The 56,716-nt window shown below is 62.2% G+C and carries 51 protein-coding genes (2 of these 51 running past the window's edge); 31 read left to right on the top strand and 20 right to left on the bottom strand.

The annotated features are described in order from the left end of the window. From recN to can, 6 genes are all read left to right on the top strand, one after another. On the top strand, positions 1-1,598 hold the 3' portion of the coding sequence (gene recN, locus ACQ4WL_RS07430) for a DNA repair protein RecN (protein WP_436509036.1). It extends 70 nt beyond the left edge of the window; 1,598 of the gene's 1,668 nt are visible here — the last part of the coding sequence; its start codon lies off the left edge, out of view; its stop codon occupies positions 1,596-1,598. A 176-nt stretch (positions 1,599-1,774) separates the two neighbouring features. After that, complete coding sequence (gene hemH, locus ACQ4WL_RS07425; protein ID WP_436509035.1) at positions 1,775-2,884, top strand: ferrochelatase; 1,110 nt, start codon at positions 1,775-1,777, stop codon at positions 2,882-2,884. A gap of 347 nt (positions 2,885-3,231) precedes the next feature. Beyond that, on the top strand, positions 3,232-3,753 hold the full coding sequence (grpE, locus tag ACQ4WL_RS07420; protein ID WP_436509033.1) for a nucleotide exchange factor GrpE: 522 nt from the start codon (positions 3,232-3,234) through the stop codon (positions 3,751-3,753). A 91-nt stretch (positions 3,754-3,844) separates the two neighbouring features. Then, the gene (gene dnaK / locus ACQ4WL_RS07415; protein WP_071075291.1) at positions 3,845-5,788 is read left to right on the top strand and encodes a molecular chaperone DnaK; all 1,944 of its coding nucleotides are present in this window, start codon (positions 3,845-3,847) and stop codon (positions 5,786-5,788) included. A 160-nt stretch (positions 5,789-5,948) separates the two neighbouring features. Then, positions 5,949-7,082, top strand: coding sequence for a molecular chaperone DnaJ (gene dnaJ / locus ACQ4WL_RS07410; protein WP_010401694.1), 1,134 nt, complete (start codon positions 5,949-5,951; stop codon positions 7,080-7,082). Positions 7,083-7,216: 134 nt separating this feature from the next. Then, entirely contained in the window at positions 7,217-7,888 is a 672-nt protein-coding gene (can, locus tag ACQ4WL_RS07405; protein WP_131685712.1) for a carbonate dehydratase, read from the top strand. Between the two features lie 18 nt (positions 7,889-7,906). Here the strand turns inward: can and ACQ4WL_RS07400 are convergent, their stop codons facing one another. Continuing rightward, positions 7,907-8,392, bottom strand: coding sequence for a tetratricopeptide repeat protein (locus ACQ4WL_RS07400; RefSeq protein ID WP_436509032.1), 486 nt, complete (start codon positions 8,390-8,392; stop codon positions 7,907-7,909). A 221-nt stretch (positions 8,393-8,613) separates the two neighbouring features. Further along, complete coding sequence (locus tag ACQ4WL_RS07395) at positions 8,614-9,507, bottom strand: HTH-type transcriptional regulator ArgP (RefSeq protein WP_436509031.1); 894 nt, start codon at positions 9,505-9,507, stop codon at positions 8,614-8,616. Positions 9,508-9,645: 138 nt separating this feature from the next. Between ACQ4WL_RS07395 and ACQ4WL_RS07390 the strand changes: the two genes are divergently transcribed. The 5 genes from ACQ4WL_RS07390 (at position 9,646) to ACQ4WL_RS07370 (ending at position 16,110) form a co-directional block, all read left to right on the top strand. Then, complete coding sequence (locus tag ACQ4WL_RS07390) at positions 9,646-12,075, top strand: penicillin-binding protein 1A (RefSeq protein ID WP_436509030.1); 2,430 nt, start codon at positions 9,646-9,648, stop codon at positions 12,073-12,075. A 4-nt stretch (positions 12,076-12,079) separates the two neighbouring features. Next, on the top strand, positions 12,080-12,703 hold the full coding sequence (locus ACQ4WL_RS07385) for a trimeric intracellular cation channel family protein (RefSeq protein ID WP_436509029.1): 624 nt from the start codon (positions 12,080-12,082) through the stop codon (positions 12,701-12,703). A 107-nt stretch (positions 12,704-12,810) separates the two neighbouring features. Continuing rightward, positions 12,811-14,706 carry a beta-propeller domain-containing protein gene (locus ACQ4WL_RS07380; protein ID WP_436509028.1) on the top strand — a complete coding sequence of 632 codons (1,896 nt, stop codon included), beginning with the start codon at positions 12,811-12,813 and terminating at the stop codon, positions 14,704-14,706. Between the two features lie 49 nt (positions 14,707-14,755). Continuing rightward, complete coding sequence (locus ACQ4WL_RS07375; protein ID WP_436509027.1) at positions 14,756-15,313, top strand: sigma-70 family RNA polymerase sigma factor; 558 nt, start codon at positions 14,756-14,758, stop codon at positions 15,311-15,313. Then, positions 15,310-16,110 (top strand): hypothetical protein, encoded by an 801-nt coding sequence (locus ACQ4WL_RS07370; RefSeq protein WP_436509026.1) that lies wholly within the window; start codon positions 15,310-15,312, stop codon positions 16,108-16,110. The genes ACQ4WL_RS07375 and ACQ4WL_RS07370 overlap by 4 nt, the downstream gene beginning before the upstream one ends. Positions 16,111-16,114: 4 nt before the next feature. On the opposite strand, the gene ACQ4WL_RS07365 is transcribed toward ACQ4WL_RS07370, so the two are convergent. Further along, on the bottom strand, positions 16,115-17,260 hold the full coding sequence (locus ACQ4WL_RS07365) for an MFS transporter (RefSeq protein WP_436509025.1): 1,146 nt from the start codon (positions 17,258-17,260) through the stop codon (positions 16,115-16,117). A gap of 282 nt (positions 17,261-17,542) precedes the next feature. Here ACQ4WL_RS07365 and ACQ4WL_RS07360 point away from each other — a divergent pair, with 282 nt between their 5' ends. The 9 genes from ACQ4WL_RS07360 to ACQ4WL_RS07320 all read left to right on the top strand — a co-directional run bounded on the left by ACQ4WL_RS07360 (position 17,543) and on the right by ACQ4WL_RS07320 (position 27,698). Continuing rightward, entirely contained in the window at positions 17,543-18,319 is a 777-nt protein-coding gene (locus tag ACQ4WL_RS07360) for a gamma-glutamyl-gamma-aminobutyrate hydrolase family protein (RefSeq protein ID WP_436509024.1), read from the top strand. A gap of 77 nt (positions 18,320-18,396) precedes the next feature. Continuing rightward, positions 18,397-19,767: a glutamine synthetase family protein gene (locus tag ACQ4WL_RS07355; RefSeq protein ID WP_071075305.1), complete on the top strand. Its 1,371-nt coding sequence runs from the start codon at positions 18,397-18,399 to the stop codon at positions 19,765-19,767. A gap of 12 nt (positions 19,768-19,779) precedes the next feature. Continuing rightward, positions 19,780-21,240 carry an aspartate aminotransferase family protein gene (locus ACQ4WL_RS07350; protein WP_436509023.1) on the top strand — a complete coding sequence of 487 codons (1,461 nt, stop codon included), beginning with the start codon at positions 19,780-19,782 and terminating at the stop codon, positions 21,238-21,240. A gap of 205 nt (positions 21,241-21,445) precedes the next feature. Continuing rightward, positions 21,446-22,594 (top strand): ABC transporter ATP-binding protein, encoded by a 1,149-nt coding sequence (locus ACQ4WL_RS07345; protein WP_436509022.1) that lies wholly within the window; start codon positions 21,446-21,448, stop codon positions 22,592-22,594. A 7-nt stretch (positions 22,595-22,601) separates the two neighbouring features. Continuing rightward, positions 22,602-23,531 carry an ABC transporter permease subunit gene (locus tag ACQ4WL_RS07340; RefSeq protein WP_436509020.1) on the top strand — a complete coding sequence of 310 codons (930 nt, stop codon included), beginning with the start codon at positions 22,602-22,604 and terminating at the stop codon, positions 23,529-23,531. Then, a complete protein-coding gene (locus tag ACQ4WL_RS07335; RefSeq protein ID WP_436509019.1) occupies positions 23,528-24,379 on the top strand; it encodes an ABC transporter permease in 852 nt (283 codons plus the stop codon). Before ACQ4WL_RS07340 ends, ACQ4WL_RS07335 begins: the two co-directional genes overlap by 4 nt. Positions 24,380-24,409: 30 nt before the next feature. Next, positions 24,410-25,897, top strand: a complete 1,488-nt coding sequence (locus ACQ4WL_RS07330) for an aldehyde dehydrogenase (protein ID WP_436509018.1) — start codon at positions 24,410-24,412, stop codon at positions 25,895-25,897. Positions 25,898-26,131: 234 nt separating this feature from the next. Beyond that, entirely contained in the window at positions 26,132-27,364 is a 1,233-nt protein-coding gene (locus ACQ4WL_RS07325) for a type II toxin-antitoxin system HipA family toxin (protein ID WP_436509017.1), read from the top strand. Position 27,365: 1 nt separating this feature from the next. Further along, positions 27,366-27,698 (top strand): helix-turn-helix transcriptional regulator, encoded by a 333-nt coding sequence (locus tag ACQ4WL_RS07320; RefSeq protein ID WP_436509016.1) that lies wholly within the window; start codon positions 27,366-27,368, stop codon positions 27,696-27,698. A 14-nt stretch (positions 27,699-27,712) separates the two neighbouring features. Here the strand turns inward: ACQ4WL_RS07320 and panB are convergent, their stop codons facing one another. From panB to ACQ4WL_RS07290, 6 genes are all read right to left on the bottom strand, one after another. Further along, on the bottom strand, positions 27,713-28,588 hold the full coding sequence (panB, locus tag ACQ4WL_RS07315; protein ID WP_436509015.1) for a 3-methyl-2-oxobutanoate hydroxymethyltransferase: 876 nt from the start codon (positions 28,586-28,588) through the stop codon (positions 27,713-27,715). A 107-nt stretch (positions 28,589-28,695) separates the two neighbouring features. Then, on the bottom strand, positions 28,696-29,175 hold the full coding sequence (gene folK, locus ACQ4WL_RS07310; protein ID WP_436509013.1) for a 2-amino-4-hydroxy-6-hydroxymethyldihydropteridine diphosphokinase: 480 nt from the start codon (positions 29,173-29,175) through the stop codon (positions 28,696-28,698). A gap of 8 nt (positions 29,176-29,183) precedes the next feature. Beyond that, a complete protein-coding gene (gene pcnB, locus ACQ4WL_RS07305) occupies positions 29,184-30,560 on the bottom strand; it encodes a polynucleotide adenylyltransferase PcnB (RefSeq protein ID WP_436509012.1) in 1,377 nt (458 codons plus the stop codon). Continuing rightward, positions 30,553-31,224: a histidinol-phosphatase gene (locus tag ACQ4WL_RS07300; RefSeq protein WP_436509110.1), complete on the bottom strand. Its 672-nt coding sequence runs from the start codon at positions 31,222-31,224 to the stop codon at positions 30,553-30,555. The genes pcnB and ACQ4WL_RS07300 overlap by 8 nt, the downstream gene beginning before the upstream one ends. Beyond that, entirely contained in the window at positions 31,224-31,892 is a 669-nt protein-coding gene (hda, locus tag ACQ4WL_RS07295; RefSeq protein ID WP_034788687.1) for a DnaA regulatory inactivator Hda, read from the bottom strand. Before hda ends, ACQ4WL_RS07300 begins: the two co-directional genes overlap by 1 nt. Before the next feature lie 76 nt (positions 31,893-31,968). After that, positions 31,969-33,051, bottom strand: a complete 1,083-nt coding sequence (locus tag ACQ4WL_RS07290) for an AI-2E family transporter (protein ID WP_436509011.1) — start codon at positions 33,049-33,051, stop codon at positions 31,969-31,971. A 188-nt stretch (positions 33,052-33,239) separates the two neighbouring features. Between ACQ4WL_RS07290 and purM the strand changes: the two genes are divergently transcribed. Further along, on the top strand, positions 33,240-34,283 hold the full coding sequence (gene purM / locus ACQ4WL_RS07285; RefSeq protein WP_034746051.1) for a phosphoribosylformylglycinamidine cyclo-ligase: 1,044 nt from the start codon (positions 33,240-33,242) through the stop codon (positions 34,281-34,283). Between the two features lie 67 nt (positions 34,284-34,350). On the opposite strand, the gene ACQ4WL_RS07280 is transcribed toward purM, so the two are convergent. Beyond that, positions 34,351-35,682, bottom strand: coding sequence for an MFS transporter (locus ACQ4WL_RS07280; RefSeq protein WP_436509009.1), 1,332 nt, complete (start codon positions 35,680-35,682; stop codon positions 34,351-34,353). A gap of 129 nt (positions 35,683-35,811) precedes the next feature. Beyond that, positions 35,812-37,428, bottom strand: a complete 1,617-nt coding sequence (locus ACQ4WL_RS07275; protein ID WP_436509007.1) for a GMC family oxidoreductase — start codon at positions 37,426-37,428, stop codon at positions 35,812-35,814. 150 nt (positions 37,429-37,578) lie between these two features. Between ACQ4WL_RS07275 and ACQ4WL_RS07270 the strand changes: the two genes are divergently transcribed. Further along, complete coding sequence (locus ACQ4WL_RS07270) at positions 37,579-38,439, top strand: IclR family transcriptional regulator (protein WP_436509005.1); 861 nt, start codon at positions 37,579-37,581, stop codon at positions 38,437-38,439. On the opposite strand, the gene ACQ4WL_RS07265 is transcribed toward ACQ4WL_RS07270, so the two are convergent. The 5 genes from ACQ4WL_RS07265 to ACQ4WL_RS07245 form a co-directional block, all read right to left on the bottom strand. Beyond that, positions 38,436-39,662 carry a 6-phosphofructokinase gene (locus tag ACQ4WL_RS07265; RefSeq protein WP_436509004.1) on the bottom strand — a complete coding sequence of 409 codons (1,227 nt, stop codon included), beginning with the start codon at positions 39,660-39,662 and terminating at the stop codon, positions 38,436-38,438. The two genes, ACQ4WL_RS07270 and ACQ4WL_RS07265, sit on opposite strands and share 4 nt — an antisense overlap. A 116-nt stretch (positions 39,663-39,778) precedes the next feature. Next, entirely contained in the window at positions 39,779-41,827 is a 2,049-nt protein-coding gene (locus ACQ4WL_RS07260) for a sodium:solute symporter family protein (protein ID WP_436509002.1), read from the bottom strand. Continuing rightward, positions 41,824-42,138 (bottom strand): DUF4212 domain-containing protein, encoded by a 315-nt coding sequence (locus ACQ4WL_RS07255; RefSeq protein WP_436509001.1) that lies wholly within the window; start codon positions 42,136-42,138, stop codon positions 41,824-41,826. Before ACQ4WL_RS07255 ends, ACQ4WL_RS07260 begins: the two co-directional genes overlap by 4 nt. Further along, on the bottom strand, positions 42,131-43,669 hold the full coding sequence (locus ACQ4WL_RS07250) for a sensor histidine kinase (RefSeq protein ID WP_436509000.1): 1,539 nt from the start codon (positions 43,667-43,669) through the stop codon (positions 42,131-42,133). The genes ACQ4WL_RS07255 and ACQ4WL_RS07250 overlap by 8 nt, the downstream gene beginning before the upstream one ends. After that, entirely contained in the window at positions 43,666-44,400 is a 735-nt protein-coding gene (locus ACQ4WL_RS07245; protein ID WP_436508999.1) for a response regulator, read from the bottom strand. The genes ACQ4WL_RS07250 and ACQ4WL_RS07245 overlap by 4 nt, the downstream gene beginning before the upstream one ends. 241 nt (positions 44,401-44,641) lie before the next feature. On the opposite strand from ACQ4WL_RS07245, the gene recA reads away from it, so the two are divergent. The 7 genes from recA to ACQ4WL_RS07210 all read left to right on the top strand — a co-directional run bounded on the left by recA (position 44,642) and on the right by ACQ4WL_RS07210 (position 51,852). Next, positions 44,642-45,742: a recombinase RecA gene (gene recA / locus ACQ4WL_RS07240; RefSeq protein WP_096238005.1), complete on the top strand. Its 1,101-nt coding sequence runs from the start codon at positions 44,642-44,644 to the stop codon at positions 45,740-45,742. Between the two features lie 227 nt (positions 45,743-45,969). Beyond that, positions 45,970-46,425: a recombination regulator RecX gene (gene recX / locus ACQ4WL_RS07235; protein ID WP_436508997.1), complete on the top strand. Its 456-nt coding sequence runs from the start codon at positions 45,970-45,972 to the stop codon at positions 46,423-46,425. 227 nt (positions 46,426-46,652) lie between these two features. After that, on the top strand, positions 46,653-48,191 hold the full coding sequence (locus ACQ4WL_RS07230) for a methyltransferase regulatory domain-containing protein (RefSeq protein ID WP_436508996.1): 1,539 nt from the start codon (positions 46,653-46,655) through the stop codon (positions 48,189-48,191). 279 nt (positions 48,192-48,470) lie between these two features. After that, positions 48,471-49,031, top strand: coding sequence for a DUF2889 domain-containing protein (locus tag ACQ4WL_RS07225; protein ID WP_436509109.1), 561 nt, complete (start codon positions 48,471-48,473; stop codon positions 49,029-49,031). A 78-nt stretch (positions 49,032-49,109) separates the two neighbouring features. Further along, a complete protein-coding gene (gene sucC, locus ACQ4WL_RS07220) occupies positions 49,110-50,279 on the top strand; it encodes an ADP-forming succinate--CoA ligase subunit beta (protein ID WP_436508995.1) in 1,170 nt (389 codons plus the stop codon). 13 nt (positions 50,280-50,292) lie between these two features. Next, positions 50,293-51,174, top strand: a complete 882-nt coding sequence (sucD, locus tag ACQ4WL_RS07215) for a succinate--CoA ligase subunit alpha (RefSeq protein ID WP_010401645.1) — start codon at positions 50,293-50,295, stop codon at positions 51,172-51,174. Positions 51,175-51,387: 213 nt separating this feature from the next. Next, complete coding sequence (locus tag ACQ4WL_RS07210; RefSeq protein WP_436508993.1) at positions 51,388-51,852, top strand: pilin; 465 nt, start codon at positions 51,388-51,390, stop codon at positions 51,850-51,852. A gap of 21 nt (positions 51,853-51,873) precedes the next feature. Here ACQ4WL_RS07210 and ACQ4WL_RS07205 read toward each other — a convergent pair whose 3' ends face one another. Then, positions 51,874-52,596 (bottom strand): flagellar brake protein, encoded by a 723-nt coding sequence (locus ACQ4WL_RS07205; RefSeq protein ID WP_436508991.1) that lies wholly within the window; start codon positions 52,594-52,596, stop codon positions 51,874-51,876. A 163-nt stretch (positions 52,597-52,759) separates the two neighbouring features. Here ACQ4WL_RS07205 and ACQ4WL_RS07200 point away from each other — a divergent pair, with 163 nt between their 5' ends. Further along, positions 52,760-53,140: a DUF6713 family protein gene (locus ACQ4WL_RS07200; RefSeq protein WP_436508990.1), complete on the top strand. Its 381-nt coding sequence runs from the start codon at positions 52,760-52,762 to the stop codon at positions 53,138-53,140. Here ACQ4WL_RS07200 and moaC read toward each other — a convergent pair whose 3' ends face one another. Further along, a complete protein-coding gene (moaC, locus tag ACQ4WL_RS07195) occupies positions 53,141-53,647 on the bottom strand; it encodes a cyclic pyranopterin monophosphate synthase MoaC (RefSeq protein ID WP_035822511.1) in 507 nt (168 codons plus the stop codon). It abuts the gene before it with no gap. A gap of 152 nt (positions 53,648-53,799) precedes the next feature. Between moaC and ACQ4WL_RS07190 the strand changes: the two genes are divergently transcribed. Next, positions 53,800-55,389 carry a M48 family metalloprotease gene (locus tag ACQ4WL_RS07190; RefSeq protein WP_436508988.1) on the top strand — a complete coding sequence of 530 codons (1,590 nt, stop codon included), beginning with the start codon at positions 53,800-53,802 and terminating at the stop codon, positions 55,387-55,389. A gap of 3 nt (positions 55,390-55,392) precedes the next feature. Here ACQ4WL_RS07190 and ACQ4WL_RS07185 read toward each other — a convergent pair whose 3' ends face one another. After that, positions 55,393-55,983: a DUF2946 family protein gene (locus ACQ4WL_RS07185; protein ID WP_436508986.1), complete on the bottom strand. Its 591-nt coding sequence runs from the start codon at positions 55,981-55,983 to the stop codon at positions 55,393-55,395. After that, on the bottom strand, positions 55,976-56,716 hold the 3' portion of the coding sequence (locus tag ACQ4WL_RS07180; protein ID WP_436508985.1) for a YheT family hydrolase. 297 nt of this gene lie beyond the right edge of the window; the window shows 741 of its 1,038 coding nt (coding positions 298-1,038); the start codon falls outside the window, past its right edge; its stop codon occupies positions 55,976-55,978. Before ACQ4WL_RS07180 ends, ACQ4WL_RS07185 begins: the two co-directional genes overlap by 8 nt.

Here is a 56,716-nt window from a genome sequence, read left to right as displayed (position 1 = left end):
TCAGCGTGCTGACGGGGGAGACGGGCGCCGGCAAGTCCATCCTCATCGATGCGCTGACCCTGGCGCTGGGCGGACGCGGCGACGCCAGCGTGGTGCGCGAAGGCGCGGCCAAGGCCGACATCACGGCCGATTTTTCCGTCAGCGAGGTGGCGCAGGCCTGGCTGGTCGCCAACGAATTTTCCAACGACGAGGGCGGCGCCCTGCTGCGCCGCGTGATCGACAATGCGGGCCGCTCGAAGGCGTATATCAACGGCATCCCCGCCACGGCCGCGCAGTTGCGCGAACTGGGCGATATGCTGGTCGATATCCACGGCCAGCACGCGCACCAGTCGCTGCTGAAAAGCGAGGCGCAGCGCGCCCTGCTCGACGGCCAGGCGACGGCGCGCGAAGCGGGCGTGGAGCAGGATGCGCGGCAGGTGGCAGCGCTGCACAAGCGCTGGCGCGCCCTCGTGCGCCAGCGCGAAGAATTCGAAACGAATGCCGCCAACGTGCTGTACGAGCGCGAACGCCTGGAATGGCAAGTGGGCGAACTGGAAAAGCTGGCTGCCAAGCCCGGCGAGTGGACGGAGATCACGAACGAGCACAGCCGCCTGTCGCACGCGGCCAGCCTGCTGGAAGGGGCGCAGGAAGCGCTGTCCCTCATTTCCGAGTCGGAAGACCACCCCATCGTGTCGCAACTGTCGGCCTTGAACCAGAAGCTGGGCAAGCTGGTGTCCGTGGATGCGGAATTGCAGCCTATCGTCGACCTGATCGAATCGTCGCGCATCCAGCTGCAGGAATCCGTGTACGCGCTGAACAACTACCTGGACCGCGTGGAACTGGATCCGGAACGCCTGCACCAGCTCGACGCGCGCATGGAAGCCATGCACAGCACGGCCCGCAAATTCCGCGTCACGCCCGAAGAATTGCCAGAGGAACACGCCAAGCTGTCGGAAAAGCTGCAGCACCTGGCCGACGCTTCCGATATCGAAGGCTTGTTGCGCCAGGAAGCGAAGATCGAAGCGGAATACCGCGTCGTAGCGGGCCGCCTGTCGGCCACGCGCCAGGCGGCGGCAGTGGAGCTGGGGCACGCCGTCACGCGCGCCATGCAGGAACTGAGCATGACGGGCGGCAGCTTCGAGATCGCCCTGCACCCGTGCGTACCGGCCGCCCACGGGCTCGAGCAAGTGGAATTCCTCGTTGCCGGCCATGCGGGCACGGCACCCCGTTCGCTGGCCAAAGTGGCGTCCGGCGGCGAACTGGCGCGCATCGCACTGGCCATTTCCGTCATCACCTCGCACGCCACCACCACGCCGACCCTGATCTTCGACGAGGTCGACAGCGGCATCGGCGGCGCCGTCGCCGAAGTCGTCGGGCGTCTATTGAAACGCCTGGGGCAGGGACGCCAGGTGCTGTGCGTGACCCACTTGCCGCAAGTGGCCAGCCAGGCCAATCAGCATTTCCAGGTGGCAAAAAGCACCTTGGATAATGGCAAGACGGCGTCGCGCATCGACATGCTCGATGCCAAGGCCCGCGTGGAAGAAGTGGCGCGCATGCTGGGTGGCCTGGAAATCACGGCCACTACGCGCAAGCATGCGCGTGAACTGCTGGCGATTTGATTCGTGGCTGGGGGCAGACCGGGGTCAGACCCGCCGAAATCTGGGGTCAGACCCCCGGATGCGTTAGCGCTGAGCTTGACGTTAGCGGCATTGAGGGTCTGACCCCAGCGCTTCGTCATTAACTCAATGCAACTATAATAACTGGCTAATCCATCCAACGTCTTCGAAGAGCTTTCATGTCATTTCAAATAGAACCGCCGTACACGCATGGCAGCATCGACCGCAGCGCCGTGGTGCTGGTCAACCTGGGCACGCCCGATGCGCCGACCTCGTCGGCCGTGCGGCGTTACCTGAAGCAATTTTTGTCGGATCCGCGCGTGGTGGAGATTCCCCGCGTCGTCTGGTGGTTCATCCTGAACCTGATTATTTTGCCATTTCGCTCTGGCCAGTCGGCCAAGAAATATGCATCGATCTGGACACGCGAGGGTTCGCCCCTGAAAGTGCATACGCAAAAGCAGGCCAAATTGCTGGCCGGCGCCCTGGCCGAGCGTGGCCACGACGGCGTCACAGTGGCCATGGCCATGCGCTACGGTTCGCCTTCCCTGCCCGAAGTACTGGCCAGGCTGAAAAGCGAAGGCTGCGAGCGCATCGCCATCCTGCCAGCCTATCCGCAATACTCGGGCCCGACGACCGGTTCCATCTACGACGCCGTGTTTGCCCATTACGCCACGGTGCGCAATGTGCCGGAATTGCGCTTTATTAAGCAGTATCACGAGCACGACACGTATATCGACGCCTTGCGCGATTCCGTGTTGAATCACTGGGAAGCGCATGGCCGTCCGGAAAAACTGGTGATGAGTTTTCATGGCGTGCCCAAGCGCACCTTGCTGCTGGGCGACCCGTATCACTGCCAATGCCTGAAGACGGCGCGATTGCTGGCGGAAAAGTTAAAGTTAAGCAAAGAGCAATACGTGGTGACCTTCCAGTCGCGCTTTGGCAAGGCCGAATGGCTGCAGCCGTACACGGCCCCCACCTTGGTGGCGCTAGCGCAACAGGGCGTCAAGCGCGTCGACCTGCTGTGTCCGGGCTTTACCAGCGATTGCCTGGAAACGCTGGAAGAGATCGCCATGGAAGCCAAACATGATTTCGAAACGGCCGGCGGCCAGAAGTTTCACTACATCGCTTGCCTGAACGAAACGCCAGCGTGGATCGCAGGCATGGCGGAAATTGCCGAACAGCACATGATTGGCTGGCCGACGATGAAGACGGCGCCGCAGCGCGAAGCGGACAAGAAAGCGGGCGAGCTGGCGCGCCTGACTGCCCTGGCGTTGGGCGCGACGAATTAATAGGTATTATTTTTTACGCAATAAAAAGCCGCGCTTGCGCGGCTTTGTCATGTCCGGCGTGAGCAAGGCACTATCCAGATTGCAACGCTGCCAATGGCGATGGCTGTGGCGGGGGCTGGTAGAATGCCCGCTTTGCCGTGGGAAGCCTGCAAAATCAAGGGGGGCGCGCACGGATCGCTGCCCGAAATAGGAAGTGCTTTGTATTAAGGCGTAACATGGAAGGATGTAATCCCAGGTTTTACCATGAATACCCCTTGAAACAATAGGATATAGCCCCATCTGCCCGTTAGTGTTGTAAAGATAATTAGACTAACTCATTTAAGTCATTGATTGTAGGAGCTTTCTAGATGCAAGATCAGGAAAACCAAGCTATACCAAATCCGCAAGCGGACGCCGCGGCTCCCGCAGAACCTACTTTGGAAGAGCAACTGGCGAGTACCGAAGCGCGTCTTGCAGAGATGCACGATGCCTTCATGCGCGCCAAGGCCGATGGCGAAAATATTCGCCGCCGTGCGCAAGAAGATGTTGCTAAAGCGCATAAATTCGCAGTGGAAAGCTTTGCCGAAGCCATGGTGCCGGTGAAAGACAGCCTGGAAGCGGCGCTGACGGTGGAAGCACCGACCATCGAATCGCTGAAAGAAGGTGTCGAGATGACACTGAAGCAACTGAACGCCGCGTTCGAGCGCAACCGCCTGGTGGAAGTGTTGCCAGTGCAGGGTGAAAAGCTCGATCCGATGAAACACCAGGCCGTTGCCGTGGTGCCAGCGGAGCAGGAAGCCAATACCATCGTGTCAGTCCTGCAAAAGGGCTATATGATTGCGGACCGCCTGCTGCGTCCAGCCATTGTAACGACCGCGCAAGCAAAATAATCAGAGGGCGGCATCAAGCAAGCCTTGAAACCATGCCGCTTTGCCACATATAAGAACCATCTGAAATCTAGCAAATAAAAGGAAAAAAATCATGGGTAGAATTATCGGTATCGATCTGGGAACCACGAATTCCTGCGTTTCCATCATGGAAAACGGTCAACCAAAGGTAATCGAAAACGCTGAAGGCGCACGCACGACGCCGTCGATTATTGCTTATCAAGAAGATGGCGAAATTCTCGTCGGCGCGCCGGCGAAACGCCAGGCCGTGACCAATCCGAAAAACACGCTGTACGCAGTCAAGCGTCTGATCGGTCGCAAGTTCGACGAAAAAGAAGTGCAAAAAGACATCGCCCTGATGCCGTACCAAATCATGAAAGCCGACAACGGCGATGCATGGATCGGCGTACGCGACAAAAAACTGGCGCCGCCACAAATTTCCGCTGAAGTGCTGCGCAAGATGAAGAAAACGGCAGAAGACTACCTCGGTGAAGAAGTTACCGAAGCCGTCATCACCGTGCCTGCGTATTTCAACGACTCGCAGCGTCAAGCGACCAAGGATGCCGGCCGTATCGCTGGTCTGGACGTCAAGCGCATCATCAACGAGCCAACCGCGGCAGCGCTGGCGTTCGGCCTGGACAAGACCGAAAAAGGCGACCGTAAAATCGCCGTGTATGACTTGGGCGGCGGTACGTTCGACGTGTCGATCATCGAAATCGCAGATGTTGATGGCGAGAAACAATTTGAAGTGCTGTCGACCAATGGCGACACCTTCCTGGGCGGCGAAGACTTCGACCAGCGCATCATCGATTACATCATCGACGAGTTCAAGAAGATCAACGGCATCGATCTGAAAAAAGATCCGATCGCTCTGCAGCGCATCAAGGCTTCGGCCGAGCGCGCGAAGATCGAATTGTCGTCGTCGCAACAAACCGAGATCAACGAGCCGTACATCGCCATGGCGAACGGCGCGCCGGTCCACCTGAACCTGAAGATGACCCGCGCCAAGCTGGAGTCGCTGGTGGAAGAACTGATCATCGCGACGATGGAACCATGCCGCATCGCCATCAAAGATGCTGGCGTGAAAGTGTCGGACATCGATGACATTATCCTGGTCGGCGGCATGACGCGTATGCCGAAGGTACAGGAAAAAGTGAAGGAATTCTTCGGCAAAGATCCACGCAAGGACGTGAATCCGGACGAAGCCGTGGCAGTGGGCGCAGCGATTCAAGGTTCGGTCCTGTCGGGCGAACGTAAAGATTTGCTGTTGCTGGACGTCACCCCTCTGTCCCTGGGCATCGAAACCCTGGGCGGCGTGATGACCAAGATGATCCACAAAAACACGACGATTCCGACCAAGTTCAGCCAGGTGTTCTCGACGGCCGACGACAATCAGCCTGCGGTGACCATCAAGGTCTTCCAGGGTGAGCGCGAAATCGCCGCCGGCAACAAAGGCCTGGGTGAATTCAATCTGGAAGGCATTCCACCGTCGTCGCGCGGCACGCCGCAGATCGAAGTGACCTTCGACATCGACGCCAACGGCATCTTGCACGTCGGCGCGAAAGACAAGGCCACCGGCAAGGAAAACAAGATCACGATCAAGGCCAATTCCGGCTTGACCGAGGCTGAAATCCAGAAGATGGTGAAAGACGCCGAGTTGAACGCGGAAGAAGACAAGAAGGTCAAAGAATTGGCCGAGTCGCGCAACCAGGCCGATGCTCTGGTACACTCGACCCGGAAATCCTTGACCGAATACGGCGACAAGCTCGATGCGGGCGAGAAAGAGAAGATCGAAGCGGCGATCACCGACCTGGAAGCAAGCATCAAGGCGGGCGACAAGGCTGAGATCGACACCAAGGTGGCTGCACTGTCGAGCGCATCGCAGAAACTGGGCGAAAAAATGTATGCCGACATGCAAGCGCAGCAAGCTGCCGGCGGCGCGGAAGGTGCACAGCAAGCTGCTGGCGCATCGGACGCAGGCGCCAAGCAAGACGATGTTGTTGACGCTGACTTCAAAGAAGTCAAAGACAGCAAGTAATGTCTTGCGCTCCCATGAACTGGGGGCAGCCGGGCTGAACGCTACATCGCGGGATTAGCCGCGAAGACCGGCCGAGCCGAGTCGTTGCCCAGTGCAGCACTCGACTCGGCTTTTTCGTGTAATTTTTACATCAGTAGATAGACTGCAAGGTGCCGACAACATGGCAAAGCGTGATTTTTACGAGACACTCGGTGTCGCAAAAAATGCTTCGGAAGAAGAGATCAAAAAGTCTTACCGTAAACTGGCGATGAAATACCATCCGGACCGCAATCCGGATAGCAAGGAATCGGAAGAAAAGTTTAAGGAAGTCAAAGAAGCTTACGAAATGCTGACCAATCCGGAAAAGCGCGAAGCGTATGACCGTTATGGTCACGCCGGCGTGGACCCGAACATGGGCGGCGGTGGCGGCTTCGGTGGCGGTGCTGGCGGCTTTGCCGACAGCTTCGGCGATATCTTCGGCGACATCTTTGGTGGTGGTGGTGGACGCAGCCGCAATGCCGGGCCACAGGTGTACCGTGGCGCCGACTTGCGCTACAACCTGGAAATTACACTGGAGCAAGCTGCGCACGGCTTCGACACGACCATCCGCGTGCCGAGCTGGGACAAATGCGACACCTGCCACGGCAGTGGCGCCAAGCCCGGTACTTCGCCGACCACCTGCGGTACTTGCGGTGGTCACGGCCAGGTGCGCATGCAGCAAGGTTTCTTCAGCATCCAGCAAACCTGCCCGAAATGCCATGGCAGCGGCAAGGTCATCACTGACCCCTGCACGCCGTGCGGCGGCGCCGGTCGCATCAAGCGCAACAAGACCCTGGAAGTCAAGATACCAGTGGGTATCGATAACGGCATGCGTATCCGTTCGTCCGGCAACGGCGAACCGGGCACGAATGGCGGTCCGGCGGGCGACCTGTATGTGGAAATCCACATCAAGCCGCACGCCGTGTTCCAGCGCGAAGGCGACGACCTGCATTGCGAAATGCCGATCTCGTTCACCAAGGCGGCCCTGGGTGGCGAAATCGAAGTGCCGACCCTGAACGGCAAAGTGTCGTTTACGATTCCTGAAGGCACCCAGTCGGGCAAGACCTTCCGCCTGAAAGGCAAGGGGATCAAGGGCGTGCGCTCCGGTTACGCAGGCGACCTGTTCTGCCACGTGGCGATCGAGACACCCGTGAAGCTGACGGAAAAACAGAAAGACCTGCTGCGCGACTTTGAAAAGTCGACCACCGAGGGCGGTGCCAAGCACAGTCCGCAAAGCAAGACCTGGAAAGACAAGGTCAAGGATTTTTTTGAGTAAGCACACGTAATACCATGCGCCGGGATGCTTCAACATCCCGGCGTTTTTTTCACTACGACTGAGCAATGTGCGCACATCGCCGGCCTATGGGCGCGATCTGCCTCCCTCAGTCGTGCTTACACAATGGGAGCGATATGACCGAACAGAAAAATGGCCTGGCCCTGGCGGAACTGCTGCAGCGTAACCGCCGCTGGGCCGACTCGATGGTGGCGAAAGACCCTAACTTCTTCAAGAACCTGGAAGCGCAAACGTCGCCCGAATACCTGTGGATCGGCTGCTCCGACAGCCGCGTGCCCGCCAACGAACTGCTGGGCATGGCGCCTGGCGACGTGTTTGTGCACAGAAATATTGCCAACGTGGTCGTGCATTCCGACCTGAACTGCCTGTCCGTCCTGCAATTTGCCGTGGACGTGCTGAAAGTCAAACATGTCATCATCGTCGGCCATTACGGCTGCAAGGGCGTGCATGCGGCCATGACGGGCACGCGCATCGGCCTGGTCGACAACTGGCTGCGCCACGTGCAGGACGTGGGCCAGAAGCACGAACGCTACCTGGGCGACGTGCTGACGAGCCGCCAGCGCGGCGACCGCCTGTGCGAACTGAACGTGGTCGAACAGGTCTTGAACGTGTGCCAGACCACCATCGTGCAAGATGCGTGGGAACGGGGCCAGGAACTCAGCGTCCATGGCTGGGTCTATGGCTTGAAAGATGGCTTGCTGAACGACCTGGAAGTGACGGTCACGGCCGGCCACGAGCTGGCGCCGCGCATGGCGACCCGCCTGGCCCGCTACGAAGCAACGGCATAATCGACGCTGGCGCAGCGCCTATGGCGCCGCGCGCTCCAGGTGGTCCAGATAATCGCCTGCCTCCCGCATGCCTTCCTGCGCCGCCTGGCGTAGCCAGGTCTTGGCCTGGGCAATATCCTGCGGCGTGCCCCGGCCTTCGGCCAGCGCCACGCCATAGTGGTAGCGCGCCAGCCGCGCATAGGCGGCGTCATCATTGGTATGCGCGCCGCGCCGCATCAGCGCCGTCGCCTGCGCCAAGTCCTTCGGCACGCCCACGCCCGTTTCATACAGCTGGGCCAGCCAAATCATCGAATACACATCGTTCCAGCGCCGGATGCAGTCTTCAAAGATGGCGACGGCGGCCGCATGGTCGCCCGTCTTGTCGGCCGCATAGCCGTACAAACACTTGATGCGCTTGTCGCTGTGCACATAGGCTTTGTAGCTGAGATCGCCTTCGTCCTGGTTTTCCTGGGCATGGACGGAGGCAGGGAACAGCAGGGCGAACAGCAGGGCATAGGTGGGCATGGCTTTCCTGGTCAACGATTGAAGATCGGCAGGGTAGATAAGCAAATTGCATGCTAGCGCCATTCCCGGGCAAGGCCGATACTGCTGTGCCATTGCGTGACAGCCGCTGTTGCAGCCTGGCGCAACACGCCGCGCATATCGTCGCAGGGCTGCTGTTGTAAGACATCGGCTTTCGCAGCCTGGAGCGGGCGCCCCTCAAGCGCCAGGGCATGCCGCGACAGCTATTTGAGGATCTTGCGCGCCGCCGCGACGATTTGCCGCGACAGCTGTTCCATGCGCGGCGATTGCACCTTCCACGTGTGCCAGTACAAGGTCACGTCGGCCGGTGTCTTGGGCGTGAGCATTTCCACCAGCTCGCCATCCGTGTTCGCCTTGAGCAGCAGCTCGGGTACCATGCCGTAGCCGAGGCCGTAGCGGATGGCGTTGAAGTGCGAGGTGGCGCCGGGCACGTAATGGCAGGGGTAGGCCCCTTCGGGCAGCCCCAGCGCCTCTTGCAGGAACGACGATTGCAGGGTGTCCTTGCGCGTGTAGGCGACGACGGGCGCCGTGCGCGCCGCCTTGCGCGTCAGGCCGTGCGCGAACCACTGCTGGCGGAACGCGGGCGTGGCCACCAGCCAGTAGCGCATCACGCCCAGCGGCTCGGCCGTGCAGCCGCGCATGGGTTTGGGTTCCGTGCTGATGCAGCCGATGGCCATGCCCGTTTCCAGCAAGGTGTAGGTGTGGTCCTGGTCTTCCACGGTCAGGTCCAGCAGCACGCGCTCACGTATCAGCACCTCGGACAGGGCGGGAAAAAACCAGGTGCCCATCGAATCGGCGTTCAGCGCCAGCACCAGGGTCAGCGGGGCGTCCTGCTGCACCGCCAGCTCCGCCTGCAAGTCCGCTTCCAGCAGCTTGGCGCGTTTCAGATACTGCATCAGGCGCTGACCCATGCGCGTGGCGCGTGCTGGACGGCTGCGCACGATCAAGGCATTGCCCAGCTGGCTTTCCAGCGCCCGCACGCGCTGCGAAATGGCGGGCGAGCTCAGGTGCAGCCGCAGCGCCGCCTGCTCGAAGCTGCCCGTTTCGACGACGGCGCGGAACGCTTCCGTGTGCTTGGGATTGAGATCCATGGTCATTGCCTTGCATAAGAAAAATTTATCAATACTAAATAATACTTACTTTTCATAAGGGTAGGCGTGTTGCAATGCACAATGTCTCTTTGATGGAGTGCCGCGCGCCAGCGTGCGGCCTCCTGGCAGCAAGGGAATACCACCATGGAAGCACAAGCGAACGACACTACCACCCGCAAGTCGCCATCCAGGCTGACGCGCAATCTGAAATTCGGCCTGGGATTGACCCTGGGCCTGGGCTTGTCCCTAGCCCTGACGGGCGGCTGGTGGCTGCGCCAGGCATGGCAGAATTTGCCCGCCGTCGAGCACCTGGCGCAGTACAAGCCTGCGCTGCCCCTGCGCATTTTCTCCAGCGAAGGTGAGCTGCTGGCTGAATACGGCGAAGAGCGCCGCGAATTCTTGCCATTGAAAGATATCCCGCTGCACATGCGCCAGGCCTTGCTGGCCATCGAGGATGCGCGTTTCTACGAGCATGGCGCCGTCGATTTCTATGGCTTGACGCGCGCCACGCTCGCCAACATCGTCACGGGCCATCATGCGCAGGGTGCCAGCACCATCACCATGCAGGTGGCGCGCGACTTTTTCCTGTCGCGCGAAAAGACCGTGCAGCGCAAGCTGACGGAAATGCTGCTCGCCTACAAGCTGGAACAGCACTACGGCAAGGACAAGCTGCTGGAACTGTATATGAACCAGATTTACCTGGGCGAGCGCTCCTACGGCTTTTCCGCCGCTTCGAACATCTATTTCGACAAGCCCCTGGCCGAGGTCAGCATCGCCGAAGCGGCCATGCTGGCGGGCTTGCCGAAGGCGCCGTCGGCCTATAACCCCGTCGCCAATCCGCAGCGCGCCAGCGTGCGCCAGCACTACATCCTGCAGCGCATGCGCGAACTCGGCTACATCACGCCGGCCGAATACGATGCGGCCGTGGCGGAAAAACTGGTCCTGAACAAGGACCGCAACAGCTCCGTGCACGCGGCCGCGTATGCGGTCGAGGAAGCGCGTCAATTGATTTTGCAAAGCTATCCGGAAGGCGCCTACAGCATGGGCCTGGACGTGACGACGACCATCCGCATGGCGCCGCAAATCGCGGCTGACAAGTCGCTGCGCGATGGGCTATTGAATGCGCAGGCGCGGCGTGGCTACCGTGGCCCGGAAGCGCGCCTGCTTACCTCCGCAGACAGCGTGGCGCGCCAGCTGGCCGCCTATCCGGACAGCGGAGAATTACGCGCCGCCCTGGTACGCAAGGTCGAGACGAGCGGCAAGCGCCAGCTGACGGCGCAGCTGCGCAATGGCGACGAGATCGTGCTGACCGCCTCGGATGCGCGCCTGGGCGGCAAGCTGCAATGGGATGGCAAGCGCGCCATCGTCGAGGGCAGCGTGATTCGCGTGGCGCACGACGCGGCAAAGAAGTGCTGGCTGGTGAGCCAGTTGCCCGAGATGGAAGGCGCGCTCATTTCCGTCGAGGCACACAGCGGCGAAATCGTCGCCATGGCGGGCGGCTTCGATTTCTACCGCAATCACTACAACCACGCCACGCAGGCCTACCGCCAGCCCGGTTCCAGCTTCAAGCCCTTCGTGTATTCGGCGGCGCTGGAAAAGGGATATTTTCCCGGCACGGCCGTGGACGATACGCAGCGCCTGCTGCTGCCGCAGGAAACGGGCGCGCGGCCGTGGCGTCCGCGCAATTATGGCAACAACTATGAAGGCTTCATCAGCGTGCGGCGCGGCCTGGTGCGCTCGAAAAACCTGGTGGCCGTCAGCCTGATGCAGGCGGCCGGTCCCGGCTACGTGCAGCGCTACGCCACGCGCTTCGGCTTCGAGGGCGCGCGCAATCCTGTCTCGCTGCCGCTGGCGTTGGGCGCGGGCGCCGTCACGCCGCTGCAGCTGGCGCAGTCGTATGCGGTGTTCGCCAACGGCGGCATGCAGATGCCGCCAAAGCTGATCAAGGAAGTGCGCAGCCGCAGCGGCGTGGTGCTGTTCAGCGATGCGGCGCCACGCGCCAAGAGCGAGCCGGCACCAGGCACGCAAGTCATCTCCACGCGCAATGCCTACGTCATGGACAGCATGCTGCGCGACGTCGTCAAGAGCGGCACGGGACGCGGTGCGCTGGCGCTGGGGCGCGGCGACGCGGCCGGCAAGACGGGCACCTCGAACAATGCCTATGACGCCTGGTTCGCCGGCTATTCTTCGGGCCTGGTCTCCGTCGTATGGCTCGGCTACGACCAGCCGAAAAGCCTGGGCAACGCTACCGGCGGCACCCTGGCTCTGCCCGTCTGGCGCGACTACATGCAGGTGGCAGTGCAAGGCCGGCGCGAACAGGTGCTGGCCGAACCGCCTGGCCTGGCGCTGCTCGATGGCGACTATGTGTATGCCGAATACCTGGCCGGCGATTGCCTGAAGGATAACTTTGCCTTTATCCACAGCAGTGTCGGCTGCGGCAGCGATGGTGCGGACACGCGCATGGCGCACGGTGACGCTGGCAATGGCGGCTCCAGTACGGGCACGAACGAGGCACGCACCCTGAGCGAAGCGCGCGAACGCGAACAAATTCTCAAATCATTTTCGGAAGAGTAAGAGCATGCTGTTATATACGATTTACCTGGTGGCGATTGTCGCCGAAGCGATGTCCGGCGCCATCATGGGCATGCGGCGCGGCATGGATTTGTTCGGCATTTGCATGATCGGCACCGTCACGGCGCTCGGTGGCGGCACCGTGCGCGATGTGCTGCTGGGGCACTATCCGCTGGGCTGGATCGCGCATCCGGAATACCTGTTGTTTACCATCGGCGCGGCCATCGTCACGGCCTTTGTCGCGCGCTACCTGCACCATTTGCGCGCCATTTTCTTGCTGGTCGATGGACTGGGCCTGGTGGCGTTTTGCGTGATCGGCTGCGACATCGCCATGTCGGCCAAGATGCATCCGGCCATCGTCGTGCTGGCGGGGATGATCACGGGCGTCTTTGGCGGCCTGCTGCGCGATATTCTGTGCAACCAGATTCCCCTCGTGCTGCAGCGCGAAGTGTATGCCACAGTGGCGCTGTTTACGGGCGCCCTGTATGTCGGCTTGCTGCACTTCAAGGTCGACAGCGCCGTGGCGCAGCTGGCGTCCATCGGCGCCGGTTTCCTGTTCCGTTTCCTGGCCCTGCACTTCGAGTGGCGCCTGCCCAATTTCAATGGCGACCGCATACGCGGTTTTGAGTAAGCTGAACGCTGCGTGAATATTTTCTGAATATTTTCACGCGCGTTTAACCCCTTTTCCTGCGCTGCTGCGTTTCATGGTTGACACCCCAGCCAACCGGAGAAGAAGCGATGTCCACCGCCCTCAAGATTACATTCATACTGTCCCTGTTGCTGTCGGCAGGCAGCCACGCCGCCGGCACGGCGCCGCGCAAGACCCTGGCGCCGTTCGCCAGCGAGCAGGCCTTGAGCAGCTACCTGCAGCAGTTGCAGGCGCGCCAGGAGGCCCGGCAAAAGGAACAGCAGAAACTGCAGCGCGCCACGGCGCAGTACATGTCGGCGCCGCCTGCCCCTCCCGCTTCTCCTGCACCGATGGCGGCGAAAGCCGCACCGGCAGCATCGGCAGAAGCGGCCGAATCCGTCACCAATGTGCAGACGGCGGGCGTGGACGAGGGCGGCATCGTCAAGCTGCATGGCAAGCACCTGGTGATGCTGCGGCGCGGCAAGCTGTTCACCGTGCAGGTGGGTGGCAATGCCTTGCAGCCTGTGTCGTCGCTCGATGCGTACGCGCCGGGCAGCGATCCGTCGGGCAGCTGGTATGACGAGATGCTGATCGACGGCGATACGCTGGTGGTGATCGGCTACAGCTACAGCCGTGGCGGCACGGAAATCGGCCTGTTCGACATCGATGCAAACGGCAAGCTGGCCTACCGCGCCACGTATCATTTGCGCTCCAACGATTATTACTCGTCGCGTAATTACGCCAGCCGCCTGATCGGCAGCAAACTGGTGTTCTATTCGCCTCTGTCGCTGAACTTGCGCCGGGGCGATCCGTTTGGCGGCTTTCCCGCGCTGCGCCGCTGGCGCCCTGACGCAGTGCCGTCCGACTTCAAGCGCATCGCGCCGGCCACGCGCATCTACCGCACCGATGAAGAACCCGAAACGGGCTTTGCTCTGACCCTGCATACGGTCACCGTGTGCGACCTGGCGCAGCGCGACATGCGCTGCGAAGCGACTGCCGTGATGGGGCCGCAGGGCCGCGTGTTTTATGTGTCGGGCGAATCCGTTTTCGTGTGGACCACGCGCCGCGGCCGCGACTCGGGCGTGTTCCGCATTCCCCTCGATGGCACGGCGCCCAGCGCCCTGAAGGTGGCTGGCGCACCCGTTGACCAGTTCTCGTTCCTGGAAAGCGCTGACGGCCACCTGAACGTGCTGCTGCGCGCCGAAGGCCAGGGCGACGCCATGTGGGATGGCGCGCGGGGCCGGGGCGACATGGCCCTGCTGCGCGTGCTATTGACGTCGTTTTCCGATGGCCGCGACAGTGCGCCCGCGAGCAGCTATCAGCCGCTGCCCGGTGGTGCTGGTTACGGCTTGCAGAACCGCTACGTGGGAGCGTATCTGTTGTACGGCCATCCCGGCAATGCAGGACGCCGTCAGGCGGACCAGGCCTGGCCGCGCCAGCCCCTGTATGCCGTGCGCTGGGCCGATGCGGGCAGCGTACAAGCCTTGTCCCTGCCGCACGGCGTGGAGCGTATCGAGGCGCTGGGCAATGATGCCGTGGTGATCGGCGCGCAGGGCAAGGATCTGCACTTCAGCAGCATCCGCCTGGGGGCGCAGGCAGCGATTGCCACGCGCTACATCCGCGCCGACGCGGCGCAGGGCGAGTCGCGCAGCCACGGCTTTTTCTACAAGCCGCACACGGCCAGCGAGGGTGTGATCGGCCTGCCCATCCTGGGCGCGGACGAGCGGCCAGGCCTCAACAAGTCAGCCGCATCCGTTCTCTATCTGCGCAACAGCGGCTTGCAGTTGACGGAACTGGGCGCGCTGGCGGCGCGGCCAGGCCAAACACCGGACGACGGCTGCCGCGCGTCCTGCGTGGACTGGTACGGCAATGCGCGGCCCCTGTTCCTGCAGGGCCGGGTCTTCGCCTTGCTCGGCTATGAATTGGTGGAAGGGACGCTCAGGGATGGACAGATCCGCGAAGTGCGCCGCGTCAGCTATGCGCCCATTGCGTCCTCTGCACGCTGAAGGCGTAGGGAAATTGTCGCTGCCGCGCAGTTCGGCTACACTGCTCCGCATGCCCGACACTTTACTCACCGCGACGGATGAAGAGCTGATGCTGCGCTACAGCGCCGGCGACCTGCCGTCGTTTCGCGAATTGTACCGGCGCCATAGCCAGGGCCTGTACCGCTTCGTGGCCTGGCGTGCGCCACGCCGCGCCTGGGTGGACGAGATCGTGCAGGATGCTTGGGCCAGCCTGCATGCGGCGCGCGCAGGCTACCAGCCGCAGGCGGCGTTTCGCACCTATCTGTACCAGATCGCGCGCAACCGCCTGATCGACCTCCTGCGCCAGCGAGAAGGACAGGAACACGAAGACGTGGGCGAAGTGGCGGACGAGGGCGCATCGCCGCCGCAATCGCTGGAGCAGAAACAGCAGCATGCGCTGCTGCATGCGGCCATCGCCGCGCTGCCGGTGGAGCAAAAGGAAGCGTTGGTGCTGCAGCAGTTCAGCGGCATGAGCATCCTCGAGATCGCCGTGGTGACGGGGGCGGAGGCGGAAACCGTCAAGAGCCGGCTGCGCTATGCCATGCAGAAGTTGCGGGCCGGACTGGACAGCGTGGGAGGGCAGGCATGAATACGCACGATCAAGATAACGACGAAGTGCATGACGCAGAATTGAAGGCGCTGCTGGCCAGCTTGCCGCAGCCAGCGCCTTCCAGCGCGCTCGATGCGGCCATCCTGGCCGATGCAGAGAAAGCCCTGCACCAACCGGCAGCTGCGAACGACAGCGCCGATGGCGTGCTGCGCACCTTGCCCGTCAAGAAGGCGCCCGACTACCTGCAGCGCTGGCGCATTCCGCTGGGGCTGGCCGCCGCCGTGCTGCTGACGGTGAACCTGATCGGCGTGGACTGGTTCGGCTCGAAGCCGGCGCAATTTCCCGTGGTCGGGGAACCGGTCACGCAGGAGGTGATGCAGGCAGCCGCACCGGTCATTGCACCGGCCGCTGCACCTGCGAGTGAGTTTGCGCCACTACCGCCAGCACCGCGCGTCATGGCCAAGGCGGCACCGAGGCCGCCGGCGCAAGCCGAGCCGGCGCCAGCACCCGTGTCAGTACCAGCGCCACCGGCCCCGCCACCTCCCCCGGCAATGCGGGAGGCAATGGAGCAGCAAGCCGCCATGCAGGCCGAGTTCAGCCTGCGGCGCCAGGCACCGGTACAGCGCGCGCTGGCCATGCCCGCGCCCGTCGCGGCAAAGGCGGCGCCGCTGCCGTCGCCGGCCAGGCTCGATGCTGGCGTATGGCTGGTGAAGATCGACGCGCTACTCAAGGCAGGTGAGGGCACGCTGGCGCAGGAGGAATGGGCTGCGTTCCGGCAGGCCTATCCCGACTATCCCGTGGCCGAGGAGCTGCGACAGCGGCTGGAAAAAAAGTAGCGCGTTACACGATCCCCTTCCTGCGTTCCCACACGGCGCTGCCGACGAAAATTGCGCAGCACACCCACATCACGGCCGGCAGGGCGTTCACGCCTACCGACTGCATCAACACGCCCGTCAGCAGGGGACCACCGCCGCTGGTCACGCCCCAGGTGGCGTTGACGATGGCGCTGGCGCTGGTCAGCGACAGTCCGGTAAACCGCTCGCCGCAGGCGACCAGCGCCAGCATGTAGATGCCGCCCGCCGCCGCGCCCAGCAACAGCAGCAAGGTCCACCACAGCCACGGCGTACCGACGGCAAACGGTAGCAGCGGCAGCAGCAGGCAGACGGCCACGCCGCAGGCTGCGTGGACTTTGGCGCGGCCGAAGCGGTCGGCCATCCATCCCAGGGCGAACTGCAGGCCCGTGTCGCCCACCAGCACCACGGTGGCCGACAGCAGGGCCAGGTCCGTGCTGATGCCGTGCTCCATCGCATACAGCGGCAGGAGGCTCAATGCCAGGGTGTCGAACAGGGCAAAGAAGGCGGCGCCCAGCACGATCATCGGCATGCGCGGCAAGATCAACGTCCATTTCACACCCTGCTCTTCCGCTGCGCGTTCCGGGCCGCTGTTCGAGATCAGCATCAGGCCCGGCACGGCCAGTAAAAACAGCAGGCCGCAGGCGGCGAAGCTCCAGCTGATCTTGTCATTGAACAGCGCCACGAGAGCCGGGCCGATCAGCTGGAAAAAGGTAAAGCTGGTGGTGTACATGGCCACCACGCGTCCGCGTGAATTGTCGGGCGCCAGGCGGTTGACCCACGCCTCGCCGATGGTAAACAGCACGCCCATGGCGCCGCCGAACAGGAAACGCAGCACGCTCCACGCCAGCAGATGGTCGGTGAACTGCATGGCGATTGTCGCCAGCGATGCCGCCCACACGGCGCCCAGCATGGTGGCGCGCGCGCCAAACCGCCCCACCCAGCGCGAGACAAAGGGCGAGGCGGCCAGGATGCCGAGCGCGCTGACGGCCGTGATCATGCCGATGATGTCCGTGCCCACGCCGCGCTGGTGCAGGGTCAGGGCCGTGAGCGGCATGGTGGCGCCCAAGCCAAGGCCCACCACGCCGATGCTGACCACGAGGGCGAAGAAGTCACGCCATGGCATATGCTTCATGATTGCCCCCGCAGGGTGGAAAAGGTGTTCGGGATGGCTGGAAAACGGTGTGGATGCATGAGAAAGTAAGGGACTTTGCCGGCGGCGCTGGTATTTGGCGCCGGACGGGCATATGATGATTTTAGTAAGGGCAATAATGCAAAGCCGTAGTGTAGGCGATGTGTCCCACCGCTGGCCACGTCCTTCGGTGTGGCCGCCCCTGCCGGCTCTGCTGTACAGTGAAGCGAGCGGCAGCGCTGTCATGGCGCTGTCATTGGATCGTCACGCCAGCGAGGAAGCTCCATGCGCCATCCCATCGTTCTCGTTCCTGCCTGCCAGCGCCAGCTGGGAAACCATGCCTGGCACATGGCGCAGGACAAGTACCTGCACGCCGTGCTGCATGGCGCCGGCTGCCTGCCGCTGCTGCTGCCTGCCCTGGGAGCTGACGCGGACCTGGACACGGCGCTGCAGATCGCCGATGGCGTCATGCTGACCGGTTCCGCCTCGAACGTCGACGCTCGCCTGTATGGCGAAGACATCCTGCATCCCGACCTGCCGCAAGACCCTGCGCGCGACGCCACCACCTTGCCGCTGATCCGCGCCGCGCTGGCGCGCCAGCTGCCCCTGCTCGCCATCTGCCGCGGCTTCCAGGAAGTGAACGTGGCTTTGGGCGGCAGCTTGCACCAGGCCGTGCATGCCGTGCCGGGCATGCTGGACCACCGGGAAAACGTGCTCGATCCCCTGGCGCGCCAGTACGCGCCCGCGCACCGCATCAAGTTGATACCGGGCGGCCTGTTGTCACGCCTGCTGGGCGGCGAGAGCGAGATGATGGTCAATTCCCTGCATGGCCAGGGCATCGCCCGGCTGGCCGATGGCTTGCTGGTGGATGCCCTGGCCGACGACGGCCTGGTGGAAGCCTATACGGTGGCCAGCGCCGCCGGTTTTACGCTGGCCGTGCAATGGCACCCGGAATGGCAGGTGGAAGACAATCCGCAGTCGATGCGCCTGTTCGGCGCCTTCGGCCAGGCATGCCGCGATTACCAGGAACAGCAGCACAGAAAGAATGACAGGACAGGATGACAGCAGAGTAGAAGGGCGCGCCGCCCGCAGCATGTGGCGCTTGATCAGGAAAAGCGCAAGACCAACGAGAGGGAAACATGGCAATACGCGAAAATTTCACTTATACGGATATGGATTTGTGGCTCAATGAAAAGCGCGTCACGGAAATCGAATGCCTGGTGCCCGACTTGACGGGCGTGGCGCGCGGGAAGATACTGCCGCGCGGGAAATTCACCCAGGAGCGCGGCATGCGCATCCCTGAAGCGGTGCTGGGCATGACGGTGACGGGCAATTACCCGGTCGACGACGGTGGCTACGACCGCGCCATTTCCAGCACCGACCGCGACATGATCTTGAAGGCCGATCCCACCACCATCACCATGGTGCCGTGGGCCACGGACCCCACCGCGCAAGTCATCCACGATTGCTATTTTTCCGATGGCGCGCTGGTCGATTTTGCTCCAAGATCTGTGCTGCGGCGCGTGCTGAAACTGTATGCGGACAAGGGCTGGAAGCCCGTGGTGGCGCCGGAGCTGGAGTTTTACCTGACGGCGAAAAACACGGACCCGGACTTGCCGCTGAAGCCGCCCATCGGGCGCAGCGGCCGGGCCGAGACCAGCCGCCAGGTGTACAGCATCGATGCCGTCAACGAGTTTGACCCGCTGTTCGAGGATATCTACGATTACTGCGAACTGATGAATCTTGACGTCGATACCCTGATCCATGAGATCGGTGCGGGCCAGATGGAAATCAACTTCCTGCACGGCGACCCGCTGGGCCTGGCCGACAAGGTCTTCTTCTTCAAACGCACCCTGCGCGAAGCTGCCTTGAAACACGATATGTACGCCACCTTCATGGCCAAGCCCATGGCCGGCGAGCCGGGGTCCGCCATGCATGTGCACCAGAGTGTCGTCGACGCGAAGACGGGCTTGAATATCTTCAGCAACGACGATGGTTCGGCCGCGCCCATCTTCAAGCATTACATTGCGGGCTTGCAGCGCTACATGCCGTCGGCCATGGCCATTGTCGCGCCCTACGTAAACTCCTACCGCCGCATCGTGCGCCACACGGCCGCACCCATCAACATCCAGTGGGGCCTGGACAACCGCACCGTGGGTTTTCGCGTGCCCGAGTCGGGCGTGCAGGACCGCCGCGTGGAAAACCGCATCATCGGCGCCGACGCGAATCCCTACCTGGCCCTGGCCGTGACGCTGGCCTGCGGATATCTGGGCATGACGGAGCAGCTGGAAGCGACGCCGATGATGGTGGGCAGCGCCTACGACATGAAATTCGAGCTGCCGCAAGGCTTGCCCGAAGCCCTGCAACTGCTGCGCGCGGAAGACAAGCTGCGCACGGTACTGGGCGAGCGCTTCATCGACGTGTATGCGGCCATCAAGGACCTGGAACACCAGGAATTCATGACCGTCATCAGCCCCTGGGAGCGCGAACATCTTCTGCTCCACGTTTAAGAAAGGATCGTAATGAGCACAACAAACAATCCGCTGGCGCCCAGCGCCGCTCTTGTATCCTCCGTGGCGCAGAAAAATGCCGTACCGCAGGTGTATGACACGGCCGCCATCCAGCAAATGGACTCGGCCCACTACCTGCATCCATTCACCGATTTCCAGGACCTGGCCAGCAAGGGGGCGCGCGTGATCGTGCGCGGCGACGGCGTCTACCTGTGGGATAGCCAGGGCAAGAAAATCGTCGATGGCATGTCGGGCCTGTGGTGCGTGAACGTGGGCTATGGCCGCACCTCGATTTCGCAAGCCGTGTACCGGCAGATGGAGACGCTGCCGTTCTACAACAGCTTCTTTGGCACGACGAACGTGCCGGCCGCGCAGCTGGCGGCCAAGCTGGCGCAGATTTCGCCACCGCAGTTCCAGCATGTGTTCTTCACCAGTTCCGGCTCGGAAGGCAACGACACCAACCTGCGCATGGTGCGCCGCTACTGGGATCTGCTGGGCTACAAGGAGCGCCACACCATCATCAGCCGACACAACGCGTATCACGGCAGCACGGTGGCAGGGGCATCCTTGGGCGGCATGGATGGCATGCATGCGCAGGGCGGTTTGCCCATCCCCGGCATCGCGCATATCGGCCAGCCCAATTACCTGGAAGCGGGGCACGGTTTGACGCCCGAGGAATTCGGTATAAAAGCGGCTGGCTGGCTGGAAGAGAAAATCCTGGAAATCGGCGCCGACAAGGTGGCCGCTTTCATCGGCGAGCCGGTGCAGGGCGCCGGTGGCGTCATCATCCCGCCATCGACGTACTGGCCCGAGGTCCAACGCATCTGCGACAAGTACGGCATCCTCCTGATCGCCGATGAAGTCATCTGCGGCTTCGGCCGCCTGGGCCGCTGGTTCGGCTCCGAACTGTTCGGCATCAAGCCCGACCTGATCACCTTTGCCAAGGGTGTCACTTCGGGCTATGTGCCCCTGGGCGGCGTGCTGGTGGGCGACAGGGTGGCCAAGGTGCTGATCGAGCAGGGCGGCGAATTCACGCACGGTTTCACGTATTCGGGCCACCCCGTGGCTTGCGCGGCGGCGCTGGAAAACATCCGCATCATCGACGAAGAGCAGTTGGTGGCGAAGGTGGCGGAGGATACGGGGCCGTACCTGAAACAGTGCTTCGCCAGCCTGGGCGAGCATCCGCTGGTGGGCTATGCGGACAGCTGCGGCCTGGTGGCGGGCCTGAACCTGGTACGCAAGAAGGGCGCCACCGTGCATGAGAACGAGCTGTTCGACGAGGGCCAGGGCGTAGGCATGATCTGCCGCGGCCACATGTTCGACAACGGTGTCATCATGCGCGCTGTGGGCGAGCGCATGATCGTCGCCCCGCCCTTGGTCATGACGCGCGCGCAGATCGACGAGATGGTGGGATTGATACGGGTGTGCCTGGACAAGACGTACGCGGATGTGAAAGCGAAGGGCTGGGTGTAGTGAACCCAAACGCAAGGGCTGGGGTCGTACCCTCAGGGTACGACCCCGGGGTTTGCTCTGGGGTTGGTGTCAGTTTTTCACCCAAATAGACGCTAACTCAAGTTTTTTTGGACCAGAATCGCGGCAGTTCCGCTAAACTTCCATCTTGGCCGCTCCTACAGCGGCCAGTTTTTCATTTTGACACCCTCTTACCCAAAGCACCCACATGACGATAGCAACACCAGCCGCGTCGGCCAGCGACGCCCCAGCGCCATTCTTGCTGATTGATCAACTGGTCAAGGAATTCGATGGCGTGCGCGCCGTCAATGATATTTCCGTGACGATCAACAAGGGCGAGATTTTTGCCCTGCTCGGTAGTTCCGGTTGCGGCAAGTCGACCCTGCTGCGCATGCTGGCCGGCTTCGAGACGCCGACCTCGGGGCGCATCGCCCTGGCGGGTAACAGCATCGTCGATGTGCCGCCGCACCAGCGCCCCATCAACATGATGTTCCAGTCGTACGCGCTGTTCCCCCACCTGTCCGTGTGGGACAACATCGCCTTCGGCCTGCGCCGCGACGGCTTGCCGAAAGCGGAAGTGGCGGCGCGGGTCGAGCAGATGCTGGCGCTGGTGCAACTGGGCCAATACGCGAAACGCAAGCCGCACCAGCTGTCGGGCGGCCAGCAGCAGCGCGTGGCGCTGGCGCGCAGCCTTGCCAAGCGTCCGCAATTGCTGCTGCTCGACGAGCCGCTGGGCGCGCTCGACAAGAAACTGCGTGAACGCACGCAGATGGAACTGGTCAACATCATCGAGCAGGTGGGCGTGACCTGCGTGATGGTCACGCACGACCAGGACGAGGCCATGAGCATGGCCACGCGCATCGCCGTCATGAGCGAGGGGCGCATCCTGCAAGTGGGCGCGCCCGGCGAAATCTACGAAACGCCGAACTGCCGTTTCGTGGCCGACTTCATCGGCAGCGTCAACCTGTTCGACGGGCACATCACGCAGGACGAACCCGATCACGTGGTGATCGCCACGCCCGATGGCGAGCACTATGTCTCGCACGGCATCACGGGCAACCTGGGCATGGATGTCTCGGTGGCCGTGCGCCCCGAAAAAATCGGCATCCAGCTCGCGCCACCCGCTTTGGAAGAGCGCGCGTCGCCCGCGGAACATGGCTACAACTGCGCCCAGGGCGTGATCGTCGCCATGGCGTATTTTGGCAATGAAACCAGCTACCACGTGCGCCTCGACAGCGGCACGGTGGTGAAAGTCTCGCGCACCAACGCGGCCCGCCACGACGCCGCGCGCCTGGAGCGCGAACAGCGCGTGTGGGTGTGGTGGGATGGCGCCGACATCGTCGTGCTGACCAGCTGAGGCCATCATGACGTCCCTCTTGCAATCGCTGCGCCACTTCGTCACCTTGCGCTGGCTGACGGGCCGCAACGCCGTCATCGCCGTGCCGTCGCTGTTCCTGACGGCCGCTTTCCTGGTGCCTTTCCTGATCGTGCTGCGCATCAGCCTATCCGACATGGACACGGCGGGCAGTCCGTTCGGTGGCTTGCTGTCGTATGTCGACGGCATCGTCGTGCTGAAGGTGAAAATTGCCAACTACCTGTTCATCGCCGCCGATGAACTGTATCTGCTCACCTACCTCAGTTCCATCAAGTATGCGGCCATTACCACCGCGATCTGCCTCTTCATCGGCTATCCGTTCGCCTACTTCATGGCGCGCGCCAGGCCGTCCATCCGGCCCGTGCTGATGATGCTGGTGATGCTGCCATTCTGGACCTCGTTCCTGCTGCGCGTGTATGCGTGGAAGGGCATTCTGGCCAACCACGGCTTGCTCAACGATTTGCTGATCGCGCTGGGTATCGTGCAAGAACCGCTGCACATGATGAATACCTCATTCTCGCTGGTGGTCGGCATGGTGTACGCCTATCTGCCCTTCATGATTTTGCCCCTGTATGCCAACCTGGTAAAAATGGACATGCGCTATCTCGAAGCGGCGGCCGACCTGGGCGCCACACCCTTGCAAGCATTCTGGCGCATCACGGTGCCGCTGTCGAAGTCGGGCATCATTGCCGGTGCCATGCTGGTGTTCATCCCGTCCGTGGGCGAATACGTGATTCCCGAGCTGCTGGGCGGCCCGGAAACCCTGATGATCGGCCGCGTGCTGTGGGATGAATATTTCACGAATAACGACTGGGCCATGGCGTCGTCGGTGACGGTGCTGGTGGTCTTGCTGATCCTCGTGCCGATGGCCATTTTTAACAAATACAAGACGGACCAGGACGCGGAGGAGCGCACATGAACGGACGTACCTTTTTACAGCGCTGGTTCGGCCGCGGCTGGCTCTCGCTCGGCTACCTGTTCCTGTACCTGCCCATCATCGTGCTGATCGTCTTCTCGTTCAACAGCTCGCGCCAGGACATGGTGTGGAGCGGCTTTTCGCTGCGCTGGTACAGCGAGTTGATGAGCGATACGGAAATCATCTCGGGTTTTGGTTTGTCCCTGAAGATCGCCTTCATGTCGGCCACCTCGTCCGTCATCCTCGGCACCTTCGCCGCCTTCGCGCTGACCAATTACCAGCGCTTCCGCGGCCGCACCCTATTCTCATCCATGGTCAGCGCGCCGCTGGTGATGCCGGAAGTGATCATCGGCCTGTCCCTGCTGCTGATGCTGGTCTCCATGCAAAAAGTCTTTGGTTTCCCCGAGCGCGGCGTGCTGACCATCTGGCTGGGGCATACCCTGCTGGGCATGGCGTATGCGGCCGTGGTGGTGCAGTCGCGCCTGCAGGAAATGAGTAAATCGTTGGCCGAAGCGGCCATGGACCTGGGCTGCCGCGCGCACCAGGTGTTCTTCCTCGTGACCCTGCCGAACATTACGCAGGCGCTGGCCTCGGCCTGGCTGCTGACGTTCACCCTGTCGCTGGACGACGTGGTGCTATCGGCCTTTTTGTCCGGCCCCGGTTCGACGACGATGCCGCTGGTGATTTTCTCGCGCGCGCGCCTGGGGCTCGACCCGCGCGTCAATGCCATCGCCGCGCTGACTATTCTGGTGGTGACGCTCGCCGTGATCGCGTATGCCGTGATGCTGGCGCGCGCCGACCGGAAACGCCGCAAGCAACTGTCTGCGGCCTATTTGGCAGACCAGGAGTAAGCTGCTCTTACACTGACACAGGAGACGACCATGACGGAAAACACCAGCTGGCATGCACGGGCCGCAGCGCTCACGATCGATGGACGCGCCTTCATCAACGGCGAACGCACCTGGGCCAGGTCCGGCCAGACTTTCGACAATCTGTCGCCCATCGATGGGCGCCTGCTGGGGCAGGTGGCCCGCTGCGACACTGCCGACGTGGATGCGGCCGTGCTGGCCGCGCGCGCCGCCTTCGAGGACCGCCGCTGGGCAGGCAAGTCGCCCGCGCAGCGCAAGCGGATATTGATCAAGTTCGCCGACCTGGTGCAGCAATACGGCCCCGAGCTGGCCCTGCTGGAAACCCTGGACATGGGCAAACCGATCAAGTACAGCCAGAGCGTGGACGTGGGTGCCACGGCCAACTGCCTGCGCTGGTATGGCGAGGCGATCGACAAGGTCTACGATGAAATCGCGCCGACTCCCGCCAACAGCCTGGCCCTGATCACGCGCGAACCGGTCGGTGTGGTCGCCGCCATCGTGCCGTGGAATTACCCGATGATCATGGCTGCCTGGAAGATCGCGCCGGCCCTCGCGGCCGGAAACAGCGTGATCTTGAAACCGTCTGAAAAATCGCCATTGACGGCCTTGCGCCTGGCCGATATCGCGCTGGAGGCGGGCGTGCCGGCCGGCGTCTTCAATGTGCTGCCCGGCTATGGCCACGAGGCGGGCGCCGCGCTGGCGCTGCACATGGATGTCGATTGCATCGGCTTTACGGGCTCCACGCGCACAGGCAAGTTGATCGTGCAGATGGCGGGCCAGTCGAATTTGAAACGGGCGTGGACGGAACTGGGCGGCAAGTCCGCCAATATCGTCTGCGCCGATTGCCCGGACCTGGACAAGGCCGTGGCAGCCGCCGTCGGTTCCATCTTTTTCAACCAGGGGGAAAGCTGCAACGCGCCATCGCGTCTGTTTGTGGAAGAATCGATCAAGCAGGAATTCCTGGCCAAGGCGCTGGCGATGCTGCCCCGCTTCCAGCCAGGCGACCCGCTCGACGAAGCCACCGTCATGGGCGCCATCGTCGATGCCACGCAGATGAACACGGTGATGGGCTATATCGCGGCCGGCAAGAACGAAGGCGCGCAGTTGCTCGGCGGCGGCGAGGCCGTGTGTCTTGAGACGGGCGGCTACTATGTGCAGCCCACCATCTTCGGCGTGGACGCCGGCATGACGATTGCGCGCGAAGAGATCTTCGGCCCCGTCCTGTCCGTGCTGGGCTTTACGGATATCGCCGAAGCCATCCAACAGGCCAACGCCACGCCGTACGGCTTGCAGGCGGCCGTGTGGACGTCCGACATCACCAAGGCCATCCAGACGGCGCGCGCCCTGCGCGCGGGCACCGTGCACGTCAACCAGTACGATGGCGACGACATCACCGTGCCGTTCGGCGGCTACAAACAGTCGGGCAACGGGCGCGACAAGTCATTGCACGCGCTGGACAAGTACACGGAGTTGAAGACGACGTGGATACAGGTGGGGTAATTTCTATAAGGGTACTTAAAAGGGCTAATTAATGGTGTTACCGGATTAAAATAGTTCTTTTAAGTGCTATTAAATTTTCCATGGCGCTACAGTTGTTAAAATTTGGATCGTATAAGTGCTAATTTAGGGATAAACTGAACACAATTAGCTACTATAAGATCCAGTGGAGCCGCCATGCAATGCCATTTTCAAATTTTTCATGATGATGCGTGGCACGATTGCGCATCGCTGACTTTGCTTGAGCCTGCAGGCGGCAATCCACGCACCGCTGCCCTGTTCGAGTATGACCTCGATTATGCCTTCTTCAAGCTGGAGAGTGGACCTGTCTCGCTGCGTTTTCCCGTCACGGCAGAGATGCAGAAGCTGGCGCAATGGCCAGCCTTTCTCTTTGACCTGATTCCCCAGGGAAGCGGACGGACATATCTGCTTGGGCAGCTGCAACTGGCCGATGGTCCGGCTGCCGATTTTCCGCTGGCGTGTGCCGGCGCATTCAATCCCGTCGGGCGCGTGCGCATCGCCGAGGCCGTGCAGTACTACGCACAACATATGAATCGCCATGACAAGGGCAAGCCGTTGAGCGGCTTTTCACTGGACGAGATCATCGGTCGCGGCGATGCCTTCAATGAGCGAATGCTGATGCATGGCATGCTGGCCGCCGGCAGTCTGGGGGTGCAAGGAGCGGCACCGAAATATCTGCTGACCACTGACCATGCCGGTCTCTGGCATGCCGATGGCGCCCTGGCGGACCAGGACGCGGCTGCCCATTTCATCGTCAAGCGTCCGCGCGGAAAGACCGCCAGCGACGCCAAGGTATTGAGGAATGAAGCCGCATACATGACTGTGGCACGCGCGGTGGGCTTGCGCACCGAAGGCCAGCTGCGCTACCAGGACGATACCTTGTTCATTCCCCGTTTTGACCGCCGCATCCGGGATGGAAAAGTGCTGCGGCTGCATCAGGAAAGCGCCGCTTCGCTGGCAGGTATCGTTGGCTTTGAAGCCACGCCCAGCCAGTTCGACCTATTGCAGGCGCTGCGCGCCGTCGTCAGCGACAAGACTGCGGAAACCATCGAATTTCTCAAACGCGATATCTTGAACCTGGCCATGCGCAATACCGACAATCACGCACGCAATACGGCGGTGCAGCAAATTGGTGCCGAGGTGCGCCTCACGCCGCTGTTCGATTTTGCGCCGATGTACCTGGACCCGGATGGCATACCACGCGCGGCGCGCTGGTATCACCCGGAGACCAAAAACGAGCTGCATGACTGGACGACGATACTGGCTACGATCGGCATGCCGGACGTGGAGCGCCAGCAGATCCGCCTCGCGCTGTACGGATTTTCCCGGCACCTGGTTGCGCTGGAACAGCATATGCAGGAGGCAGGCGTGGATGATGACATCATTGCTTTCCTCCGGCCACATATCGCCGGGCAGATCGAACAGCTCAAGGCATTGGGAGAGCACTGACATGGCGCGTACGAAAAAGAGCGTTGACAAGGAAGAGTTGCGGCAGCGCAGGGTAGTGCTTTACGCAGCCATTGAAGCAGGCGCCGTCACGCTACAGCACGCCGTCAAGGAAATGCGCGCCATCTCGCGCCTGACGCAGGCCCAATTTGCGGAACACCGAGGGGTCAGCCTGAAAACCATCAAGGAGATCGAGAGCGGCAAAGGCAATCCGACCATCCAGACGCTGAACCGTATCGGGCAGTTCTTTGGACTGGAGGTGGCGTTTGTACGCACAGAAACGCTGCGCGAAAAAAAAATCGCCCCGGCGAGTGCCAGGGCGATATCGCCTCAATAGGCTAGATCAGAAGATCAGAAGCAGTGTTCCAGCGCCGGGAAGCTGCCATCCTTGACGGCTTTGACATAGCCGGTGACGGCGTCGTCGATGCTGGCCGCGCCTTCCATGAAGTTGCGCACGAAGCGCGCCTTGCGGCCTGGGAAGACGCCCAGCATGTCGTGCATGACGAGGACCTGGCCCGAGCAGTCGGGACCGGCGCCGATGCCGATGGTGGGGATGGTCAGCATGTCGGTTACTTCCTTGCCCAGCTGCGACGGCATGGCTTCCATCAGCACGATGGCGGCGCCCGCGTTTTGCAGCGCCAGCGCGTCGTTCTTCAGCTCTGTGGCGCTTTCCGTGCTCTTGCCCTGCACCTTGTAGCCGCCCAGCTGGTGCACCGATTGCGGCGTGAGGCCGATGTGGGCGCAGATGGGGATGCCGCGCTGCGTGAGGAAACGGACGGTCTCGGCCAGCCAGGCGCCGCCTTCGATCTTGATCATGTGCGCGCCCGCCTGCATCAGGATGACGGCATTCGCGTACGCCGTCTCGGGCGTGCCATAGGCGCCGAACGGCAGGTCGGACATGATCATGGCTGACTTGCTGCCGCGCGCGACGGACGCCGTGTGATAGGCCAGTTCGGCCACAGTGACGGGCAGGGTGGAGTTGTGGCCATTGCAGACCATGCCGAGCGAATCGCCGATCAGCAGGATCTCCACGCCGCAGCGGTCCATCAGGGACGCGAAGCTGGCGTCATAGCAGGTCAGCATGGTGATCTTTTCGCGGGCGGCGCGCAGCGTGGCCAGGGTGTGGATGGTCACGGCCTTGTTGGCGACAGGCTTGGATGGCGCCGGCGCTGGCGTGGCAGCCTTGTCTTTTGCGGCCAGATCTGTTCCTTGCAAATAAGCGGACATAGGTATTCTCTAGAGTGAAAGGGGGGGATGCGATTGCGACGCCGCTAGTGTAGTACTTTATGCGGCGTGCTGCAGGAGCGGCATTGTAGAGCAATGCCGCGTGGCGCTCAGAGCCGGCTGATGGCCTGCTCAGCGACGCTTGCCAGGTAGTCCTGCGCCGGCCCGAGTCCAGGCACGACGATGGCGGGCGCCAGGGCCAGCAGTGGCACCAGCACGAAGGCGCGTTCGGTCAGGCGCGGATGGGGTACCGTCAGGCTGGCGCTGGCGATCTGCGCGTCGCCGTACAGCAGCAAGTCCAGGTCCAGGGTGCGCGGGGCGTTGCGGTAGGGGCGTTCGCGCCCATGCGCCGCTTCGATGGCGTGCAGGGCCTGCAGCAGTTCTTCGGCCGGCAGGGTGGTCGTGATGCGCGCCACGGCGTTGATGTAGTCGTCACCGCTCGAAGCTATGGGCGCCGTGCGGTAGCTGGCCGAGGCGTCCAGCAAGCTGGCGCCAGGCAGGCGCGCCAGGCGGGCAAGCGCATCCTGCACATTCGCGCGCGCGTCGCCCAGGTTGGCGCCGATGCCGATGTAAGCGATCACTTGCTGCATGGCTGCGTTCAATCCTCGCCGGTGCTACCGCTGGTGCTGCCCGTGCCGCTGCCCGTCTTGCTGCGCGTGCTGCGGCGTGGCGGACGCTTCTTCTTGACGGCGCCCGGCGCGGCATTCGCGCTGACCAGCAGCGCTTCGCGCGTTTCCTCGTCGCCCTCGTAGAAGGCTGTCCACCACTCGCCGATCTCGGTATCGATCTCTCCCGAGGCGCAGCGCAGCAGCAGGAAGTCGTAGCCGGCGCGGAAGCGCAGGTGTTCCAGCAGTTTATGCGGCGCCTTGCCGACGCGGCGCTCGAAGCGCGGCTGCATCGACCAGATATCGCGCATGTCCGAACCGATCTTGCGCTGCAGGGCCAATTTTTCCGTTTGCGAATCGAGCACGTCGTCGGCCGCCAGGTGCAGCGCGGGAATGGTCGACTCGCCGGCGGCGCGGTAGGCCGTCCATTTTTCCAGTACCTGGTGCCACAGCAGCGAGGCAAACAGGAAACCTGGCGAGACGGTCTTGCCGGCGGCGATGCGCTGGTCCGTGGCGTCCAGCGCCAGGGTGACGAATTTCGCGCCCAGCGGCTGCTCCAGCACCACGTCGAGCAGCGGCAGCAAACCGTGATGCAAGCCTTCCTTGCGCAGCTGCTGCAGGCAGGCCAGCGCGTGACCGCTCATCAGCAGTTTCAGCATTTCGTCGAATACGCGCGGCGCGGGCACATTGTTGATCAGCGGCGCCATGATGGGAATCGGCGCGGCCGTGTGCGGCTCGATGGTGAATTTCAGCTTGGCGGCAAAGCGCACCACGCGCAGCATGCGCACGGGATCTTCGCGGTAGCGCTCTTCGGGCTTGCCGATCATGCGCAAGGTCTTGGCGCGGATATCTTCCACGCCGCCGTGGTAATCGAGTACTTCCTGCGTGGCCGGGTTGTAGTACATGGCGTTGATGGTGAAGTCGCGGCGCAGCGCATCTTCGTGCTGCAAGCCGAAGGTATTGTCGCGCAGGACGCGGCCGTGTTCATCCTTGGGCGCGGAGTCGGCGCCGGCGCCGCGGAAGGTCGTCACTTCCAGCAAGTCCTGGCCGAACATCACGTGCACGATCTGGAAGCGCTTGCCGATGATGAAGGCGCGGCGGAACAATCGTTTGACCTGTTCCGGCGTGGCGTTGGTGGCGATGTCGAAGTCTTTCGGCTTCACACCCAGCAGCAGGTCGCGCACGGCGCCGCCGACGACAAAGGCCTCAAAACCCGCTTCCTGCAGGCTGCTGGTGACGCGGATGGCATTCGACGACACCAGTTTCGGGTCGATTCCGTGTTGCGCAGGTCCGAGCACGATGGCTGTCGTGGTGTCGCGCGCTGCCTCTTTTTTAACGCCGAGGATCTTGCGGATGAATTTTTTAATCATTGAATAAGTGGAGTGATGGCCAGCCGTGGAGGGATGCGTGTGCGCTCAAAGCGGTATTGGGATTGGTCGCGACAGGATGGGTCACGACCGACAGCAAGGGAATGTCGTTGTGTGAATCGCTGTAAAAGTAGCTGCGCTCGAACTGCCCCAGTTCCTTGCCCATTTTTTGCAGCCAGGCGTGGGTGTGGGTCAGCTTGCCCGCGCCCAGGGTCGGCGTACCCAGCAGCTTGCCCGTGACATTGCCTACGGCGTCGTATTCGGGCATGGCGGCCAGCAGGTGCTCGACGCCCAGCGCATCGGCGATGGGCTTGGTGATGAAATGGTTGGTGGCCGTGACGATGGCCAGCAGGTCGCCCGCGTCCTGGTGCTGCTTGAGCAGGGCCACGACTTCCGGGCGGATCGCCGGCAAGACCACTTCGGCCATGAATTGCTGGTGCAGCGCTTCCAGGCGTTCGCGCGGAAATTGCGCCAGGGTGCCGAGGGAAAACTCCAGGTATTCCACCGGGTCGAGCGTGCCGGCCTGGTATTGCGCGAAGAATTCGTCGTTGCGGCGGGTGAATTCGGCGGCGTCCACGGCACCGATGCGTACCAGGAATTCGCCCCACTCGTGATCCGAGTCGATGGGCAGCAGGGTGTGGTCGAGGTCAAACAGGGCCAGATTCATCATTCTTTCGCTTCCGCCTGCAGCAACTCGCGCAACAATGGCAAGGTGATCGGGCGTTGGGTTTCAAGGGAGTAGAGGTCGAGAGAGTCCAGCATCGTCGACAGCGAACGCATGTCGCGCCGGAAATGGGACAGCAGATAGGGTAACACGCCCGGCGATAAGGTCAAGCCGCGGGTGGTGGCCGCCTGGGTCAGGGCGGCGATTTTTTCATCGTCGGTCAAGCCGTGGATTTGATAGATCAGGCCCCAGCCCATGCGCGTGCGCAAGTCTTCGCGCACGGGCAGCACGGCGGGCGGCACGGCGCCGCTGCACACCATGTAAGCTTTGTTGGCGCGGATTTCATTGAACAGGGCAAAGGCATCGATCTGCGCCAGCGGCGAGAGCTTTTCGCAGTCGTCGAGCAGGTACAAATCCACGTCAGGCGAATACACGAATTCGGACTCGATCGAGAATGGCGAAATGTAGCGCGCGCGCTCGGTGCTGGCCAGGGCCTTGAGCAGATGGCTCTTGCCGGCGGCCAGTTCGCCCCACAGGTAGGCAAAATGTTCGCGCGAGGTGCGCGCGGCGAACTGGCGCATCAGCTGCGCCACTTCGGCATTCTGTCCCACCTCGAAGGTATCGAGGCTGTGCGCCTGGTCTGTGCCTAAATCGAGCACCAGTTGTTTCATGGCGTACGCCTTGTCCTGTTTTTCATTACTGCATGTGCATCGTGGTATTGCTAGGTTGATATGATATCCGCTTTTACTAGGTATTATAGAAGCTGCTGGAGAGGTAGTGGCGTCTTAGATGCTTAAAAGCGACCATCAGGACGGCAGAAGCAGGTAAAGCGAGCAAAACGCCGACGAAACCAAACAATTGTCCGAATGCCAATAGGGCGAAGATCACGGCCAGTGGATTCAAGCCGATGCGCTCGCCCACCAGGCGCGGCGTGAGGAAAAAGCCTTCAATGACCTGGCCGCAGCCATAGATGACGGCCACGGCGATCACGCCGCTCCAGTCGGCAAACTGCAGCAGGGCGGCGATCAGCGCCAGCATCAGCCCGAGGCCGAAGCCCAGGTAGGGGATGAACACCAGCAAGCCCGTGATGATGCCCACAGGCAATGCCACTTCAAAACCGGCGATGGCCAGCGCCACCGAGTAATACGTGGCCAGCACCAGCATGACGAGCAACTGGCCACGCAGGTATTGCGCCAGCAGGGTATCGACTTCCTGCGCCATGCCCACCGTGCGGCCCACCCAGCGGCGTGGCACGGTACCGGCGATGCGCGCCAGCATCGGATGCCAGTCCAGCAACAGGTAGAACAGCACCACGGGAATCAGTACGACGGTGGCCAGCCAGCCAAGCACGGCCGTGCCGCCGATGCGAGCCGAGGCCAGCACGGTGCTCCAGATTTCATCGCCGCTGGTGGCCATCTGCTGGCTCAGCATGCGTTTGATGCCCGTGCCGTCCAGACGCACGCGGATGCCCAGGTCGCGCAGTTTCGGTGCCAGGAACTCGTTCGCCTTGCTGAGAAATTGCGGGATTTGCGCCTGCAGCAGGGGGATTTCCTTTTGCAACACAGGCACGACGATCAGCACCAGCGCCGTAATGGCGAGGAAAAACAACACTACGACGACCAGCACGGCCAGCGGACGGGGCACGTAAAAGCGCTTGTAATGCAGGCGCTGCAATCGGTCCACGCCGGGATTGAGCACATAGGCGAGGATGGCGGCGGCCAGGAAGGGCGTCAGGATGGGGCCCAGGCTGACGAGCAGCAGCAAGAATGCCAGCCAGACCGCGATCCAAAATGCTGTTTGCTTCTGTTCTGCGGTGATGGCGAATGGCATGTAGTTTGTGCTGTTGCGTTAAAAAAAGGCAGTTAATTACGAAATGGCGGGGCAGTTTGATAAAATAGCGTCTTGATCGACCGAATTCACCCGCTGGCGCCCTGCCGCACGATGTTGAAAAACATGCTTGCGCGCGTGTGCCGGCGGGTATCCGCCTTCTATTTTACCGCCTCCGCTGCCACCACACCATGAACCAGACTTCTAATGTTTCCCTTTCCTACCGTGACGCTGGCGTCGATATCGACGCAGGCGACGCTTTAGTCGAAGCAATCAAGCCGTTTGCCAAGCGCACCCTGCGCGAAGGCGTGATGGGCGGCCTGGGCGGTTTTGGCGCCATGTTTGAAATCAGCAAGAAGTACAAGGAACCGGTGCTGGTCTCGGGTACCGACGGCGTGGGCACCAAATTGCGCCTGGCGTTCGAACTGAACCGCCATGACACGGTCGGCATCGACCTGGTTGCCATGAGCGTCAACGACATCCTGGTGCAAGGTGCCGAACCGCTGTTCTTCCTCGATTACTTCGCTTGCGGCAAGCTGGACGTGGCCATTGCCACCGACGTCATCAAGGGCATTGCCCAGGGTTGCGAACAAGCGGGCTGCGCGCTGATTGGCGGCGAAACGGCGGAAATGCCGAGCATGTACCCGGCCGGCGAATACGACCTGGCAGGTTTTGCCGTCGGCGCCGTGGAAAAATCGAAAATCATCGACGGCACCAAGATCGCCCCGGGCGACGTGGTGCTGGGCCTGGCCTCGTCGGGCGTGCACTCGAACGGTTACTCGCTGGTGCGCAAGATCATCGAAGTGGCGAAACCTGACCTGGAAGGCGACTTCCACGGCCGCAAGCTGGCCGACGTGCTGATGCAACCGACGCGCATCTACGTCAAGCCATTGCTGGCGCTGATGGATGCCATGGAAGTCAAAGGCATGGTGCACATCACCGGTGGCGGCCTGGTGGAAAACATTCCACGCGTGCTGCAGCCTGGCCTGGTGGCCGAGCTCGATTCGAAGGCATGGACCATGCCGCCGCTGTTCACGTGGCTGCAACAGCATGGCGGCGTGGCTGACGCCGAAATGCACCGCGTCTTCAACTGCGGCATTGGCATGACCGTCATCGTCTCGCAGGAAAACGCGGACGCCGCCATCGCGCAGTTGCAAGCGGCCGGCGAAACTGTCTCGCGCATCGGCACCATCCGCGCGCGTAACGGCGACGAGCACCAGACCATCGTGATCTAAGTTTTAGCACGCATAGAAAAGGCAGGCACTCGCGAGAGGCCTGCCTTTTTTTACGTCGCAAATCGATCTATCGCGCGTGCGCCGTCTTCATGCGGCCATCCGGCTGCGAGCCGCCTCTGCCGATCATGGCCACGCTGACGGCCGAGACGAGGGAGGCGAACAGGATGTAGCCGACGATGTGCCATGGCTCGCCATTGCCCGTTTTGAGCAGGTAGGTGGCGATGATGGGCGTCAGGCCGCTGGCGAAGATGCCGGAGAACTGGTACACGAAGGAGATGCCCGTGTAGCGCACCTTGGCGTCGAACAGGTCGCAGAACAGGGCCGCTTCCGGGCCGTACACGGCCGAATACAGCACGCCCAGCGGGATGATCACGGAACACCACAGCAACAGCGGATTGTCGGCGTGGTGCAGCATGATCCAGAAGGCGGGGATGGACGACACGCCCGTGATCAATGCGCCCCAGAAGAACACCTTGCTGCGGCCGATGCGGTCCGACAGGCGGCCAAAGAAGGGGATGCAAAAGCACATCACGACGGCCGACGCCATCACGCCCATCAGCGCTTCCGTGCGCTCTATCTTGATGGTGTTGGTCAGATAGGTGATGGAAAACACGCCAAAGATATTGAAGAAGACGCCGTCGATATAGCGCGCGCCCATGCCCTTCAATACATTGCCGGGATAGCGTTTCAGCAGGTCGAAGAAGGGGATTTGCGTCTCCGCGTTCTTCTCCTTGACGGCCTGGAATTCCGGCGTTTCCATCACGTTCAGGCGTATCCACATGCCGATGAAGACCAGGGCCGCAGATAAAATGAAGGCGACGCGCCAGCCCCAGGACAGGAACTGCGCATCCGTCAGGGTGTACGACAGGATCGCCACCACGCCGGAAGCGAGGCACAGGCCGATGGCCAGGCCGATTTGCGGCAGGCTGGCATAGAAGCCGCGCTCCTTCGGCGGCGCATATTCATACGCCATCAGCACGGCGCCGCCCCATTCGCCACCGAGGCCGATACCCTGCAGCACGCGCAGGAGCAGCAGCAGGCCGGGCGCCCAGTAGCCGATGTGGTCGTAGGTCGGCAGCACGCCGATCAGGAAGGTGGAGACCCCCATGATCATCAGGGTCATCACCAGCATGCTCTTGCGGCCGATCTTGTCGCCGAAATGGCCGAAGATCACGCCGCCGATGGGGCGCGACAAAAAGCCCACGGCGAAGGTGCCGTAGGCCAGCATGGTCGAGACGAGCGGATCGCCGCCCGGAAAATACAGCTTGCTGAACACGATGCCGGCGACCACGCCGTACAAGAAGAAGTCATACCATTCGATGGTGGCGCCGATCACGCTGGCCATCACGACTTTCCGTAGCTCTTTGGCTTTTTTCGGATGGTTCGGATTGTTATCCATAATATCTAGTCTCCAATCGATATCGATTATGTGTTTGATGCCTGGCTTGTCGCCAGGTCATTGAGGGGCGTGGCCGTCTGCCCGCCGTAGGCATCCTCCTTGGTCGGGTGGAAGTGGACGGGGCGCTGGCTACGCAGCCTGAGGCAGCCGCACGGCGTCCGACAGGATCATGTCGGCCGCTTTTTCGGCGATCATGATGGTGGGCGCGTTCGTGTTGCCCGAGACGATTTCCGGCATGATCGATGCGTCGACCACGCGCAGGTTTTGCAGGCCGTGCACGCGCAGGCGGTCATCGACGACGGCCATGACGTCATGCCCCATCTTGCAGGTACCGCTGGGGTGGTAGATGGACTGGCTGAAGCGGCGTGCCGCGTCCAGCAGTTCTTCGTCCGTCTCGAATTGCGGGCCGGGCACGAACTCGCAAATGATGTGCGGCGCCAGCGACGGGGCGGCGGCGATTTTTCGCGCCACGCGCAGGGCGGCAATCGCCGTGCGCTGGTCGCGCGGGTCGGACAGGTAGTTCGGGTAGATGCCCGGATAGGCGAGGGGATCGGCGGACTTGATCGACACGTGGCCGCGGCTGTGCGGGCGCAGCTGGCACACGGACGACGTGAACGCGGAAAACGGATGCGCGCCTTCGCCCGGCTTGTCGGCGCTCAGCGGCTGCATGTGAAACTGGATGTCGGGCCGCTCCACTTCGGGCGAAGACTTGGTAAACACCGTCACCTGGCTGGCCGCCAGGGTCAGCGGCCCCGAGCGGGAAAACACATATTGCATGCCCACCCACAGCTTGCCCCACAGGCTGTTGACTTCATCGTTCAGGGTTTTCAGCCGCGTCTTGAAGACGAGGCGGATTTGCAAATGGTCTTGCAGGTTCTGTCCCACGCCGGGCAAGGCGTGCACCAGCGGCACGCCGACTTCCTCGAGCAGGGCACGCGGTCCCACGCCCGAGCACTGCAGGATGTGCGGCGAGCCGATGGCGCCCGCGCAGAGTATCACTTCGCCGCTGGCGCGCGCCTGGCGCAGCTGGCCATCCTGCCGGTACTCGATGCCGACGGCGCGCTTGCCCTCGAACAGCACGCGCGTGATGTGCGCGCGCACTTCCACGCGCAGGTTGACGCGCTTGCGGGCCGGGCGCAAAAAGGCTTTCGCTGTACTCCAGCGCAAGCCCTTGCTGGCCGTCTGCTGGAAGTAGCCGACGCCTTCCTGCGTGGCGCCGTTGTAATCGGCATTGAAAGGGATGCCGCTTTCCGTGGCGCCAGTAATAAAATGCTCGGCGATGGGACGGCGCAGGCGCAAGTCCGATACCTTCAAGGGACCGCCCACGCCGTGGTAATCGCTGGCGCCGCGTTCCTGGTCTTCCGATTTCTTGAAATAGGGCAGCACCTCGGCATAGCTCCAGCCTGCATTGCCCAGCTCGGCCCAGCGGTCGTAATCTTCCTTCTGGCCGCGCACGTACAGCAAGCCGTTGAGCGAGCTGGAGCCGCCCAGGACCTTGCCGCGCGGCCATTGCAACTGGCGCCCGGCGATGCCGGCATCGGCCTCCGTGCGGTAACACCAGTCCAGCCTGGGGTCGTGCATGGTCTTGAAATAGCCGACCGGCACGTGGATCCAGGGATTGTTGTCCTTGCCGCCCGCTTCCAGCAGCAATACCTGCTTGTTGCTGTCGTGCGACAGGCGGTTGGCCAGCACGCAACCGGCGGAACCGGCGCCGACAACGATGTAATCGTAGTGTGTTTGCAACATGGTGCTTGTCTCCTGCGTTGCGGTATCGCTTGCCTTTGCGGGCGATTTTTGCGATACACTGGTCTTTTATTTGATGTTTTGGAACGTCTGGTTCCATTTATAAAAGACGAGCAGCACCGGGACAAGCGGAAACAGCCGCATACGCGAGAGGTGAAACAGAACATGCAGGATGCGTTTCAAAAACGGCAGGCCGAGGCCGAAGAAGACAGCTCGGCGGTTGGCGCGGTGGCTGCCAGCGTGGCGGCCAGCCATGGCGATGAGGCGCGGGGCTTGCGCGTGCTGCGCCTGATCGAGCATCTGGCCAGCGCCAGCCAGCCCTTGACCCTGTCGCAGCTGGCCGCGCGCATGCAGGTGCCCAAGGCCAGCATGATGCGCCTGCTCGATACCCTGGAACAGCACGGTTATGTGCTGCGCACGCCCGTGGGACGCGGTTATGTGCCCGGTGCGGCGTCCACCAATCTGGCGCTGGCGACCTTGCGCAACAATGCCCTGATCCGTGTGAGCCGCAGCATCCTGGGCAGCCTGGTGGCGGCCACGGGCGAAACGTGCAACCTGGCCATTCCCGAGGGCAATGCGATCGTGTATGTGGACCGCGTGGAAACGCAGGAACCGCTGCGCCTGCACCTGGTGCTGGGCACGCGCGCGCCCATGCATTGCACGGCCAGCGGCAAGCTGTTCTTGGCGCACATGTCGCTGCTGGAGCGGCGCGCATTGCTGGCCATGCTGAGCCTGCAGGCGCGCACGCCGAAAAGCATCACGGACCCCTTGTTGCTCGAGCGCGAGATCGTGCGCATCGCCCGCTTGGGCATCGGCATCGACGACGAGGAATTCGTGCACGGCATGGTGGCCGTGGCCGTGCCCATTTGCGCCGCCGACGGACGCATCGTGGCGGCCGTCGCCTGCCACGCGCCTGTGGCGAGAAAATCCGTGGAGCAACTGATGCAGCACGTGCCGCAGCTCAAGGACGCGGCCGTCAAGCTGCGGCCGCTATTGCTGGCGGAAAACAGCTAAGGTTTCAAGACCTTCGCTACTTTCGCTGCGCGCAGGCGGAACGCATCGGGCATGCCGGAACCGAGCAGCGGACGCAGGTACAGCCGGAAAGCATCGGTCACGTCGGTGCCGCTGGCGCTGATGAATTCGTCTTCCATGGTGCGCGTCTTGCCCGCCACTTCCGTCAATGGCAGCAACTCGTAGTCGACGGAATAAAAGCCCGTGCGCTTGATGGCGACGGAACCATCGCGGTCGCCCCACATGGCGAACTGCACTGCCTTTTCACCCACTTCTCGGGCTTCGCGTTGATCGACGTCGGAGACGCAGCCGATGAAGGAGCGCTGCAGATAGCCGAAGGTATCGCCGCGCACGCGCTTGATGCCGAGTTTTGCCTTGATTTCGTCGCACAGCAGGTCGGCCAGCGCGCCCGTGCCGGACAATTGCACATTGCCGTGCGCATCGCGTTCTACCTCATTGCCCACCTGTTTGGCCAGCAGGCTGGCGATCGGCTCTCCCGAGGCATCGTGGATGCCTTCCGAGACGGCGATCACGCAGCGGCCGTATTTTTCATACGTGGCTTTCACGTCGGCCAAGAATTGCTCCAGCACGAAGACGCGCTCGGGCAGGTAGATCAGGTGCGGGCCATCGTCGGGGAACTTCTTGCCCAGCGCCGAGGCGGCCGTCAGGAAGCCTGCGTGGCGGCCCATCACCACGCCCACGTATACGCCGGGCAAGGCTGCATTGTCGAGGTTGGCGCCGGCGAACGCTTGTGCGACGAAACGCGCGGCCGAGGGAAAGCCAGGCGTGTGGTCGCTACCGACCAGGTCGTTGTCGATGGTTTTCGGGATGTGGATGCAGCGCAGCCGATAGCCGGCCTTGCGCGCTTCCTCGCTGACGATGCGCACCGTGTCGGACGAGTCATTGCCGCCGATGTAAAAGAAGTGTTCGATCTCGTGCGCGCGCAGCACTTCGAAGATTTGATGGCAGTAGGCAATATCGGGCTTGTCGCGCGTGGAGCCAAGCGCCGAGGACGGCGTGGCGGCCACCAGTTCCAGGTTGTGGCTGGTTTCCTGCGTCAGATCAACGAATTCCTCATTGACGATGCCGCGCACGCCGTGCAGCGCGCCATACACGCGCGTGACATGCTGGAAGCGGCGCGATTCGAGCACCACGCCGACCAGCGACTGGTTGATGACGGCGGTGGGGCCGCCTCCCTGGGCAACAAGAATTTTTCCAGACGGCATGGGATCTCCTCGTAGTGGAACGGCCCTCCAGCCTACACCTTTTTTACCGCGGCGCTGTCTTTTCCGATAGTTCAGTCGTGAAATTTTTCCACGTCATCCCAGGACTGGATGTGCGCTTATTCCGGCGCCCGGATATGTTCCACCAGCCCCGTGCTGCGCCGTCCTGGCGCCGGTGTCAGCCAGCTGACCAGGATGGCGGCGGTCAGGCCGGCCGGCACGCCGAAGATGCCGGCTGAAATGGGGGCGATGTGAAACCATTGACCGCTGGCATTGCCACCCAGCATGGTGCTCGTATGCAGCATGTAATACAGGCACACGCCAAAGCCGGCCAGCATGCCGGCCAGCGCGCCCTGGTAATTGGCGCGCTGCCAGAAGACGCCCAGCACCAGCGGCGGAAACAGGGTCGAGGCGGCCAGGGAAAAAGCCACGCCCACCAGCGACAGGATATCGGCCGGCTTTTGCGAAGCCGCATAGGCGGCGATGAAGGCCACGGCCAGCAGCAGCAATTTGGAAATCGTCACGCGCTTTTGCGTCGAGGCGCTGGGATCGACCACCTTGTAATAGATGTCATGCGACAGGGCGTTGGAAATGGCCAGCAGCAAGCCGTCCGCCGTCGACAGGGCGGCGGCCAGGCCTCCGGCCGCCACCAGTCCGGAAATCACATAAGGCAGGCCGGCGATCTCGGGCGTGGCCAGCACCAGCACGTCGGCGTCGATGGAAATTTCCGCCAGTTGCACGATGCCGTCGCGGTTGACGTCGATGATACTGATCAGGGGGCTGAGCTTGTCCACATTGGCCCAGTACGATACCCAGGTGGGCAGGTTCGTGTATTGCGTGCCGACCAGTGCCGAGTAAATATCGTATTTGACCAGCACGGCCAGCGCGGGAATCGTGAGGTAGATCAACAAGATGAAGAACAGGGTCCAGAAGACGGACACGCGCGCTTCGTGCACGGAGGGCGTGGTGTAGGAGCGCATCAGGATATGCGGCAGGGCGGCCGTGCCCAACATCATGCAAAACACGAGGGCCAGGAAATTGTTGCGCTTGATGTCGGACTGCTCGCGGTCCGCGGCGGGAAACGGCTGCGCGTGCGGAATGATCGGCTCGGCGCGTTTCTGATTCTGCGCCTGCATCGCCTGCCACAGCACGCGTGCCTCGTCCGGGCTTTTCGGATAGGCAATCAGGTAGCGCTCCGCGTTGCGGATATCGAATAGCGAAGTATTGCGTTGGCGCAAACTATCGAGCTGGCGCTGGGCCGCCAGGCGGCCTTGCTCCCAGGAGCCGGGCAAGCCGGCGATGCGCGCCTGGTAGCTTTGCGCGCGCTGGCGGAAGATGGCGCGCACTTCGTTTTCTTTCGGGTCCGTTTCCAGCACGTGTTCGCGCGCGCTCAGTTGCGGCAACACCTTGCCGTAGGCGATCTGCGGCACGGGATTGTCCGCATGCTTGACCGACAGCCACATGGCGGGAATCAGAAAGGCGACCAGGATGATGATGTACTGCGCCACCTGCGTCCAGGTGATGGCGCGCATGCCGCCAAGAAAGGAGCAGACGAGGATGCTGGCCAGGCCCAGGAAGATGCCGACGGAAAAATCCACGCCCGTGAAGCGCGAGGCGATCAGGCCGACGGCATAGATCTGCGCCACGACATACGTAAACGACACGATGATGGTGGCGGCCACGGCCACCACGCGCACGCTGGCGCCGCGTTTGTCGGTGCCGCTGCCGTAGCGGGCGGCGAGGAAGTCGGGAATCGTGTACTGGCTGAACTTGCGCAGGTAGGGTGCGATCAAGAGCGCCACCAGGCAATAGCCGCCCGTCCAGCCCATGATGAAGGCCAGGCCGTCGAAACCATTCAGGTACAGGCCGCCGGCCAGGCTGATGAAGCTGGCGGCCGAAATCCAGTCGGCGGCCGTGGCCATGCCGTTGAACATGGCTGGCACCCGGCGCCCTGCCACATAGTATTCGGTGACATTCGAGGTGCGGCTGATGACGCCGATGGTGGCGTACAGGGTGATGGTGACCAGCATGAACAGGTAGCCGATCCACGCGCGCGGCATGCCCTCCTGTTCCAGCACCGCCAGGGCCAGCAGGAAGGCGGCAAAACCGGCCGTAAACAGCAGGTAGTAGCGGCACAGCCGCGCAAAGAAGCTGCGCTGGCCGTTCATGCGTGCTCCTCGGCATGAAAAGCCCGGTCCAGGCGCCGCATGCGCCAGGCATAGAAGGCGATGATGGCCAGATACACCAGCGAGGCGCCCTGGGCCGCCATGTAGAAGGGCAGCGGCCAGCCGAACAAGTTCAGGTGCAACAGTTCGCGCGCATAAAACACGGTCAGAAAGCCCGTCAGCAGCCAGATCAGCAGCAGGATGGCCGTCAGGCGCCGCGTCTTGTGCCAGTGAACATCGAGGCGCGCCTGCAGTTCGGGGCTGGGCGTGCGCGCCGGCCGTGCCGGGGGAACGGTTGTTCTCGGCTTATCCATACGTGATGTGATCCTCTTCTGGCGCATCCGGCAACAGCAGGGCGATGCTCAGGCGCAGCAGGGTGCCCGGCAGCTTCGGCGACTGCGCGCGCGGATTGTTAAAAATGTCGACTTCGGCGCCATGCTGCTGGGCAATCTCACGCACGATGGCCAGGCCCAGTCCGCTGCCGTCGACATTGCTGCCGAGAATACGGTAAAAGCGTTCGAACACGTGCGCCCGCTCGGCCGGCGGTATGCCGGGGCCCGTATCCTCCACTTCCAGGATGGCCAGTTCCAGGGTGCTGCGCACGCGTATCGTGACGCTGCCGCCGGCCGGCGTGTAGCGCAGGGCATTGTCGATCAAATTACTCAGCAGCTCGCGCAGCATCATGGCATTGCCGGAAATCATGATCGAATAGGCGGGCTGCTCGAAGCCCAGGTCGATATGCTGGGCAAACGAGGCTTGCACCCAGTCCTGCACCACGCCGCGCGCCAGTTCGCTCAGCTCGATCGGCTCGAACGCCGTGCCCGCCTGTGGCTGGTTTTCCGCACGCGCCAGGGCCAGCAGCTGGTTGACCAGGCGCGTGGCCGCTTCCGAACTTTTCGCCAGTTGCAGCAGCGAGCGGTGAATCTCGTCGTGGTCGGTCTGGCGCAGGGCCAGCTCGGATTGCATGCGCATGCCGGCCAGCGGTGTTTTCATCTGGTGCGCGGCATCGGCGATGAAGCGTTTCTGCATGTCGATCGACAGCGATAGCCGCGCCAGCATCTCGTTGAGCGAACCGACCAGTGGCGTGATTTCCTCGGGCACCTGGCCCGATTCGATGGGGGAGAGGTCGTCGGGCGGCCGCGCGCGTATGCGCTCCTGCAATTGCGCCAGCGGCGACAGGCCGCGCGCCAGGGCAAACCAGACCAGGGCCAGGATCACGGGCAGGATGATGAACTGTGGCAAGATCACGCCCTTGATGATTTCATTGGCCAGCTGGGCGCGCTTTTCCAGCGTCTCGGCCACTTGCACCAGCGTGCGGCGCGGTTCGTCGCCGCTGCCGGACGGCATGTCGAGATAGCTGAACGCCACGCGCACGGGCGTGCCGTGGATGGTGTCGTTGCGAAACAGCACCATGCCGCTGCGGTATTTGTCGGGGTCTTGCGGCGGCGGCAAGTCGCGGTCGCCGTCGAGGTATTCGCCGTGCCCGCCCACCACCAGGTAATACAGGGTATCGACATCGTCGCCGCGCAGGAAGTCGCGGCCCTTGTTATTGCTGTTCTTGTCCGGCACGCGGCGCAGCATCGCGCCGTCGGCCTGTTTGACCTGTTGCGTCAGCACCGTCACGCTGTCTTCCAGCGCATGGTCGAAGGGCTGATTGGCGATGCCCTTGGCCACCAGATAGGTGATGGCGATGCTCATCGGCCACAGCAGCAGCAAGGGCGCCAGCATCCAGTCGAGGATTTCGCCAAACAGCGAATGCTCGATGGTGTCATCCTGCTCCGTGGTGGGCGGCTCGAACCAGTCGTCGTCGTCCGCCTCGTCCGCTGGCGCCTCGCGCGCCTTCACTTGGTTACGGGTCCGCTGGCCGGGCCTGCCGACTCGCCCGCTTCGGCATTCAGGCGCGCCGCTTCCGAGTATTTTTCCAGGCAATAACCAAGGCCGCGCACGGTGGCGATGCGCACGCCGCCCACCTCGATCTTCTTGCGCAAACGGTGCACATACACTTCGATGGCGTTGTTCGACACCTCTTCGCCCCATTCGCACAGGTGGTCGACCAGCTGCTCTTTCGAAACGAGGCGGCCGGTGCGGCCCAGCAGAATTTCCAGCAAGCCCAGTTCGCGCGCCGACAGGTCGAGCATCTGATCGTTGATGTAGGCGCTACGCCCCACCTGGTCGTAGCTGAGGGGGCCGTGCTTGATGACGGTGGCGCCGCCGCCGGCGCCGCGGCGCGTCAGGGCGCGCACTCTTGCCTCCAGTTCCGACAGGGCGAACGGCTTGGCCATATAATCATCGGCACCCAGGTCGAGGCCATTCACGCGTTGTTCGATGGAATCGGCGGCCGTCAGGATCAACACCGGCAGCAGCGAGGCGCGCGCGCGCAGGCGGCGCAGCACCTCCAGGCCGGACATCTTCGGCAGCCCCAGGTCGAGGATCAGCAGGTCGAATTCCTGGGTGGACAGGGCCGTATCGGCTTCCTGGCCGGTCTTGACGTAGTCGATTGCATAACCGGATTGGCGCAGCGAGCGGGTCAGGCCATCGGCCAGCACGCTGTCATCTTCGGCAAGTAAAATACGCATGGTGCACTTCCTATGCTTGCGACGGTAGAAGCTTGTATTGTGTTTCATTTTCCGCAAGGTGGATAGTTTTTGTGAAAAACCAGGGTTGTATTGATCTGTTTCAAAACAAATCCACGTTCCGCTTGCATTGATCACTGTTTTTTTATACAGTACTGTCTGTGTAAAGAATTTAACCCACTGGCGCTATCGCAGGCTGCAGGATTCAAATGGATTCGCAACTGTAGAACGGCTGAAAGAACATATGGACGATAAAAAAGCTGTAGTACCCGCATCGGAAAAAGCCAAGGCGCTCGCCGCTGCACTGGCGCAGATCGAGAAGCAGTTTGGCAAAGGTTCGGTCATGCGCATGGATGCCAGCGCGGTGATCGAAGAAGTGCAAGTCGTGTCGACCGGTTCGCTCGGCCTCGATATCGCGCTGGGCGTGGGCGGCTTGCCACGCGGCCGCGTGGTGGAAATCTACGGTCCGGAATCGTCGGGTAAAACCACCCTGACCCTGCAAACCATTGCTGAAATGCAAAAATTGGGCGGCACTTGCGCCTTTATCGATGCCGAGCACGCGCTGGACGTCGGTTACGCGCAAAAACTGGGCGTGAACCTGCACGAATTGCTGATCTCGCAACCGGATACGGGCGAGCAGGCGCTGGAAATCTGCGACGCCCTCGTGCGTTCGGGCAGCGTCGACCTGGTCGTCATCGACTCCGTGGCGGCACTGACGCCACGCGCCGAGATCGAAGGCGACATGGGCGATTCCCTGCCAGGCTTGCAAGCGCGCCTGATGTCGCAAGCCCTGCGTAAATTGACCGGTTCTATCAACCGTACGAATACCCTGGTCATCTTCATCAACCAGATCCGCATGAAAATCGGCGTGATGTTCGGCAGCCCGGAAACCACCACCGGCGGCAATGCGCTGAAATTCTACGCCTCCGTGCGCCTCGATATCCGCCGCACCGGCTCGATCAAGTCCGGCGACGAAGTGATCGGCAACGAAACCAAAGTCAAGGTCGTCAAGAACAAGATCGCGCCACCGTTCAAGGAAGCGCACTTCGACATCCTGTACGGCGCCGGCACCTCGCGCGAAGGCGAAATCCTGGATCTGGGCTCGGATGCCAAGATCGTGGAAAAATCCGGTTCGTGGTACAGCTACAACGGCGAACGCATCGGCCAGGGCAAGGATAACGCCCGTGCCTTCCTGCAAGAGCGTCCGGCGCTGGCCCGCGAAATCGAAAACAAGGTCCGCGCTTCGCTGGGCGTGCGCGAACTGCCACCGCTGGCTGCTGAAAAGCCGGAAAAAGCGGATAAAGCCGCTGACAAGGCTGCCAAGGCGGAAGCCAAGGCAGAGTAGGTCGGATTAGCGCGGCAAATCCGCGCGTAATCCGACAACACCACAGACGTCAACAATGTTGTCGGATCAGACGCCAACAATGTTGTCGGATTACGGCCCAAGAGGCCTAATCCGACCTACGCATGGCTTGCCGCAAGGTAGGACCCTGATCGCCGTCCCGCGCTGTTGCGCTGGGCGGCGATTGTGTTTGGGTGCTGTGATCGTGGAATGAAAGACAAGGTGGGTGTATGGCCGCAGTACAACTAAGCCTGAAGGGCAGGGCGCTCCGCTTTCTATCGATGCGTGAGCATAGCCGCATGGAATTGCGGCGCAAGCTGCAGCGCCATGCGCAGGAGGGCGATGACGTGGAAGCCTTGCTCGACAGCCTGGAGCAAGCCAACTGGCTGTCGCAGGAGCGCTTTTCGGAATCGCTGATCCATCGCCGCTCGGCCCGCTTCGGCAATAGCCGCATCATGGCGGAATTGCAAAGCCATGGCATAGGCGGCGAAGCGCTGCAGGAACTCAAGGCGGGCCTGGCCGAAGGCGAGACCGCGCGCGCCTGCGAAGTGTGGCGCCGCAAATTTGGTGAAGTGGCGCAGGATGCCGAACAGCGCAACAAGCAGATGCGTTTTTTGATGCAGCGCGGCTTTTCGCAGCGCGCCGTACACGTCGCCCTGAAGGGGCTGGACCCTGACGAGGAATAAGGTGGGCGCCGGCATGTCACCGGGACTGCAGGCGCGACGGTCCGGCCGCTTTCCCGTTCATCTGGCCCCGCCGGCCTAGCCACGCCCGTGCCGCCGTTGCCATGCCGCCATGAACTGCGCTTTCAAACGCCGTCTGTTTATAGTATGGTGACGCCGCGCGATAGGGTATTCTGGCGCTCGAACGCTGTGCGATGCGCGCAGTACCACTGATCTTGACAGGATGCGAGATGAGCAACTGGAATGCCGGCTACATGGCCGAAATCGCCTATACCTATGGCTATTACGAAGAATTGAATCCTTTGCGCCTGCGGCTGCCCCTGCTGGCCGCCGGCCTCGCCTTGCCGGCCAGCGGCACGGCCTGCGAGCTGGGCTTTGGCCAGGGCATCAGCGCCAACATCCATGCGGCGGCGTCCGCCACGCGCTGGTATGGCAATGATTTCAATCCTTCGCAGGCCGCATTTGCGCAGGAGCTGGCCAGCGCAGCCTGCGCCGGCGCGCAGTTCACGGATGAATCGTTCGCGCAGTTTTGCTGCCGCGATGACTTGCCCGATTTCGACTTTATTTGCCTGCACGGGATATGGAGCTGGGTCTCGGCGGAAAATCGCGCCTTGATCGTCGACTTCCTGCAGCGCAAGCTGAAAGTGGGCGGCGTTGCCTATATCAGCTATAACACGCAGCCGGGCTGGGGGGCCATGATGCCGATGCGCGACCTGCTGGCCGAACATAGCCGCGTCATGAGCGCGCCCGGCGTGGGTGTGTTGGCACGAGTCGACGGTGCCATCGATTTCGTTGAACGGATGATCGCCGTGCAACCACGCTACCTGGAGGCTAATCCCCTGTTGCTGGACCGTTTCGAGAAGCTGAAAGCGCTGGACCGCAACTATGTTGCGCACGAATATTTCAATTCTGATTGGCAGCCGATGGCATTTTCCCGCCTGGCCGCCATGCTGGGCGAGGCCAAGCTGGAGTTCGTCGCCTCCGCCAACTATACCGCTCTGATCGACATGTTGAACCTGACGGCCGAGCACCAGCAATTCCTTGCCGAGATACCCGATCCCATCTTCCGCGAGACGACGCGTGCCTTTCTCGTCAACGAGCAGTTCCGCAAGGATTACTGGGTCAAGGGCGCACGCAGGCTGACGCCATTGGCCCAGGCCAGCGCTTTGCGGGCCGTGCGCGTGATGCTGGCCGTACCCCGCGACGAAGTGGTGTTGAGCGTGCATGGCGTGCTGGGCGATGCCGATATGGACGAGCGTGTGTATGCGCCCATACTCGACGCCATGGCCGACCATCGCGTGTATACGATAGGCGAGCTGGAGCAGCGAATGGCTGGCAGCGAAGCCAGCCTGGCCGCCTTGCTGCAGATCATGCTGGTACTGGTCAGCAAGGGCAGCCTGCTTGCCGTCCAGGACGAGGCCGACATTGCCGTGGCGCGGCCGCAGACGGCGCGGTTAAATGCGCACTTGCTGGAACAGGCGCTGGCCAGAACCGATCTGCACATCCTTGCCAGCCCCCTGACGGGGGGCGGCGTGGTTGTGTCTCATTTACAACAGCTGTTCCTGTGGGCGAAGCTGCAAGGTTGGCAAGCGCCACAAGAATGGGTGAGCGCGACGTGGCCCGTGCTGCTGCGTCTGAACCAGCTGCTGACGCGGGACGGGCAGCCCTTGTTGACGGAAGAGGAAAACCTGGAAGAACTGCTGGCGCGCGCGCAATATTTTTCTGCGCGCACCTTGCCTGTTTTACGCGCACTGGGCGTGGCTGATTGAAACGCGGCGCCGGCGCGTCTGCCTGTGCCGCAAAGCCTGCCACCAAGATATTCACATGGTGAATGCTCGTCATTTATTTTGCGATTTTCGTTAATGATTTGTGGCAGGCGGCACGACCAATGAAAAATTATGTTGCGGCGCAACCTGCGCGCAATGTGCTACACTTTTAGGGTTTTTGCGGCGCCGCAGGTGCGGTTGCTGTTCGTAGAAGCTGCGAACGGCGTGCTTTATGCACATGGCTGCTTACTAAATTATGGCCGCGCAAGCGGCATCGGTCTTATGCCCCTGTCAACTCCCGTATCCCGGCGCGCCCTACGGCACTCCCGCGTTATCGACGTCCAAGCGTATGTGCGCGACGACGGCCTGTGGGATATTGACGCCCGTATCACTGATATCAAAAGCTATGACGCGATGCTGGCCTCCGGCCCCCGTCCCGCCGGCACTCCCCTGCATGACCTCCATTTACGCATTACCGTCGACCGCGAACTGACCATCGTCGAGGCCGAAGCTGCCTCCGATGCTGTGCCCTATCCCGGTTTTTGCGATACCATCGGCCCCGCTTACAGGGCGTTGATCGGTTTGAATTTATTGAAGAATTTCCGCCGCGACTTGAAACAGCGCCTGGCGGGAATCGCTGGCTGTACCCATTTGACGGAACTGGCGCAAGTCTTGCCGACTGCGACGGTTCAGGCATTTGCCGGCGATGTCTGGTCGACCCGTGACGGTGAGAATGCTGACTTGTCGCATGAAAAGCCGTTTCAACTCGACAAATGCCACGCCCTGCGCACCGATGGCGGGGCGGTGGCACAGTATTACCCGCGCTGGGTAGCCAAGGCGTGACCCCGGCGCTCTGTTTTTCCTGTTTTTTTTGCACTACTAACCGTATTTTTACACATCAGTATCAGAAGGGAAGCCAGCATGAAAATCCATGAGTATCAAGCCAAAGAAATCCTCCGGCAGTACGGAGTGACGGTACCACGCGGTATTCCGTGCATGTCCGTCGACGAAGCCGTCAAGGCTGCGGAAACCCTGGGCGGCCCGGTGTGGGTCGTCAAGGCGCAGATCCACGCAGGTGGCCGCGGCAAGGGCGGCGGCGTGAAAGTGGCAAAATCGATGGAACAGGTCAAGCAATACGCTGACCAGATCATGGGCATGCAGCTGATCACGCATCAGACCAGCGCCGAAGGCCAGAAAGTCAACCGCCTGCTGGTGGAAGAAGGCGCCGACATCAAACAAGAACTGTACGTTTCGCTGGTCACCGACCGCGTCACCCAGAAAATCGTCCTGATGGCTTCGTCCGAAGGCGGCATGGACATCGAAGAAGTGGCCGAGAGCCACCCAGAGAAGATCCACCACGTCACCATCGATCCAGGCGTTGGCCTGACCGATGCCCAGGCAGACGACATCGCGACCAAAATCGGCGTGCCTGCCGGTTCCATCGCCGACGCCCGCGTCAACCTGCAAGGCCTGTACAAAGCGTACTGGGAAACCGACTGCTCGCTGGCCGAAATCAATCCGCTGATCGTCACCGGCAGCGGCAAAGTCATCGCCCTGGACGCCAAGTTCAACTTTGACCCGAACGCCCTGTTCCGCCATCCGGAAATCGTCGCCCTGCGCGATCTGGACGAAGAAGATCCAGCTGAAATCGAAGCGTCGAAATTCGACCTGGCCTACATTTCGCTCGACGGCAACATCGGTTGCCTGGTGAACGGCGCCGGCCTGGCCATGGCCACCATGGACACCATCAAGCTGTTCGGCGGCGAGCCAGCCAACTTCCTGGACGTCGGCGGCGGTGCCACGGCAGAAAAAGTGACCGAAGCGTTCAAGATCATGCTGAAAAACCCAGGCTTGAAAGCCATCCTGGTGAACATTTTCGGCGGCATCATGCGTTGCGACGTGATCGCTGAAGGCGTTATCGCCGCGGTGAAAGCTGTCTCGCTGAACGTACCGCTGGTGGTGCGCATGAAGGGCACCAACGAAGACCTGGGCAAGAAGATGCTGGCCGATTCCGGTCTGCCTATCATCGCAGCCGACACCATGGAAGATGCAGCCAAGAGCGTCGTTGCCGCTGCTGCCGGTCAAGCTTAATTAAGGAATCAACATGTCCATTCTGATCAATAAAGATACCAAAGTCGTCACCCAAGGGATCACCGGCAAGACCGGCCAGTTCCACACCCGCGGTTGCCGCGACTACGCGAACGGCAAAGCTGCCTTCGTGGCAGGCGTGAACCCGAAGAAAGCCGGCGAAGATTTCGAAGGCATTCCCATTTTCGCTAGCGTCACCGAAGCGAAAAAAGAAACCGGCGCCAACGTTTCCGTGATCTACGTGCCGCCAGCAGGCGCGGCAGCGGCGATCTGGGAAGCTGTCGAAGCTGAAATGGATCTGGCCATTTGCATCACCGAAGGCATTCCTGTGCGTGACATGATGGCCCTGAAAGACCGCATGGCTAAAGCCAACAGCAAAACCTTGCTGCTGGGCCCTAACTGCCCAGGCTTGATCACGCCAGACGAAATCAAGATCGGCATCATGCCAGGTCATATTCACAAGAAGGGCCGTATCGGCGTGGTGTCGCGTTCGGGCACCCTGACCTATGAAGCAGTGGGTCAGCTGACCGCACTGGGCCTGGGCCAATCGTCGGCAGTCGGCATCGGCGGCGACCCGATCAACGGTCTGAAGCACATCGACATCATGAAGATGTTCAATGATGATCCAGATACCGACGCGGTCATCATGATCGGCGAAATCGGCGGTCCGGACGAAGCCAATGCGGCGTATTGGATCAAAGACAACATGAAAAAACCGGTCGTCGGCTTCATCGCTGGCGTGACCGCTCCTCCAGGCAAGCGCATGGGCCACGCCGGCGCGCTGATCTCGGGCGGTGCCGATACGGCACAAGCCAAGCTGGAAATCATGGAAGCTTGCGGCATCACCGTGACCAAGAACCCGTCGGAAATGGCGCGTCTGCTGAAAGCCATGCTGTAATTTCAGCCTGGTTCACGCAGTACAAAAAAGGAGCTTCGGCTCCTTTTTTTTGTCTGCAAGACAGACCGCTGCCCGGCCTGGGCCGACGCAGTTGGTCCGAACCTGCCCAAAAGTGTCGCTTTTCTTTCCACCTGTACTGCCGCTGCCCGGGCGAGCCGCTGGCATGGCGCTTGCACCATTCCCTGCGTGAGCAATGCACCATGGGAGGATACGATGCGCGCGCAAAGCGGATTTACCCTGATAGAACTGATGATCGTGGTGGCCATCGCCGGCATCCTGGCGGCCGTGGCCATTCCCCAGTACGGCGACTATACGATGCGGGCCAAGGTCGGCAACGTGCTGGCGGCGGCCGCACCGCTGAAGACAGCCGTGGCCCTGTGCGTGCAGGAAAACGGCGGGCTGGCGACCGCCTGCAGCACGCCCACCGAGGCCGTGCCCAGCGCCATCCCCGTGTTCAGTGCCACGCGCGAAGTGGCGAGCGCCACCGTGGACAATGGGAATATCGTGCTAACCCTCGCTGCTGACCTGGGCACGGGGATCGGTGGACAAAGCGTGACGATGACCATGAAGCCGGGCACCAGCAGCCTGACCTGGTTTAACAGCACCAGCGTGACGAATCCGGCGGCGAAGGAAGCGATTACCAAAAACAACATTCCCGACGTGACCCCGACTCTGTAAGCGGCGCTGGCCAGCCGGGTATCAGACGATTTTTTGCCGGTCCGCGATCAGCGCTTCATAGGTGAGGTTTTGCAGCAAGGTGTAGTGGGTCGGTTCCAGGTCGATGAATTGCACGCCATAGGTATAAATTTCGGCGACCTCGGCCGCCTTGCCATTCGATGGCTTGCCCACGCTGACGTTCTGGATGCGCGCGCGCGTGTTGACGCGCATCTGATGCTTGTTCGGCTGCACCAGCAGGGTAAAGCTGAGCGCGACACCCTCGTCGTCCGGCGTGAGCATGCTGGGCGCCTCGATCAGCGCGCCCGAGACGCTGAGGTTGACGATGAACACGGGCACGGCCGCCACGTCGCGGTAGCTCAGCTGCGCCGGAATGTCCACTTTCACGCGCATGGCCGTGCGCAGGCTGGTGCCCTGGATGGCGTCGGGAAAGCTCAGGTGCACATAATTGAGGGGGCGGCCAAAGATGCGCAGCACGCTGCATGCAAACGAACACACGGTGACGCCGGAAAACACGCGGATGGTCAGCTTGTCGCCCTCGTTGAGCACGATGGACGCACCGTTTTCCATCGGGATCTTGACGATCAGGTACTCGTCTTTCACGTAGCCGATCAGGGTCGAGAAATGCTGGATCGGTTTGATGGTGCGGTGCGTGATGAACTGGATGCGTCCACCCACCTGCAGATTCATCGCCTCGAATTCGAAGTCCTGGAGCTTGCCTTCCGCGGCGGGCTTGTTGCTTGTCATGCGATGCTCATCTTGAAATTGTCGAATCGCAGTATGCATGATTTCTTGATGAAAAAGCACTTATATCAATGAAATTCATATTGGCGCAGAAAAATGCCAGGTGCACGTGCCGGTGCGCGGTGCAGGGTTTACAATTGCATTAATCTTGACGAATGTAAATCTTATGCCGCGCAGCTACTTCTGGACCATGTTGTTTCTGATCTTGCATCAAATCGACGCTGCCTACTGGAAAGAGTGGGAAATGTTTCATTTGCCGGGCGGCGTGCAGGGTTTTCTGGTGTTTAACCTGGCGGCGATTGCCCTGGTGCTGGCCGGTTACCGGCACGTGTTGTTGGCAACCCCGCGGGCGCCCCTGTATGCGGCTGTATGCGCCGCGCTGGGCGTGGGAACGTGTTTGATCCATGCCGGCTTTGCGCTGGCAGGGCTGGAGCAATTCCACCTGCCCCTGTCGATGGCCATCATCGTGCTGTGCCTGGCCAGTGCCGTCTGGCTGCTGTGCGACTTGCGCCGCGCCCAGGGCCAGCGGGCGCGCCAGGCAGCATAGTTACAGCTCGGCGTGCCAATCGCCCGACTTGCCGCCATGCTTTTCCAGCACGCGCACGTTCGTCATGACCATGCCCCGGTCGACGGCCTTGCACATATCGTAGATCGTCAGCAAGCCGATCTGTACGGAAGTGAGCGCTTCCATTTCCACGCCCGTCTTGCCGGTCGTATCGACTTGAGCGCGGCAGTGCACGCTGTTGGCTGCTTCATCCACTTCGAAGTCGACGGTGACGCGCGTGAGGGCCAGCGGGTGGCACAGCGGAATCAGGTCGCTGGTGCGCTTGGCGCCCATGATGGCGGCGATGCGGGCGATGCCCAGGACGTCGCCCTTTTTCGCATTGCCGGAAATGATCAATGCCAGGGTGGCGGGCTGCATGCGGATGGTGCCGGCGGCCACGGCGCTGCGGCGCGTGTCTTCCTTGCTGCCCACGTCGACCATATGGGCCTGGCCCGTGGCGTCGAAATGGGTCAGTTCTCCGGCGGGGGCTTGCTTGTCTGCTGTTGTCATGGCGTCAAAATAGGTGAGGAGTGGGGCGCGGCACGCGTGGGAATGGGCGCCGCTAACAAGGTATGATAGCACCCGTGAATTCAAAAACTCCCCTTCCGATCGTCCGTGAAAACACCGCTGCGGCATGGTTGCGCCGCTCCCGGCGCGCATCCATGCTGGCTGCATGGTGGCTGGCGGCGCCGTTTGCGCTGGCGCAAACCTATATGTCTGCGCCGGCGGCGTCGGCCGCCAGCACGGCGGCCAAGCCGGCCGGCAACTGGACGCCGCTGGCCGTGCCGCCAGCGCCGAACCTGCCGAACCTGGGCGATACCTCGCGCGAAGACCTGTCGCCGGCGATGGAGCGCAAGATCGGCGAGGAAATCATGCGCGGCATTCGCGGCGACCGCGATTATCTCGACGATGCGCCCTTGCTCGAATACCTGAATACCTTCGGCAACGCCCTCGTGGCGGCGCGCCCCAGCGTGCGCGGCGAAACGAATTACGACTATTTCTTCTTTGCCGTGCGCGATCCTCAGTTGAATGCGTTTGCCTTGCCTGGCGGTTTCATCGGTGTCCACTCGGCCCTGGTGCTGGCGGCGCAAACGGAGGCAGAACTGGCTTCCGTGCTGTCGCACGAGATCGGCCACGTGGCGCAGCGCCATATCGCGCGCATGCTGGGCCAGCAGCGCCAGGATGCCCTGATGCCGCTGGCCGCCATGCTGCTGGCGGCGCTGGCGTCACGCGCTGGCGGCGATGTGGCGCTGGGCGTGTTTGCCGCCGGCCAAGGCCTGGCCATCCAGCGCCAGCTCAATTTTGGCCGTGACGCCGAACGCGAGGCCGACCGCATCGGTTTCCAGATCATGGGCGAAGGCGGTTTCGACACCACCGGCATGGTAGCCTTCTTCGGCCGCATGCAGGCGGCCAGCCGTTCGTACAGCGACCTGATGCCCGCCTATCTGCAGACCCACCCGCTGACGACGGAACGCATCGCCGACATCCAGGCGCGCATCCGCGAGCAGCCCTACAAGCAGCGTCCGGACAGCCTGAGTTTCCACCTGGCCCGCGCGCGTGCCCGTGTGCTGCAGGATGAAAGCGTGCAAGGCCTGTTGAATGCCAAGGCCGTGTTCAAGACGCAGCTGGAACAGCAAAGCCGTTTCCAGGTGGTGGCCGCCCATTACGGCTTGTCCTTTGTCGCCGTCAAGCAGGGCAAGCCGGCGGAGGCCCAGAAGGAGCTCGACGCGGCCAATGCCGCCCTGCACCAGCCGGTCGGGCCGAATGTGTTTACCTCGGGTGGCACGCAGGGCCCCAATTCGCTGCTGGCGGCGATGGGGCTGGAAGTGCTGTTGATGCCGGCGCAAAAGAAGGAAGTGGCGCAGCAAGCCCTGAAGGCGGCCGATGCGGCGCGCCAGCAGTTTCCCCTCTCGCGCGGCATTGCCCATCAGTATGCGGAAGCGCTGATGGCTGCCGGCAAGCTGGAGCCGGCTACCTTGTATCTGCGCGACCAGGTGCAGCTCTACAAGGAGGAGCCGGAACTGTATGATTTATTGGCGAAAGCCTATGCGGACCAGGGCAAGATGACCTTGCAGCACATGGCGCTGGCCGAATCCTACGTGTTGCAGGGCGCCACGATGGCCGCGCTGGACCAGCTGACGATCGCCCGCAAGTCGACGGACGCGACTTTCTATGACCAGGCCGTGATCGATGCGCGCGAGCGCGAACTGCAGGAAAAGCGCCGCGAACAGATCAAGGACCAGAAGGGCTAGCGGCTACTCCGCTTGCGGCGCGCGCTGGAAGCCGAAGGTGTGCGGCACGCTGGCATAGGCCAGCGGCTGCACGGCAATTTCCTTGTCGTCATGCAATAAGGTCAGGTTTCCCCGGCCTTGCTCCAGCCAGGCCAGCAGGGCTTCGTCGCTGGCCGCCAAGCCATCGATGCGCAGCGACGCCAGCACCTGCGCCATGTCGCGGTCGTCGACCTGCGCCACGCTGTCGCCCTGGCGCAAGATCAGTGCGCCGTTGTCGCACAGCCAGGCGGCATCGATGGCTGCCAGCGGCGCGCCTGTCTGCAAGACAAAACCGTGCTGCGGATCGCTGCGGGCGATGTACGGCGTCGCTTCCAGGTTCAGGTAGACGCGCTGCGGGCCATTCTGGAAAAACCAGCAACCGCGTTCGTCATGGTCGTAATTGCGGTTGATAAATCCCAGCAGGGCAACATGGGCGATCTTGTCGCCGGGTAGTTGTTGCTGTTGTGCCTGCTGGTCGCGCATGCGCCAGTTACCGCGCGCGTCCAGGCCCAGCCAGCCGTAGCAGTGGGGCACGTTGGGCCATTTGGCCAGCGCCTGTTTGACGAGTTCATCCATGTGGTGCGTTTTCCGTGTGAGTGCGTGCACCGCCAGCGTGACAGGTTTGCGGCGCCGATGGCGCCGTGTTGCCGCCTTCAAAAAAGGCGATCAGGCGCTGCGGCAGCCAGCGTGTGCTTCCCGGCAACTTGCCAGCGGCAAAGCCGACGTGGCCGCCGTGGCGCGGATACTCGAGCGTGACCTTGGGCGCGGCACGGCGCGGCAAGAAGCGCCCGGGCAGGAAGGGATCATTTTGCGCATTCAGCACCAGGGTTGGCACGGTGATGTCCGACAAGACGTGCTTGGCGCTGGCGCGGTGCCAGTAATCGTCGGCGTCGCGGTAGCCGTGCAGCGGCGCCGTGACGACATTGTCGAAGGCGTGCAAGTCGCGCGCGGCCAGCATGGCGTCGCGCGCAAACAGGCCGGGAAATTGCTCCAGCTTGGCCAGGCATTTCGGTTTCAAGGTGTTCAGGAACATGCGCGTGTAGAGCCGGTTGGCGCCCGAAGACAGGGCCTTGCCCCCTTGGGCCAGATCCAGCGGGGCCGACACGGCCGCGGCCGCATCGATGAAATCGGCCTGGTGCTGCGACTGGCCCAGCCAGCACAGCAGGGCGTTGCCGCCCAGCGACACGCCGGCCGCGTAAAACTTGCCCGTCGCCCGCGGGCGCAGGCGCTGCACGATCCAGTCCACTTCCTGCGCATCGCCCGAATGGTAGAAACGCGGCGCCAGGTTGGCTTCGCCCGAGCAGCCGCG

The sequence above is a fragment of the Janthinobacterium kochi genome (assembly GCF_051380715.1).
Classification (GTDB): domain Bacteria; phylum Pseudomonadota; class Gammaproteobacteria; order Burkholderiales; family Burkholderiaceae_D; genus Janthinobacterium.
The sequence above is the reverse complement of the archived record's forward strand: the minus strand, read 5'-3'. Positions and strand labels throughout refer to the sequence as shown.

Bases quoted from the DNA above. Each gene is read 5' to 3' on its own strand.
- hemH (WP_436509035.1), top strand. From the start codon at position 1,775: ATGTCATTTCAAATAGAACCGCCGTACACGCATGGCAGCATCGACCGC.
- grpE (WP_436509033.1), top strand. From the start codon at position 3,232: ATGCAAGATCAGGAAAACCAAGCTATACCAAATCCGCAAGCGGACGCC.
- dnaK (WP_071075291.1), top strand. From the start codon at position 3,845: ATGGGTAGAATTATCGGTATCGATCTGGGAACCACGAATTCCTGCGTT.
- dnaJ (WP_010401694.1), top strand. From the start codon at position 5,949: ATGGCAAAGCGTGATTTTTACGAGACACTCGGTGTCGCAAAAAATGCT.
- can (WP_131685712.1), top strand. From the start codon at position 7,217: ATGACCGAACAGAAAAATGGCCTGGCCCTGGCGGAACTGCTGCAGCGT.
- ACQ4WL_RS07400 (WP_436509032.1), bottom strand. From the start codon at position 8,392: ATGCCCACCTATGCCCTGCTGTTCGCCCTGCTGTTCCCTGCCTCCGTC.
- ACQ4WL_RS07395 (WP_436509031.1), bottom strand. From the start codon at position 9,507: ATGACCATGGATCTCAATCCCAAGCACACGGAAGCGTTCCGCGCCGTC.
- ACQ4WL_RS07390 (WP_436509030.1), top strand. From the start codon at position 9,646: ATGGAAGCACAAGCGAACGACACTACCACCCGCAAGTCGCCATCCAGG.
- ACQ4WL_RS07385 (WP_436509029.1), top strand. From the start codon at position 12,080: ATGCTGTTATATACGATTTACCTGGTGGCGATTGTCGCCGAAGCGATG.
- ACQ4WL_RS07380 (WP_436509028.1), top strand. From the start codon at position 12,811: ATGTCCACCGCCCTCAAGATTACATTCATACTGTCCCTGTTGCTGTCG.
- ACQ4WL_RS07375 (WP_436509027.1), top strand. From the start codon at position 14,756: ATGCCCGACACTTTACTCACCGCGACGGATGAAGAGCTGATGCTGCGC.
- ACQ4WL_RS07370 (WP_436509026.1), top strand. From the start codon at position 15,310: ATGAATACGCACGATCAAGATAACGACGAAGTGCATGACGCAGAATTG.
- ACQ4WL_RS07365 (WP_436509025.1), bottom strand. From the start codon at position 17,260: ATGAAGCATATGCCATGGCGTGACTTCTTCGCCCTCGTGGTCAGCATC.
- ACQ4WL_RS07360 (WP_436509024.1), top strand. From the start codon at position 17,543: ATGCGCCATCCCATCGTTCTCGTTCCTGCCTGCCAGCGCCAGCTGGGA.
- ACQ4WL_RS07355 (WP_071075305.1), top strand. From the start codon at position 18,397: ATGGCAATACGCGAAAATTTCACTTATACGGATATGGATTTGTGGCTC.
- ACQ4WL_RS07350 (WP_436509023.1), top strand. From the start codon at position 19,780: ATGAGCACAACAAACAATCCGCTGGCGCCCAGCGCCGCTCTTGTATCC.
- ACQ4WL_RS07345 (WP_436509022.1), top strand. From the start codon at position 21,446: ATGACGATAGCAACACCAGCCGCGTCGGCCAGCGACGCCCCAGCGCCA.
- ACQ4WL_RS07340 (WP_436509020.1), top strand. From the start codon at position 22,602: ATGACGTCCCTCTTGCAATCGCTGCGCCACTTCGTCACCTTGCGCTGG.
- ACQ4WL_RS07335 (WP_436509019.1), top strand. From the start codon at position 23,528: ATGAACGGACGTACCTTTTTACAGCGCTGGTTCGGCCGCGGCTGGCTC.
- ACQ4WL_RS07330 (WP_436509018.1), top strand. From the start codon at position 24,410: ATGACGGAAAACACCAGCTGGCATGCACGGGCCGCAGCGCTCACGATC.
- ACQ4WL_RS07320 (WP_436509016.1), top strand. From the start codon at position 27,366: ATGGCGCGTACGAAAAAGAGCGTTGACAAGGAAGAGTTGCGGCAGCGC.
- panB (WP_436509015.1), bottom strand. From the start codon at position 28,588: ATGTCCGCTTATTTGCAAGGAACAGATCTGGCCGCAAAAGACAAGGCT.
- folK (WP_436509013.1), bottom strand. From the start codon at position 29,175: ATGCAGCAAGTGATCGCTTACATCGGCATCGGCGCCAACCTGGGCGAC.
- pcnB (WP_436509012.1), bottom strand. From the start codon at position 30,560: ATGATTAAAAAATTCATCCGCAAGATCCTCGGCGTTAAAAAAGAGGCA.
- ACQ4WL_RS07300 (WP_436509110.1), bottom strand. From the start codon at position 31,224: ATGAATCTGGCCCTGTTTGACCTCGACCACACCCTGCTGCCCATCGAC.
- hda (WP_034788687.1), bottom strand. From the start codon at position 31,892: ATGAAACAACTGGTGCTCGATTTAGGCACAGACCAGGCGCACAGCCTC.
- ACQ4WL_RS07290 (WP_436509011.1), bottom strand. From the start codon at position 33,051: ATGCCATTCGCCATCACCGCAGAACAGAAGCAAACAGCATTTTGGATC.
- purM (WP_034746051.1), top strand. From the start codon at position 33,240: ATGAACCAGACTTCTAATGTTTCCCTTTCCTACCGTGACGCTGGCGTC.
- ACQ4WL_RS07280 (WP_436509009.1), bottom strand. From the start codon at position 35,682: ATGGATAACAATCCGAACCATCCGAAAAAAGCCAAAGAGCTACGGAAA.
- ACQ4WL_RS07275 (WP_436509007.1), bottom strand. From the start codon at position 37,428: ATGTTGCAAACACACTACGATTACATCGTTGTCGGCGCCGGTTCCGCC.
- ACQ4WL_RS07265 (WP_436509004.1), bottom strand. From the start codon at position 39,662: ATGCCGTCTGGAAAAATTCTTGTTGCCCAGGGAGGCGGCCCCACCGCC.
- ACQ4WL_RS07260 (WP_436509002.1), bottom strand. From the start codon at position 41,827: ATGAACGGCCAGCGCAGCTTCTTTGCGCGGCTGTGCCGCTACTACCTG.
- ACQ4WL_RS07255 (WP_436509001.1), bottom strand. From the start codon at position 42,138: ATGGATAAGCCGAGAACAACCGTTCCCCCGGCACGGCCGGCGCGCACG.
- ACQ4WL_RS07245 (WP_436508999.1), bottom strand. From the start codon at position 44,400: ATGCGTATTTTACTTGCCGAAGATGACAGCGTGCTGGCCGATGGCCTG.
- recA (WP_096238005.1), top strand. From the start codon at position 44,642: ATGGACGATAAAAAAGCTGTAGTACCCGCATCGGAAAAAGCCAAGGCG.
- recX (WP_436508997.1), top strand. From the start codon at position 45,970: ATGGCCGCAGTACAACTAAGCCTGAAGGGCAGGGCGCTCCGCTTTCTA.
- ACQ4WL_RS07230 (WP_436508996.1), top strand. From the start codon at position 46,653: ATGAGCAACTGGAATGCCGGCTACATGGCCGAAATCGCCTATACCTAT.
- ACQ4WL_RS07225 (WP_436509109.1), top strand. From the start codon at position 48,471: ATGCCCCTGTCAACTCCCGTATCCCGGCGCGCCCTACGGCACTCCCGC.
- sucC (WP_436508995.1), top strand. From the start codon at position 49,110: ATGAAAATCCATGAGTATCAAGCCAAAGAAATCCTCCGGCAGTACGGA.
- sucD (WP_010401645.1), top strand. From the start codon at position 50,293: ATGTCCATTCTGATCAATAAAGATACCAAAGTCGTCACCCAAGGGATC.
- ACQ4WL_RS07210 (WP_436508993.1), top strand. From the start codon at position 51,388: ATGCGCGCGCAAAGCGGATTTACCCTGATAGAACTGATGATCGTGGTG.
- ACQ4WL_RS07205 (WP_436508991.1), bottom strand. From the start codon at position 52,596: ATGACAAGCAACAAGCCCGCCGCGGAAGGCAAGCTCCAGGACTTCGAA.
- ACQ4WL_RS07200 (WP_436508990.1), top strand. From the start codon at position 52,760: ATGCCGCGCAGCTACTTCTGGACCATGTTGTTTCTGATCTTGCATCAA.
- moaC (WP_035822511.1), bottom strand. From the start codon at position 53,647: ATGACAACAGCAGACAAGCAAGCCCCCGCCGGAGAACTGACCCATTTC.
- ACQ4WL_RS07190 (WP_436508988.1), top strand. From the start codon at position 53,800: ATGCTGGCTGCATGGTGGCTGGCGGCGCCGTTTGCGCTGGCGCAAACC.
- ACQ4WL_RS07185 (WP_436508986.1), bottom strand. From the start codon at position 55,983: ATGGATGAACTCGTCAAACAGGCGCTGGCCAAATGGCCCAACGTGCCC.